Source organism: Bacillus sp. V3B, assembly GCF_024494465.1.
Taxonomy (GTDB): domain Bacteria; phylum Bacillota; class Bacilli; order Bacillales; family Cytobacillaceae; genus Bacillus_BD.
Genome location: NZ_JAETXM010000001.1, coordinates 288,358 through 346,028, shown reverse-complemented (window position 1 = coordinate 346,028; position 57,671 = coordinate 288,358). Strand labels below are relative to the sequence as shown.

At 35.4% G+C, this 57,671-nt stretch carries 56 protein-coding genes, 1 pseudogene and 1 other annotated feature (1 of these 58 running past the window's edge); of the genes and pseudogenes, 9 read left to right on the top strand and 48 right to left on the bottom strand.

From position 1 onward, the window contains the following. The 8 genes from phoU to JMM81_RS01665 all read right to left on the bottom strand — a co-directional run. On the bottom strand, positions 1-438 hold the 5' portion of the coding sequence (phoU, locus tag JMM81_RS01700) for a phosphate signaling complex protein PhoU (RefSeq protein ID WP_256239773.1). Its footprint begins 222 nt before the window's first position; only the first 438 of its 660 coding nucleotides appear in the window; the start codon lies at positions 436-438; the stop codon falls past the left edge of the window. Positions 439-582: 144 nt separating this feature from the next. After that, positions 583-1,407 (bottom strand): phosphate ABC transporter ATP-binding protein PstB, encoded by an 825-nt coding sequence (gene pstB, locus JMM81_RS01695; RefSeq protein ID WP_256239772.1) that lies wholly within the window; start codon positions 1,405-1,407, stop codon positions 583-585. Between the two features lie 93 nt (positions 1,408-1,500). Next, positions 1,501-2,379, bottom strand: a complete 879-nt coding sequence (gene pstA / locus JMM81_RS01690) for a phosphate ABC transporter permease PstA (RefSeq protein ID WP_256239771.1) — start codon at positions 2,377-2,379, stop codon at positions 1,501-1,503. After that, on the bottom strand, positions 2,380-3,282 hold the full coding sequence (pstC, locus tag JMM81_RS01685) for a phosphate ABC transporter permease subunit PstC (RefSeq protein ID WP_375162346.1): 903 nt from the start codon (positions 3,280-3,282) through the stop codon (positions 2,380-2,382). A gap of 196 nt (positions 3,283-3,478) precedes the next feature. Then, positions 3,479-4,441 carry a PstS family phosphate ABC transporter substrate-binding protein gene (locus tag JMM81_RS01680; protein ID WP_256239769.1) on the bottom strand — a complete coding sequence of 321 codons (963 nt, stop codon included), beginning with the start codon at positions 4,439-4,441 and terminating at the stop codon, positions 3,479-3,481. A gap of 255 nt (positions 4,442-4,696) precedes the next feature. Beyond that, complete coding sequence (locus tag JMM81_RS01675; RefSeq protein WP_483862168.1) at positions 4,697-6,808, bottom strand: peptidoglycan D,D-transpeptidase FtsI family protein; 2,112 nt, start codon at positions 6,806-6,808, stop codon at positions 4,697-4,699. Between the two features lie 144 nt (positions 6,809-6,952). Further along, positions 6,953-8,185, bottom strand: coding sequence for an MFS transporter (locus JMM81_RS01670; RefSeq protein ID WP_256239768.1), 1,233 nt, complete (start codon positions 8,183-8,185; stop codon positions 6,953-6,955). A 225-nt stretch (positions 8,186-8,410) separates the two neighbouring features. After that, the gene (locus JMM81_RS01665; RefSeq protein WP_256239767.1) at positions 8,411-9,019 is read right to left on the bottom strand and encodes a superoxide dismutase; all 609 of its coding nucleotides are present in this window, start codon (positions 9,017-9,019) and stop codon (positions 8,411-8,413) included. 418 nt (positions 9,020-9,437) lie between these two features. On the opposite strand from JMM81_RS01665, the gene JMM81_RS01660 reads away from it, so the two are divergent. Continuing rightward, complete coding sequence (locus tag JMM81_RS01660; protein ID WP_256239766.1) at positions 9,438-10,142, top strand: Crp/Fnr family transcriptional regulator; 705 nt, start codon at positions 9,438-9,440, stop codon at positions 10,140-10,142. A 77-nt stretch (positions 10,143-10,219) separates the two neighbouring features. Here the strand turns inward: JMM81_RS01660 and JMM81_RS01655 are convergent, their stop codons facing one another. After that, positions 10,220-10,699: a DUF456 domain-containing protein gene (locus tag JMM81_RS01655; RefSeq protein ID WP_256239765.1), complete on the bottom strand. Its 480-nt coding sequence runs from the start codon at positions 10,697-10,699 to the stop codon at positions 10,220-10,222. A 144-nt stretch (positions 10,700-10,843) separates the two neighbouring features. On the opposite strand from JMM81_RS01655, the gene JMM81_RS01650 reads away from it, so the two are divergent. Then, entirely contained in the window at positions 10,844-11,617 is a 774-nt protein-coding gene (locus JMM81_RS01650; RefSeq protein WP_256239764.1) for a DUF1189 domain-containing protein, read from the top strand. A gap of 88 nt (positions 11,618-11,705) precedes the next feature. Here JMM81_RS01650 and JMM81_RS01645 read toward each other — a convergent pair whose 3' ends face one another. The 9 genes from JMM81_RS01645 to JMM81_RS01605 all read right to left on the bottom strand — a co-directional run bounded on the left by JMM81_RS01645 (position 11,706) and on the right by JMM81_RS01605 (position 18,451). Further along, positions 11,706-12,056 carry a 2Fe-2S iron-sulfur cluster-binding protein gene (locus JMM81_RS01645; protein WP_256239763.1) on the bottom strand — a complete coding sequence of 117 codons (351 nt, stop codon included), beginning with the start codon at positions 12,054-12,056 and terminating at the stop codon, positions 11,706-11,708. Between the two features lie 122 nt (positions 12,057-12,178). After that, positions 12,179-12,868 (bottom strand): GntR family transcriptional regulator, encoded by a 690-nt coding sequence (locus JMM81_RS01640; RefSeq protein WP_256239762.1) that lies wholly within the window; start codon positions 12,866-12,868, stop codon positions 12,179-12,181. A 51-nt stretch (positions 12,869-12,919) separates the two neighbouring features. Then, positions 12,920-13,450: a chromate transporter gene (locus JMM81_RS01635; protein WP_256239761.1), complete on the bottom strand. Its 531-nt coding sequence runs from the start codon at positions 13,448-13,450 to the stop codon at positions 12,920-12,922. Then, complete coding sequence (locus tag JMM81_RS01630; protein ID WP_256239760.1) at positions 13,447-14,040, bottom strand: chromate transporter; 594 nt, start codon at positions 14,038-14,040, stop codon at positions 13,447-13,449. Before JMM81_RS01630 ends, JMM81_RS01635 begins: the two co-directional genes overlap by 4 nt. A 114-nt stretch (positions 14,041-14,154) precedes the next feature. Further along, entirely contained in the window at positions 14,155-14,634 is a 480-nt protein-coding gene (locus tag JMM81_RS01625; RefSeq protein WP_256239759.1) for a GlcG/HbpS family heme-binding protein, read from the bottom strand. A 28-nt stretch (positions 14,635-14,662) separates the two neighbouring features. Further along, positions 14,663-16,144, bottom strand: coding sequence for an aldehyde dehydrogenase family protein (locus JMM81_RS01620; RefSeq protein ID WP_256239758.1), 1,482 nt, complete (start codon positions 16,142-16,144; stop codon positions 14,663-14,665). A 125-nt stretch (positions 16,145-16,269) separates the two neighbouring features. Next, positions 16,270-17,001, bottom strand: coding sequence for an iron-containing redox enzyme family protein (locus JMM81_RS01615; RefSeq protein ID WP_256239757.1), 732 nt, complete (start codon positions 16,999-17,001; stop codon positions 16,270-16,272). Positions 17,002-17,246: 245 nt separating this feature from the next. After that, positions 17,247-18,017, bottom strand: a complete 771-nt coding sequence (locus JMM81_RS01610; RefSeq protein ID WP_256239756.1) for a creatininase family protein — start codon at positions 18,015-18,017, stop codon at positions 17,247-17,249. Positions 18,018-18,118: 101 nt separating this feature from the next. Beyond that, positions 18,119-18,451 carry a 2Fe-2S iron-sulfur cluster-binding protein gene (locus tag JMM81_RS01605; protein ID WP_256239755.1) on the bottom strand — a complete coding sequence of 111 codons (333 nt, stop codon included), beginning with the start codon at positions 18,449-18,451 and terminating at the stop codon, positions 18,119-18,121. Between the two features lie 343 nt (positions 18,452-18,794). Here JMM81_RS01605 and JMM81_RS01600 point away from each other — a divergent pair, with 343 nt between their 5' ends. Then, the gene (locus tag JMM81_RS01600; RefSeq protein WP_256239754.1) at positions 18,795-19,130 is read left to right on the top strand and encodes a hypothetical protein; all 336 of its coding nucleotides are present in this window, start codon (positions 18,795-18,797) and stop codon (positions 19,128-19,130) included. Between the two features lie 502 nt (positions 19,131-19,632). Then, entirely contained in the window at positions 19,633-21,015 is a 1,383-nt protein-coding gene (locus JMM81_RS01595; RefSeq protein ID WP_256239753.1) for a hypothetical protein, read from the top strand. Positions 21,016-21,095: 80 nt separating this feature from the next. Here JMM81_RS01595 and JMM81_RS01590 read toward each other — a convergent pair whose 3' ends face one another. The 4 genes from JMM81_RS01590 to JMM81_RS01575 all read right to left on the bottom strand — a co-directional run bounded on the left by JMM81_RS01590 (position 21,096) and on the right by JMM81_RS01575 (position 26,865). Next, entirely contained in the window at positions 21,096-21,788 is a 693-nt protein-coding gene (locus tag JMM81_RS01590) for an NAD(P)-binding domain-containing protein (protein WP_256239752.1), read from the bottom strand. Positions 21,789-22,055: 267 nt separating this feature from the next. Further along, the gene (locus JMM81_RS01585) at positions 22,056-23,507 is read right to left on the bottom strand and encodes a hypothetical protein (protein ID WP_256239751.1); all 1,452 of its coding nucleotides are present in this window, start codon (positions 23,505-23,507) and stop codon (positions 22,056-22,058) included. An 852-nt stretch (positions 23,508-24,359) separates the two neighbouring features. Then, on the bottom strand, positions 24,360-25,031 hold the full coding sequence (locus JMM81_RS01580) for a GntR family transcriptional regulator (RefSeq protein ID WP_256239750.1): 672 nt from the start codon (positions 25,029-25,031) through the stop codon (positions 24,360-24,362). A 91-nt stretch (positions 25,032-25,122) separates the two neighbouring features. Further along, positions 25,123-26,865 carry a methyl-accepting chemotaxis protein gene (locus JMM81_RS01575; RefSeq protein ID WP_256239749.1) on the bottom strand — a complete coding sequence of 581 codons (1,743 nt, stop codon included), beginning with the start codon at positions 26,863-26,865 and terminating at the stop codon, positions 25,123-25,125. A 175-nt stretch (positions 26,866-27,040) separates the two neighbouring features. Here JMM81_RS01575 and JMM81_RS01570 point away from each other — a divergent pair, with 175 nt between their 5' ends. After that, positions 27,041-27,367 carry a hypothetical protein gene (locus JMM81_RS01570; protein WP_256239748.1) on the top strand — a complete coding sequence of 109 codons (327 nt, stop codon included), beginning with the start codon at positions 27,041-27,043 and terminating at the stop codon, positions 27,365-27,367. Positions 27,368-27,531: 164 nt separating this feature from the next. Beyond that, positions 27,532-28,620: a flavodoxin-dependent (E)-4-hydroxy-3-methylbut-2-enyl-diphosphate synthase gene (gene ispG, locus JMM81_RS01565; RefSeq protein WP_256240291.1), complete on the top strand. Its 1,089-nt coding sequence runs from the start codon at positions 27,532-27,534 to the stop codon at positions 28,618-28,620. A 99-nt stretch (positions 28,621-28,719) separates the two neighbouring features. Here the strand turns inward: ispG and JMM81_RS01560 are convergent, their stop codons facing one another. The 4 genes from JMM81_RS01560 to JMM81_RS01545 all read right to left on the bottom strand — a co-directional run bounded on the left by JMM81_RS01560 (position 28,720) and on the right by JMM81_RS01545 (position 31,465). Continuing rightward, positions 28,720-29,094 carry a hypothetical protein gene (locus tag JMM81_RS01560; RefSeq protein WP_256239747.1) on the bottom strand — a complete coding sequence of 125 codons (375 nt, stop codon included), beginning with the start codon at positions 29,092-29,094 and terminating at the stop codon, positions 28,720-28,722. 309 nt (positions 29,095-29,403) lie between these two features. Next, positions 29,404-29,817, bottom strand: a complete 414-nt coding sequence (gene zur / locus JMM81_RS01555; protein WP_256239746.1) for a zinc uptake transcriptional repressor Zur — start codon at positions 29,815-29,817, stop codon at positions 29,404-29,406. A gap of 14 nt (positions 29,818-29,831) precedes the next feature. Next, positions 29,832-30,674, bottom strand: a complete 843-nt coding sequence (locus JMM81_RS01550; protein ID WP_256239745.1) for a metal ABC transporter permease — start codon at positions 30,672-30,674, stop codon at positions 29,832-29,834. Next, on the bottom strand, positions 30,671-31,465 hold the full coding sequence (locus JMM81_RS01545; protein ID WP_256239744.1) for a metal ABC transporter ATP-binding protein: 795 nt from the start codon (positions 31,463-31,465) through the stop codon (positions 30,671-30,673). Before JMM81_RS01545 ends, JMM81_RS01550 begins: the two co-directional genes overlap by 4 nt. Positions 31,466-31,622: 157 nt before the next feature. On the opposite strand from JMM81_RS01545, the gene JMM81_RS01540 reads away from it, so the two are divergent. Further along, positions 31,623-31,877 (top strand): DUF2624 domain-containing protein, encoded by a 255-nt coding sequence (locus JMM81_RS01540; RefSeq protein WP_256239743.1) that lies wholly within the window; start codon positions 31,623-31,625, stop codon positions 31,875-31,877. A gap of 62 nt (positions 31,878-31,939) precedes the next feature. Here the strand turns inward: JMM81_RS01540 and JMM81_RS01535 are convergent, their stop codons facing one another. Both JMM81_RS01535 and JMM81_RS01530 read right to left on the bottom strand, forming a co-directional pair. Then, the gene (locus tag JMM81_RS01535) at positions 31,940-32,836 is read right to left on the bottom strand and encodes a deoxyribonuclease IV (protein ID WP_256239742.1); all 897 of its coding nucleotides are present in this window, start codon (positions 32,834-32,836) and stop codon (positions 31,940-31,942) included. A 22-nt stretch (positions 32,837-32,858) separates the two neighbouring features. After that, the gene (locus JMM81_RS01530) at positions 32,859-34,172 is read right to left on the bottom strand and encodes a DEAD/DEAH box helicase (RefSeq protein ID WP_256239741.1); all 1,314 of its coding nucleotides are present in this window, start codon (positions 34,170-34,172) and stop codon (positions 32,859-32,861) included. A 281-nt stretch (positions 34,173-34,453) separates the two neighbouring features. Between JMM81_RS01530 and vrrA the strand changes: the two genes are divergently transcribed. Then, complete coding sequence (vrrA, locus tag JMM81_RS01525) at positions 34,454-35,017, top strand: VrrA/YqfQ family protein (protein ID WP_256239740.1); 564 nt, start codon at positions 34,454-34,456, stop codon at positions 35,015-35,017. Between the two features lie 197 nt (positions 35,018-35,214). Then, positions 35,215-36,156 (top strand): 4-hydroxy-3-methylbut-2-enyl diphosphate reductase, encoded by a 942-nt coding sequence (locus JMM81_RS01520; protein ID WP_256239739.1) that lies wholly within the window; start codon positions 35,215-35,217, stop codon positions 36,154-36,156. 123 nt (positions 36,157-36,279) lie between these two features. On the opposite strand, the gene JMM81_RS01515 is transcribed toward JMM81_RS01520, so the two are convergent. The 20 genes and pseudogenes from JMM81_RS01515 to yqfD all read right to left on the bottom strand — a co-directional run bounded on the left by JMM81_RS01515 (position 36,280) and on the right by yqfD (position 57,568). Next, positions 36,280-37,395, bottom strand: coding sequence for a Nif3-like dinuclear metal center hexameric protein (locus tag JMM81_RS01515; RefSeq protein ID WP_256239738.1), 1,116 nt, complete (start codon positions 37,393-37,395; stop codon positions 36,280-36,282). Beyond that, positions 37,392-38,102, bottom strand: coding sequence for a tRNA (adenine(22)-N(1))-methyltransferase (locus JMM81_RS01510; protein ID WP_256239737.1), 711 nt, complete (start codon positions 38,100-38,102; stop codon positions 37,392-37,394). Before JMM81_RS01510 ends, JMM81_RS01515 begins: the two co-directional genes overlap by 4 nt. A 148-nt stretch (positions 38,103-38,250) precedes the next feature. Then, positions 38,251-38,625, bottom strand: coding sequence for a cytochrome c550 (gene cccA, locus JMM81_RS01505; RefSeq protein WP_256239736.1), 375 nt, complete (start codon positions 38,623-38,625; stop codon positions 38,251-38,253). A gap of 213 nt (positions 38,626-38,838) precedes the next feature. Then, positions 38,839-39,978: an acyl-CoA dehydrogenase family protein gene (locus JMM81_RS01500; RefSeq protein ID WP_256239735.1), complete on the bottom strand. Its 1,140-nt coding sequence runs from the start codon at positions 39,976-39,978 to the stop codon at positions 38,839-38,841. 81 nt (positions 39,979-40,059) lie between these two features. Then, the gene (locus tag JMM81_RS01495; protein ID WP_256239734.1) at positions 40,060-40,575 is read right to left on the bottom strand and encodes a hypothetical protein; all 516 of its coding nucleotides are present in this window, start codon (positions 40,573-40,575) and stop codon (positions 40,060-40,062) included. A 96-nt stretch (positions 40,576-40,671) separates the two neighbouring features. After that, positions 40,672-41,796, bottom strand: coding sequence for an RNA polymerase sigma factor RpoD (gene rpoD / locus JMM81_RS01490; protein ID WP_256239733.1), 1,125 nt, complete (start codon positions 41,794-41,796; stop codon positions 40,672-40,674). A gap of 33 nt (positions 41,797-41,829) precedes the next feature. Beyond that, complete coding sequence (dnaG, locus tag JMM81_RS01485) at positions 41,830-43,641, bottom strand: DNA primase (protein WP_256239732.1); 1,812 nt, start codon at positions 43,639-43,641, stop codon at positions 41,830-41,832. 99 nt (positions 43,642-43,740) lie between these two features. Next, a pseudogene (locus JMM81_RS01480) lies at positions 43,741-44,078 on the bottom strand (DUF188 domain-containing protein). A gap of 404 nt (positions 44,079-44,482) precedes the next feature. Further along, complete coding sequence (locus JMM81_RS01475; protein ID WP_256239731.1) at positions 44,483-45,301, bottom strand: pyruvate, water dikinase regulatory protein; 819 nt, start codon at positions 45,299-45,301, stop codon at positions 44,483-44,485. Between the two features lie 51 nt (positions 45,302-45,352). After that, positions 45,353-45,985, bottom strand: a complete 633-nt coding sequence (gene ccpN, locus JMM81_RS01470) for a transcriptional regulator CcpN (protein ID WP_256240290.1) — start codon at positions 45,983-45,985, stop codon at positions 45,353-45,355. Positions 45,986-46,213: 228 nt separating this feature from the next. Continuing rightward, positions 46,214-48,286: a glycine--tRNA ligase subunit beta gene (glyS, locus tag JMM81_RS01465; protein ID WP_256239730.1), complete on the bottom strand. Its 2,073-nt coding sequence runs from the start codon at positions 48,284-48,286 to the stop codon at positions 46,214-46,216. Next, the gene (gene glyQ, locus JMM81_RS01460) at positions 48,279-49,169 is read right to left on the bottom strand and encodes a glycine--tRNA ligase subunit alpha (protein WP_256239729.1); all 891 of its coding nucleotides are present in this window, start codon (positions 49,167-49,169) and stop codon (positions 48,279-48,281) included. Before glyQ ends, glyS begins: the two co-directional genes overlap by 8 nt. A gap of 159 nt (positions 49,170-49,328) precedes the next feature. After that, positions 49,329-49,523 (bottom strand) — a binding site (T-box leader). 114 nt (positions 49,524-49,637) lie between these two features. Next, a complete protein-coding gene (gene recO / locus JMM81_RS01455; protein WP_256239728.1) occupies positions 49,638-50,393 on the bottom strand; it encodes a DNA repair protein RecO in 756 nt (251 codons plus the stop codon). Between the two features lie 30 nt (positions 50,394-50,423). Next, positions 50,424-50,567, bottom strand: a complete 144-nt coding sequence (locus tag JMM81_RS01450) for a YqzL family protein (protein ID WP_256239727.1) — start codon at positions 50,565-50,567, stop codon at positions 50,424-50,426. 159 nt (positions 50,568-50,726) lie between these two features. Beyond that, positions 50,727-51,635: a GTPase Era gene (gene era, locus JMM81_RS01445; protein WP_256240289.1), complete on the bottom strand. Its 909-nt coding sequence runs from the start codon at positions 51,633-51,635 to the stop codon at positions 50,727-50,729. Between the two features lie 347 nt (positions 51,636-51,982). Further along, complete coding sequence (locus tag JMM81_RS01440; RefSeq protein WP_256239726.1) at positions 51,983-52,363, bottom strand: diacylglycerol kinase family protein; 381 nt, start codon at positions 52,361-52,363, stop codon at positions 51,983-51,985. Beyond that, entirely contained in the window at positions 52,341-52,811 is a 471-nt protein-coding gene (gene ybeY / locus JMM81_RS01435) for an rRNA maturation RNase YbeY (protein WP_256239725.1), read from the bottom strand. Before ybeY ends, JMM81_RS01440 begins: the two co-directional genes overlap by 23 nt. Continuing rightward, positions 52,808-54,973, bottom strand: a complete 2,166-nt coding sequence (locus JMM81_RS01430) for an HD family phosphohydrolase (protein ID WP_256239724.1) — start codon at positions 54,971-54,973, stop codon at positions 52,808-52,810. Before JMM81_RS01430 ends, ybeY begins: the two co-directional genes overlap by 4 nt. A 445-nt stretch (positions 54,974-55,418) precedes the next feature. Beyond that, complete coding sequence (locus JMM81_RS01425; RefSeq protein ID WP_256239723.1) at positions 55,419-56,378, bottom strand: PhoH family protein; 960 nt, start codon at positions 56,376-56,378, stop codon at positions 55,419-55,421. Beyond that, positions 56,375-57,568: a sporulation protein YqfD gene (gene yqfD / locus JMM81_RS01420; RefSeq protein WP_256239722.1), complete on the bottom strand. Its 1,194-nt coding sequence runs from the start codon at positions 57,566-57,568 to the stop codon at positions 56,375-56,377. The genes JMM81_RS01425 and yqfD overlap by 4 nt, the downstream gene beginning before the upstream one ends. Positions 57,569-57,671 lie beyond the last annotated feature (103 nt).

Here is a 57,671-nt window from a genome sequence, read left to right as displayed (position 1 = left end):
AAGCTTTGTATCTTCTTGTTGATACGCAATCAACCCTTCTTTCAACATAATAGAGGTGATTTCATGCATTTTTTTCAAATGATCAATTGGCTTTAGATGTGGTTCTTGTCCAATACGAATCGTTGACTTTGCAATATTAACGGCAAAATCAGCAATCCGCTCTACATCTGTTGCTATTTTTATAGCTATAATAATTCTTCGTAAATCAATCGCTACAGGCTGCTGCTTAGCAATTAACAAAACGGCAAATTCATTTATTTCCTCATAAAGAATATTTGCTACCGTATCATCTTCCATTATTTGTAGAGCAAGTTCAATATTATGTGTTTCAAGAGCTTCTATTGAGTTAGCTAAGGCTTGATCAGCAAATTTAACAAGTTCAGTTAATTTATGTTGTAATTCCTTCAAATCACCTTCGAATTTTCCACGTACTGGCATGACTGTTTCTCCCTTCACTTTCGCTTTTTCTCTCCGATAGTGTCAATCTATATTATATGCAATACATACTATAATTAAGCTTTCAATAACTATAATAATACAGACGTTGCTTGATGGAGCAACGTCTGTAGATTCAAATTTTGCTTATCCAAACCGACCTGTAATATAGTCTTCCGTCCGTTTATCAGAAGGTGTAGAAAAGATTTTATTGGTTTCATCAAATTCAATTACTTCACCATTTAAGAAAAAGGCTGTTTTGTCAGATATACGTGCTGCTTGTTGCATATTATGCGTCACGATAATAATACTAAAATCTTTTTTCAATTCCTGTACAAGCTCTTCCACTTTTAACGTTGAGATTGGATCAAGGGCAGATGTAGGTTCATCCATTAAGATAACATCAGGCTCAATTGCAAGACAACGTGCAATACATAGACGCTGTTGTTGACCTCCAGATAAGCCGTATGCATTTTCACCTAATCGATCTTTCACTTCATCCCAAATAGCTGCACCTTTCAAACTTTTCTCAACAATTTGGTTCAGAATTTTTTTGTCACGAATTCCATGAATCTTCGGTCCGTAAGCAACATTTTCATAAATGGACTTTGGAAAAGGATTTGGTTTTTGGAACACCATTCCAACCTTTGTCCGTAATTCCTCTACTCCGTATGATTTGTCAAATATATTTCTATCCCGATAGTTAATTTCACCCGATGTGCGCACACTTGGAATTAATTCAATCATTCGATTTAGCGTTTTAATATAAGTAGATTTCCCACATCCAGAGGGTCCGATAATGGCTGTTACTTCATTTTCCATAATATCAAGATCAATATTTTTCAATGCATGGTTCTCTCCATACCAGAGATTTAATTGGTTTGTCTTATAAACAACCTGTTTTATTTCGTTACCCTCCCTCACCGAACTAGTTGGATCAGTGGTCTCTTTTCTTTCAATTGTTATATTCATATGAAACTCCCCTTCATCCTATTACATCTTCCTACTAGATTAGCGTAGTCTCAAACAACTAGGCCCTTGTAGCTAGAACATTGGCAAAAAAGCCTACATCCTTCTTTGAAATTTATTACGAATGATAACAGCAATGGAATTCATCCCAATTAATAATGTTAATAACACAATAATTCCCGCCGCCGCAAGTACCTGAAACTCCTCTTGTGGACGTCCAGTCCAGTTGTAAATTTGCATCGGTAATACTGTAAACATATCAAATACAGTTTTTGGCAAAAAGGCAAGAAAGAGTGGTAATCCTAACACAACGAGCGGCGCTGTTTCACCAATTGCACGAGATAAAGCGAGAATGGCTCCTGTTAAAATCCCCGGAATGGCCGCAGGCATAACAACTCGGACAATCGTTTGCCATTTCGTCGCTCCCATCCCTAATGAAGCTTCACGTAAATCCTTCGGAACAGTTCGAATAGCCTCTTGTGCGGCAACAATTATGATCGGAAGGACAAGTAAACTCATTGTCATTCCTGCTGCAAGTACACTCGTTCCTAAAGCAAGAGCACGAACAAAAACCGTTAATCCTAATAAACCAAAAACAATGGAAGGTACACCGGCAAGGTTTGATATATTAATTTGAATAAAGTTAGTAAAACGATTTTTCTTGGCATACTCCTCCAAATAAGTGGCTGTTCCTACGCCTATTATAAGCGAAAGGGGGGCCACGACAAGCATCAACCACACAGAACCAATTAAAGCGGTGTACACACCAGCCTGTTCAGGTTTTCTAGAAGGTAAGCTATTCAGAAATTGCCAATCTAAATAGCCAATCCCCTGTGTGATCACCCGGTATAACAAAATACCTAAAACGAGTAAACCAAAAAGCGTTGCAAGGAGAAATACTCCTTTGAATATTAAATTTAGAAATAGTCTTGGTTTCATTTTATTTATGACAGTCTTATGATCGATTAATTTCATTTAATATTCCTCCCTGAAACGGCGAGAGATGAATTGAGCAAGTAAGTTCATCAATAAAGTAAACATAAAAAGCGTAAACCCAACGGCATAAATACTGTAATAGATGGTCGTTCCATAACCCGCATCCCCTTGACTGACTTGAACAATATAAGCAGTCATGGTTTGGATTGAACTTGTCACATCCCAGCTTAAGTTTGGCGTGGATCCCCCAGCAACAGCGACAATCATCGTTTCTCCAATTGCCCGTGAAATAGCAAGTACGATCGAAGAAACAATTCCTGAAATAGCCGCTGGAAGCACAACTTTTAATGAAACTTCCAATTTGGTTGAACCTAACGCTAAGGCTCCTTCTCGCATTGCCCTCGGTACAGACGACATAGCATCCTCTGAAAGAGAGGCAATCATTGGTGTAATCATAATCCCAATCACAATACCTGGGCTTAATGCATTGAAAATTTCAAGTGTTGGAATAAATTCTCTTAGTATAGGTGTAACAAATGTTAAAGCAAAGAAACCGTATACGATGGTGGGAATTCCAGCCAATACTTCAAGAATCGGTTTTATAGTACGGCGCGCTTTATCTGAAGCATACTCACTCAAATAGATAGCTGTCGCTAACCCAATCGGTACGGCAACAATAACAGCAATACCCGTAACCTTCAAAGTACCCGAAACAAGTGGTAAAATACCAAATGATCCTGGATCAGAGAATGGATACCACTTCTGTGCTGTGAGAAATTCTCCAATTGCCACACGGTCAAAGAAAATAAATGTTTCAAATATGAGTGTAAGCAAAATACCAATTGTCGTTAGAACCGATACAATGGCAGTTAGCAATAAAATAACGGGCATTACTTTTTCCATTGAAAAAGATTTCCTTTTTTTCTTCTTTGCCGTTATCATATCTTGAACAGAAAAAGATTCTGTACTATTTTTTGAAACCAAAACGAAAACCCCTTTCATCCACTTTCATCCATATAACAAGATGAGAAGCAAATTTTCAAATGCTTCTCATTACCTCATAAAGTGATTTACTCAGCCATTATTAACCTTGGCGACCGAGTAAATCACTTTTTTATTTAGCACTTTAATAATCCACTTATTTAAGACCTTCAAGTGTTGATAATGCTTCATCATAAGATGGTAGTCTTACATAACCAACATCTTCAGAAAGATCACCTGCATTCTCTAAAGTAAATTTAACAAAGTCATAAACTTCTTCTTTTTTCACTGATTCATTTTTAACATAGATGAACAATGGACGAGAAAGTGGTGCATATTCTCCACTTTCAACCGTTTCGTTCGTTGGTTCAACAGCGCCCTCACCATTATCAATTGGAACTATCTTTAACTTTTCTTTATTTTCTGAGTAGTAAGCATAACCAAAGTAACCGATAGCATTTTCATCGCCAGTCACACCTTGAACAAGAACATTGTCATCTTCAGAAAGAGTAGCACTTTCAACAATTGGTTGCTCTTCTAAAATGATTTCATCGAAGTAATCAAATGTTCCTGAATCAGTACCAGGAGAGTAAAATTTAATTTCTTCTTCAGGCCATCCTTCACGAATATCAGACCATTTTTTCACTGTACCATCTTCAAGCCACATTTTTTTTAACTCATCAACAGTTAAATAATCCACAAAGTCATTTGCTTGATTTACAACAATCGATAAACCATCTATTGCAACTTCAAATTCAGTATAGTCGATACCAGCTTCTTCAAGTTTAGCTTTTTCTTCATCTTTGATTGGACGAGAAGCATTGCTAATATCTGTTTCTCCCGCTATAAATGATTTAAATCCACCACCCGTTCCAGAAGACGCAACAGATACTTTCATTTTTGGCTGGGCTATATTATATTCTTCAGCTACTGCTTCCATGATCGGGAATACAGTTGAAGATCCATCTACCTTTACTGAACCCTCAAATTGTTTGCTTTCACTTGCTTGTTCTGTAGTATTTCCTTCTGACTCAGTGCCTGTATTTGTTGGTCCACAAGCGGTCAACGCTAGCACTCCTGAGATTGCCACTGAAAGTGCTATGTACTTAAAGCTTTTCATTTCTTTTCCCCCTATGTGTTCTGTTTTTCCCTACAACTAATACAATAAAGGTTTACTGTAAATCCGGTTTTAACAAAATGTAAAGCTTTTGTAAATTTAGTTGTTTCTTGTGTAAATTTGTCGAAATTTGAAAAATATATTTTACTTTATTACCCTTTTGTATAGTTTCACTTATTTTGCACAAAAAAAACCTGCCTATTCAAATATCAAATAGAGGCAGGTTTTCTTAACTATATTACTCATTATTAGACTGTTCTATATCTTCGCTTCCGATTTATCTTGGTTAGTGGTATTTCCAGATACACGCTGGTTTTTCAACTCAAAATACGCATCCAGTACCCTCTCGCCAATAATTAAATTAGCTTGATTATTTCTCCCACCTTGGTATGCCCATGGCACTAGTACTGCCATAGCAATTTCAGGATTATCTGATGGAGCATATCCAACAAGACTCAAATTTATAACCGGAGCCATCCGATAACTTTTTATAGGCCCATCATAGGTCGCTTCAGCAGTTCCTGTCTTTCCAGCAGGTGAATAGGATTTATCACTGAAAAAGCTATAGGCTGTACCACCTTGTTCTTGCATGACCTTTTTGAAGCCTAACTGCACACGATCCATCCAGTTTTCCTCAACATCCAAACGATTCAAAACCTTTGGCTTAATTTCCTGGACAATTGGACCAAGCTCATTATCCAATTGTGGCTCACGAATTTCTTTCACCATATGAGGTTCCATTCGGCTACCCCCATTCGCAATCGTCGAAACATATTGAGCTAACTGTAACGCTGAATATGTATCATATTGTCCAATTGAAAGGTCAAGTAAAAATCCTGGTAACGTATCCTGACCTTTAAAACCAATTTGTTCACCAGGTAAGTCAATTCCCGTCCGAACACCAAGACCATATTGAGCAAAATGCTGCCGCATCGTATCAAAAGCCTCTATATTTATGGGTAACGGTTTACGTGGGATATAATTTCCTTCACCCATTTTAATGGCAAGATGAAACATATAGACGTTTGAAGAATATTTTAAAGCACTGACATCGTCCATCCAGCCAAGGTTTTTCCACGAACCTTTCCGAAGTGTATTAATATACAATGGTGTATCAAAAAAACTCTTTCCTGGTTGAATCACACCTGTTTGATAGCCAGTTAAAATCGTCGCTCCTTTTACAGCAGACCCAACACCATACGTAGATGTAAACGTTCCAAGTGCATGATCCTCCATTTCTGTTTTACCCGTGTCTTCATTTTTAACAATCCGTTTACCGGCCAATGACTTTATTTCCCCTGTATTCGGATCCATTAACACCACATATGCACGATCTAATAAATGTGTGCTAGGGAATGTTTTAGCTGCTTTTAATTCTTCTTCAATTATTTTTTCAACTGCAAGCTGTAATTCCATATCAATCGTTAAGACAAGATCTTTCCCTCTTTGCCCTTCAGAAATCACTTCAGTACTCACAATCTCTCCAGTTTGATCGGTGACATTTTTCACTTTTGCTTTCTGTCCATGTAAAACATCTTCATATTGCTTTTCTATATAGCTTGTACCAACCCGATCATTTCGACTATAATCCCTTGATAAATAATAATCAATTGTTTCAGCGGGGAGGCCCTTATCAGAGCTTGTCACACCACCAAGTACAGAGCGCAACGTACTATTATAAGCATAATAGCGTTCCCAGTCTGTTGTCGTATCAACCCCTGGTAAGAGCTGCAAATTTTCACTCACAACAGCAAACTCTTCTTGTTTTACATCTTTATTTTTCACAATTTGCGGCGTGAATTTATAACCACTAATAAATTCTCGATAAATGGCTAATACTTCTAAATCATCCTCAGTCAATCCATTTAAGTTCTCTTCTGTAATACGATCTAAAGTCAATCTATATACTTTATCATCGTATTCACCATCTTCATACTTTTCCTTTAATACTTTACGTTCTTCTTCTGGTACTTTTTCTTCTGCTTCTTCTGGATTTTTTATAATCCAATAATCTTTTTTATCTCTCTCTGTGACTTTGTCTGGCTTTTTTTCAATCAATTTGGCTAGTCTTTCAGCAACTTCAAGCATTTCCTTTTGACTAGCACCGTTATTTGTGTACGTAATCGCATTTTCAGGTATATTATCCACAATAATATTACCGTATGTGTCATACATCTTTCCTCTAGGTACAGGATTATTAACGGTGACATCCTCTGTTCGTTCAATTTCTCGTTTATAATCTTCTCCATAAACAATTTGGACAACTCCAAGACGAAGAATTAAGACAGAAAATAATAAAAATACAATAAAAAAGAGCATGTTTAATCGAATAGGGACATGAGTCTTTTTCTTTTTCTTTTTTTTATTCAACGAATACTCACTTCCTCCATGAAACCATTCTCTTTATATAGTAAAAGAAAAACAGAAATAATACCACATAAAACCTGTTTTACATAAAGGTAATTAATTGCAAATGATAAAAGCTCTGGAGTTGAGTATAAAAAAAGAGAGGCATTACGCCTCTCTTGTTAGGGTTTCAAGACGAACACGTCTGATGAACAAATAGATAACGGTGTGGCCCGCACCTAATACAAGAAATAAAATAGGAAGACTTTCCTTAACATCCATCACACTAACCATCACTAAAAAAAAGAGGATCGAAACAATTCTTCCTGCATTCAGATAAATTTCTCTTACAACGATATACTCCACTCTCATTTCCGCAGCCTTCCAACCACTTCCGATTACATCATAGGTAATCGATAAATAAGGAACAAGCAAAAGTGGATACGCAATGGCAATTGTGACAGCATAAATCAGCAACTTCGTATACGTAACATCAAAAGCAATTAAAAAAAGAGCGGCATATAGTAGTAATCCACCAAGCAAGATTGATTTCAAACGTTGGTTCTTTTTGATTAGCCTAGAGACGGCAAAATAAGCTAAAAAAGACACTCCTGAGTTAATCAATCCATATGTACCTAAAGCCATTTCTGTTCCTGTCGAAATAAAGACAAGCACTGAAATCATAAAGGCAAAAATCCCTTCACGAAGTCCTTGGAAAAAATGGGCATTTGTTACCATTCTCCAATTCAGACTATTTTTACGTTCTGAAAGAATTCGAATAAACCAATATTTCCCATTTGCTGGTCTCCGTTTTAAAGAGAAACTTAATAAAACAGCTAAAGCAAATAAGCCTAATGAAATTCCAAACACAATTGAATATCCTGTGAACTTCTCCAATCTTGAAATAATAAATCCGGCAGCGATAGGTCCAATCATTCCTCCTACAGATGTGAGAATCCCAAGAAAGCCATTGAAAAAGTCTCTTGTTTCTGGTTCGGTAATTTCAAAAGTCAGAACATTAAAAGCAAGCCAGTAAAAACCATATCCAATACCTAAAAGTGTACCTAGAAGTAATAAATACTTCGCTGCTGATGCTCCAACGGCTAATACACTTAAATAAAAAAGAGCGAGAAAGATGACTCCGATCCGTAAAACAATCACCCTGTCAATCTTCTTTGCCCATCTACCGGCAAGAATAAAAGTTAATGGTTGAGCTACCGTAACTGCCAAATTGTATAGCCCTATGTCTAGCAATTCACCTGTTTGCTTCCACAGAAAAATATTCACAAATGTATTAGACAGAGCAACACTCAAAGAATAGAGCCCACCAATTAAGAGTAAAAGCGTCAAATCCTTTGTTAATTCAATATCACCGAACAAATGTTTCTTAAACGTATTCATAAAAAACTCCCCTTTGTCTATAAGGGGTAGTTTTCACAAAATAGCAAACGTTATTCAAAAAAAGGACCAACAGAAAATCATTTTCTGTTGGTCCTTTTTTTATTCTAGCTAAAGTGACTATCTCCTCCGAGGTCATAGTCCAATTCCTATCAGAAGGCAAAGACTACTTTCTAATAGAGCGCGTCTTATGTTTGTCAGGAATGATCCAGTCACTTGCTCTTTTTATTACTTCGCTGCTTCGTATCTTTTTGATACTTCAGCCCAATTAATAACATTAAAGAATGCATTAATATATTCAGGACGACGATTTTGGTATTTTAAATAATAAGCATGCTCCCAAACGTCTAAGCCAAGGATTGGTGTTTTACCTTCCATTAATGGAGAATCTTGGTTTGGCGTACTAGATAATTCAAGTTCGCCATTGCTAACAGCTAACCATGCCCAACCTGAGCCAAAACGAGTAGTTGCAGCTTTTGCAAATTCATCTTTAAAACTTTCATAACTTCCAAATTTGCTGTTAATTGCATCTGCTAATGTACCAGTAGGTTCTCCACCGCCATTAGGTGATAGGATTTGCCAGAATAATGAATGGTTAGCATGCCCACCACCATTGTTACGTACAGCACCACGAGCAGCCTCAGGAACAGCGTCAAGATTTGAAATAACTTCTTCTACAGACTTAGAAAGAAGCTCTTCATTTCCTGCTAATGCATTGTTTAGATTTGTCACATATGTGTTATGGTGTTTTGTGTGATGAATCGTCATTGTTTCTTTGTCAATATGAGGCTCTAAAGCTTCATATGCATAAGGTAATTGTGGTAATTCGAATCCCATTTAAAATTCCTCCTATGTATCAATTTGTCTTTAGATCCATTTTACTCTTGATGATCATGAAAAAGGGATCTTCTAAAGAACTATCTTTAGATTATCAAATTTCCCTCATCATTTACAAATAATACGCCTTCAGTATTTACGTAAATTCTATTTCCTAATCAAAGAATTCGATTTCCATGATTACTTTTGATTCTATTTTATTAAATTCTGCCAAAGGAAATAGGAAAAATCCCTCTATTCATACTAACCTTCATTCATAAAAATTCAAAAATTTGTCACGAATGGCTCAATCAGCAAACTGTCAACGATATTAGTCATCTCTAGACGTTTTGTTTTCCAGAAAAATCCAAATCTTCATTGACATAAAACGATTATTTGATTTAATCAAATTAGAAGTAAAAATAGGGGCGTGATATCTATGTTTAATGTTAAAGAAATAAATATTTCCCTTTACAGTCTATTAATACAATATTTTATCGATAAAGAACCGATACAGAAGTTCCCAGTTGACTCTTATTTGTTTCAAGAAAAAGAGGAAGTAGAGAATATTTATCTATTACTAAGTGGAACTGTTTCTGTTGGACGAGTACATGTAAAAGGGAAAGAGTTTATCCTTAAAATGCTAAGTGGCGAAGAGCTGATTGTTGAATATGAATTATTCAGTAAGCAACCACATTACCATTTTTATGCAAAAACCTTAACGAACTGTGAACTGCTTGTCATTAAAAAATCACAATTCGAAGAATATGCATTGAGTGAACCACAAGTACTTGGAGCTTTATCAACTTGGCTTAGTACACGATATATAAAATCGCAAATTAAATGTCAAGATTTGATTATGAACGGAAAAAAAGGTGGACTTTATTCCATTCTTATCAGACTTTGCAATAGCTATGGTATTGTAACCGAAAACGGAATCTTAATTGATCTACCCATTACCCATCAGGAACTAGCCAATTTAACCTTTGGCACAAGAGAAGTGATTCAAAGAATGTTGAAAGAACTTCGTGAAAAAGATGTTCTGGCTTATGAACATCAACGATTTACAGTGAAGAATTTAGCCTTCTTAAGGCATGAAGTGGACTGTCAAAATTGTAGCAAACAAATCTGTGGCCTTAACTAAACGCACAACTTTAGTTCAGACAACCTTTCCTTTGAGTGACTATTATTCTTTAAGGGAAAGGTTGTCATTAGCGACTATCAGATGACCAGGATAAAGTAGATGACCATTACAAGTTGAATAATTCCTTTTGTAATCACGCTACTTATAAAACCTATGACTGAACCAAAACCAATTTTTATTGCATCTTTTATATTTGTTTTATGAACAATAAGTTCTGCAATAATCGCACCAATAAAAGGCCCAAGCACAATTCCCAAAAATGGAATGACAAAAGGACCCACTAATAAGCCAAATGTGCTTCCCCAAATACCCGCTTTTGTTCCCCCATACTTTTTGACCCCAATCATGTTAGCAATATAATCTGCGCCGAACAATAAGAGGACAAATAATCCTTGAATAACCCAGAAAAACCAATTAAAAGGGGCGAAAGAGAAAAGAACCCCATACAAAATAAATCCAGCATACAAGAACAGCACACTTGGTATAACGGGATAAACTAAGCCTACAAAAGCGACAATAAACAATAAAATAATCAATCCCCAGTAAACATATTCCATCTTATTCCTCCTCAAATAAATGAATAAAGTTCATTAATGAAAAAGCCTTATGACCAAACTTCTTGCTCTTTTCAACCTCTTAATTGTACAATTTTACCTTCTGGGGTTACAATAAGAAGTGAATTTCTATAAGGGTGTGTCAGCATGAATATATTTAAACAATTAATTGTTAGTCTTTACTCACCAAAGGACATTTCAACCTTTCGTCAACAAGGAATTGGTAAAACCATTTTGTATGTATTTTTCCTTACTCTTCTATCCGTATTACCTAGCTTTTACTACTTTAGTACTTCCATTACAGCTGGGTTTCATGCACTTGAGGAAACCGTACAAAATGAACTTCCATCATTTACAATTGAAAATGGTGAATTAATTTCAGATGAACAATCGCCTATAACGATCAATAAAAATGATTTCACTATTATTTTTGATAGTACAGGTACTGTTGATCAAACGAATGCATCACGATCAGATAACACGTTCTTTCTCTTAAAAAATGAAGTTATTTATTCTGATTCTGGTCAAACACAATCCATGCCATATTCCACATTCGGTAATGTGAATATCGCAAAAGAAGACCTTTTATCCTTTTTCACCTCAATAGATTCCATATTGCCAATTATGATACCAGTGATAGATACCGTCATTTATCTTTTCTCTGCTAGTATAAAGTTTATTGAAATATCTGTTTTGGCCTTATTTGGACTTGTTTTGAAAAACATGATGCTTAAAAACATGAGTTACCGTCACTTATGGAGAATGGCTACCTATAGTGTGACATTACCGACGATTTTCTTTACGATTATGGAAGGCTTAAAAACCACTGTTCCAAATGCCTTCTTTATTCATTGGTTTGTTGCCATCATGATGTTGATGTTAACGCTAAAAGAAATTCCATCTGAAAAAATTGCCCCATAAGGCAAATTTTCAACAGTAATCATGAACATAGCCTAAAAATAAAAAGAAACTCAATCCTGCTCGAGAGAGCCGGGTTGAGTTTCTTTTTTTACTTAACTGAAGATACTTTTGATTTCGTTTTATCTGGTTTTCTTTTTACAACTTGTTGTCTTATTTCTTCTTCCCAAGAAATCTTAATATCTCCATTTGTTACAAATGTCTGGCAGCCTAGACGATATCCTTTTTCCAATAACTCTTCATCCATTTTTCTTCTTTCTTGTGGTTTCACTTGATCTAAGTATTCTGCACCCTCTTCAATCTTAAATACACAATTTCCACAAATTCCTCCTCCGCAACGATTTGGAAGCTCTCCATCATAACGAAGTGACATTCTTAAAACACTAGAATTTTCTGGTACCTCTATCGTTTTATTACTGTTTACAAAATGAATGTTAGGCATATCGATAATCCTCCTTTAATTTATCTTCTAGGTATACAATATACCATCGTTATAACTTTCAGGTAATAATGAATAATTAAAATATTTTGTTTATTATTTTAATCTATTTATTACTTCATTTTTTATGAGTGCCTTTTATTACGTTTTTCTTTTAAATTTTTCATATAAATAACATAGGCCTTTTTTGAGTTTTCAATGTGAATTCTCATTAAATATTCTGTCATCTCCGTCTCTCCATCACGCAATGCCTTCATAATATCTATATGTTCTTTTAATGATTCTCTTCTTCTACCTGGTGTTTCATACCCCATATTGGCAGCCATATGAATATAATCAATCAGTCCAGACAATACTTCAAATAATTTTGGGCTTTTTGAAGCTTTATTAATAAGATGGTTCATTTGGATATGTTCAAAATTAAAATTCTTTTCATCATTCTCTTTGATTTCCATTAGTTCTTTAATTTTTTGGTCTAATTCTATTCTAGTATGTTTATCCATTTTTTGAGAAGCTAGTTTTACCGCCAGCACTTCTAAAGAAGCTAAAATCGTAAATACCTCAATGACTTCCTCTTCGGAAATATTAGAGACAACGACACCTTTTCTTGGTACAGTTTTCACATAACCTTGAGACTCTAAGCGAAACAAAGCTTCTCGAATAGGCGTACGACTAATGTTCAATTTAGCAGCAAGTTCTCTTTCAATTAAACGATCTCCTGATCGATATGTTCCTTCAAGAATAAGTTCTTTCAGATGCATATAAGCATGCTCTCTGATGGATAATAGTTGATCTTCCTTCCACTTTGTTTCCAATCGTCTCCACCCCCTTATTTTTCAGTATATCTTTTATGCAATTGGCTGCCTTTAGGATAGGAAAATACCACCGTAAAAGAGTGCACCTACAATGACAAAAGAAGGATGAACCTTCCATTTATTAAGTGTTAAATAACTAAGCACCGTTAACAGTAAAAGATGAAGGACCCCACTATTTTCAAAAGCTGTTAAAAAGAATTGATAGGCCATAACAGCTAGTAGCACGGCAATAATTGGCTGTACTGATTTTGTCATCAACTTTACTTCTGGTGAATCTTTAAATAAGTTCACAAATTTAAATAGGATAATGACAGCGATAGCCGAAGGAAGAATGGTAGCAGACAGTGCGATAACTGCTCCTAATACTCCTCCTAACTCAAAACCAATAAATCCTGCAAGCTTTGTTGCAATGGGTCCTGGTAATGCATTTGCAATGGCTAATAGATCTCCAAATTCTGATAAAGTCATCCATTCATAATTATTGACTACTTCATTTTGAATCAACGGGATGGTTGCAGGGCCGCCACCGTATCCTAATATATTTGCTATAAAAAATGACCAAAAAAGATCCCAATACATCATAAACTTCTTTCCTTTCCATGAACGACAACTTCAGTAGTTTTAGAAGCCTTTTTCTTACGATGGGCAATGAAAAATGAAGATAGTAAAAAAGTAGCAATTAATATTCCAGGATGAAGGCCAATGAGTTGCATCAATACAAAAGAAATGACCGTAAATATAAGCATTTTTGAAATTCCTAATCCTTTATGACCTTTTTCAAAAAATCGATAGGCCATCTCCGCCAGCATAAATCCGATGACCGGGGTAACACCCAGAACCATACCACCTACAATAGGTGAGTCGCGAAACATATATAATGCTCCTAATAAACTAATCAATGCAATAACAGATGGCAAAATATGAGTAAGGATCGCAACAATCGCTCCTATACTTCCTTTTACTTTGTATCCGATATATGCGGCCATTTTCGTGGCAATAGGGCCTGGCAATGTGTTTGCTAATGCTAATACTTCACCAAACTCTTCTTCTGTCATCCATTTGAACTTTTTAACGGCCTCGTGTTCGATCAAAGGAATCGTTGAAGGTCCCCCTCCATATCCCGTAACACCTGTACGAGCAAATCCAATGGCTAATTCAAGGTAAGGATTCAATCCAATCTCCTTCTTTCTTGAAAAAATAATAATTTTTCTATCGTACTTTATTATTCTATTAATAAGGACCTCATTTCACTAGAAAAGATACAATGAATGAGGTCCCGACTATTCTTATTTTTTTATATCTGCAGCTGTTATGACTTCATACCCGTTACTTTCTACTTGCTTTTGCAAAGCTTTTAGGGCCTCTGTTCCAACTGCCGTATCTTGCTCACCATTCCCACCACTGACACCTATTCCACCGATTACTTCTCCATTTACAACAATTGGGAAACCACCGACGAAGACAGCAAACTTCCCAGGAATCATATGTTGGATACCAAATGCTTCATTCCCAGGCAAAGCTGGACCATTTGGTTCTTTATTAAATAAATGTGTGGAACGTTTATGACCAGCAGCTGTGTAAGCTTTCGCTATAGAGATTTCCGGTCCAGTAATACGTGCTCCATTCATACGTTCCAGGGCGATTAGATTTCCACCATCATCAACAATGGCAATCGTTTCAAGCACATTGATTTCTTCTGATTTTTTCTTAGCTGCTTCAATCATTAATTTTGCTTCTTCTAATTCTAATTTTAAAGTTGTCTTCATCGATATTCTCCTCTATCTCTTTATATAATTAATAGCCAACATAGACCGTTTTTACTTGAGTAAAAAACTCTAATCCTACTCTACCTGATTCACGGAAAGTAGATGTACTTGAACTTTTAATTCCACCAAAAGGAGCATTCATTAAATTACCCGTTGTTGTACGATTGACCTTTACTGTGCCAGCTTGAATATCTTTTGTAAATTGATGGGCACGTTTTAAATTATTCGTTACAATTGAAGCAGCTAAACCGTACTCTACCTCATTAGCAACCTCTATTGCTTCTTCATATGAATCTACTTCTATAACAGCAATAACAGGACCAAAGATCTCTTCTTTTGCAATTCTCATCTGATGATTTACATTCGTAAAGATCGTTGGCTGAACATAATAACCTTGATTGTATTCACCATTTGTTAATCGTTCCCCACCATACACTAAATTAGCTCCATCCTCTTTACCGATTTCAATATAATTCATTACATTTTTCAATTGCTTGGCATTTGCCAAGGGACCTATTTTTACTCCGTCTTCAAATCCGTTTCCTATTTTTAGAGCTCTTGCTTTTTCAATTAATTTTTGAACAAATGCATCCTTCACTTCTTTTAAAACAATGACACGACTTGTTCCTGTACAAGCTTGACCTGATAAAGAGAATCCACCATTTACAGTCAGAGTAGCAGCTAAATCAACATCCGCATCATCCATAACAATAATCGGATTCTTTCCTCCAAGCTCCATTTGCGTTCGAGTTGTAAAGGATGATTTTCGATGGATATCTTCACCCGCTGCAGTAGACCCAGTAAACGTAACCGCTCTTACAGCTGAATGTGTCACTAATAGATCACCAACATCAGAAGCTTTTCCCGTTACTAAATTAATCACGCCTTCCGGAATACCTGCATTATGCAATGCCTCAACAAGACGTACAGCAATGAGTGGAGTATCTGATGAAGGTTTAAAAACAACGGTATTTCCCATTATTAAAGCTGGAGCGATTTTGCGAGAAGGAATCGAAATAGGAAAGTTCCAAGGAGTAATCACACTTACCACTCCAAGCGGTTCTCTTTCTGTAGAAACGTTCATATTAGGATCATCATTTGGAAAAGTTTCACCTGTGAAAGTTTGACCTTCTACTGCATAGAACCGTAGAGTTTGTGCTGAGCGAATAACCTCATTCTTGGCATCCTTAACATGCTTCCCCTCTTCCCTTGTTAACTCCTCTGCAAGTTGATCTGCATTTTGTTCAAGAATAGTAGCTGCCTTATTTAAAATGGCTGCACGTTTTGAGGGAGCTGTGTTTGCCCAATTCGGAAAAGCTTTTTTAGCTGCTTCAATCGCTGATTTCACATCTTGTTCGTTAGATGCTTGGAAAGTTCCAACAATTTCTTCATTATTAGCAGGATTTATACTATTAAACGTTTTTTTGCTTACTGATTCTGTCCATTCTCCATTTATATAATTGCTAAAGGTTTCTACTTTTGTTGTTAACACTCTATCACCTTTTCTCATTTATTTAATGAAATTATTTTGTTGAAAATAGGCCGTCATTTAAAACGTCGATGTTATAAGGTTAAGCTTGACGACCAAGGAGGAGAACACCCTATTGGATGCTCTCATTCAAAGTCATACACTCATTATTTAGTTTCAACTAAACTACCAAGATCTTGTACTAAGTATTCTCTCCATAAAGCGTCTGTATATGAACGTCTCATATTGGCACCTATACGAACGATTTCAATACAACGTTGTTGTAATTCTGGTGTATTCGCATGATCAAGAACAATCTTATAACCACGTTCACCATGAATTTCATCTGATACGATGTGTAGATCGAAGAATTCAATCTCTTCATCTGTAAAGCCATATTTTTCACGTAGTACTGGAGTTTGCTTGCGATAAATATCAGGTACTTGTGATTCTAAACCAACGACTAAAGCAGCAGTCGCAACAACAAAGTTCTCTCTAGCTGCAACAGCATAACACCAGCTTTGAAGTCCTAATGTAACAGGAGTCATATTTTTAGGATCTTGAACTCTCTCACGAGTTGTTCCACACGCTTCAGCGAAACGAATAAGTAAATCTGTATGACGATCAGCCGCAATTTCTTCTTCATACATGTTTTGTAAAATAAAATCTTTTGCTGATTCATATTCTGGGATATCTGGAGTATTGTGATAAATATAAGCTAAGTAATTAGCGAAAGGTCCTACGTAATGGTAGTGATTTTCAGCCCATCTAGCAAAGTGCTTTCTTTCAAGTTTTCCTTCTGCCCATGCGATTGTAAAAGGAGCCTTTTGGCTATGATTTCCTTTAATTGCATCCTCTAATGCTTTACGAAATTCATCTTTTGATAATAGTGTAGTCATGCCTAATCTCCTCCAATTTTCATCTAAAATTTTATCTTATAAATAGGTATTTGATATTTTGTATACCATTTAAAGTGAAAAATAAAAGATCTCATCCTGTAATCCTATTTGAATTAACATCTTTCATTGTATTTGGTATACCGTTAACTAGATATTAAACCATTTTGTTGCGTTTGTAAATATTATTTTTATAATTTTTTAAATATTTTGTTTTTTGTAAGATTGTCTTACAAAGGATCGTTCTATTAATTATACGTATCTACTTTCAAGTTTAATAGTTGATATAGTTCTTTTGAAAGATTATCTAATGCTTCTTCAACAATCTGTTCGCCTATCTCTCGACTAGCTTGTGTTGCATCTCCAATACACCCATTTTCTGTCATTTCTTCATAGGCATAAAATCCTTGAATCGCCTTTCCTGGTCTGAGCTGCTTCCATCTACCACTTTCCTGGATCGATCCTTTTTCTATTTTGTCAGGACGGACAAGTTCAGGTGCTAAATACAAAGCTTCTGATACTTCCCGTTCACAACTATGACCAAATAAAGGAGATGTGACAAAATTTTCTATCGATACTTTAGCAGAAGCAGTTGTCTTCGCATAGTAAACTTCTATATCTAGTTCTTTTTTTAGCATCAATGAAGCCACATTTAAAGTTGACTGATTTCCACCATGTGAATTTAATAATAAATACTTTTGAATTCCATGATGTTTTAAAGAAGAAACCATATCTTTTAAAATAGCAATCAACGTAGTTGGTTGTAAGGCAATCGTTCCTGGGAAGTTTAAATGATGCTCTGAAACACCCATATTAATAGTAGGAGTCACAATGGCATGCGGAAACATTTTCTTACTAAGTTTTTTTGCCATTCTTTCAGCAAGTACCGCATCACAACTTTCTACCATATGTGGACCATGCTGCTCATGAGCTCCAATAGGAATAATGGCAAACTGTACCGTAGTTAAAGATTCTTCTACTTCCTTCCATGTCATAGCTGTTAAATCGTAACAGTCCATTTTCATTCACCTACTCCATTCATTTTTTATCATACTTTTACAAAACTGTGATATGAGACCCTTATCCACATTCAATAAGGTATTTTGTATACCATTAAATATTATTTTATTACAATGGATGATTGTTTCTTTGGAGGGGTAACAACAATATTTTCTTGTGTCAGTTCAATATCTCGTTGGACCGTAAATTGGCATGTTAATCGATAGCCTTCATTCACTTTATCACCTAGCATCTTCTCTTCTTTCCAATTCGGTGGTGCTAAACCTTCAGCTCCATCAATAACTTGACAAGTACATTTCGTACATCTTCCCATTCCACAACCATACTTTAATTGAGGAAACTGACGAATTCCTGCTAACACCACTAAATTTGCATTTTCTTTTACATCTTGCTCGACTATTGTTCCATCAACATGAAGTTTAACTTTTGGCATGATACCACTCCTTTTTTAAAATATTTAGATAATTGAAATAATTATATAAGATTTTTATAATAAAAGCAAAAAAAGAAGTTTAGATAAGGAAATTTTTATTCATAATGAATCCTAAATATCTTTTTAGCCCTGAATAAACTAGATTTTGGAGAGATATACATATTAATTATTCAAAAATTTAGAAATATTATTGAATAATCTGTTACTATCGTTTAAAATATCTATTAATATTCTTGGTATACAATATCCCAAAAAAGAAGGTGAAAAAGGAATGATTTAAACTATCCTTTCATTGCATTTATTATTCAAACTTGATTCCAGAAAATATGAAGGAGTGTTATTGATGGAAAAATATACTGTGTTAACAAATAAAAATACTTTTCAAACGGTTCTTCAAAACGATGGTTTAGAACCGATTGAAACCTACCACTTTTATTTTTTTGATAAGCTAAAGGCTAAATATACGATTGCAAAAGTCATTGATGAAGATGTTAAAATTCAATTATATGAGAAATATGAAGGAAAAGAATATGTGAATCATATTCACATGAAATTTTTTGAGAAATTTTCTACAATTGACGAGGCACGAGAAGAATTAAATGAGATTGTAAAAGCTTCAGGTAATAGCGAGGATTCCCAGCATTCTAAACTAATTAAGTCTGAAGATGTTGCTGTATAACAACTCTTATGTACTAGGCTCGGAGAGAAGTCCTTTCTCTCCTTTTTTATTTGACTCAGAAAAGCGTAAGGCTCCTTCCTATTGGTGCAGACTAAAGATCCAATAGGACCTGGAGCTAGTCTGCTATTTCCATCTAGAAAAAAATAAGCCGTCACCATAAGATGACGGGTATAATAGGTTAAAATGATAAAATTTTTCTTAAGCGGGCTAATTTTCTTTCAGCTTTTTCAGACGCCTTTTTGGAACCGAATAGAAAGTTGAACATGCTTACTACCTCCTACTATATATCATGTGTCTTACATCTTTATTATACACTAAATCTTTGATAAATGGTATACCAAACACCTTAATTTATGGCAAAATTGTGAATAATTTATAGATTATTACCTTAAAGTCATTGAATGGTATACCAAAAAATATAAATAAAGGGGAAATAATGATTAATAATGAATTTATAACAACGAATAAATAATAATGGACAACAAAAGGTTAGGGTGATGTTATGTTAAGATTACTATTTTTATCCGTTATTCTATTGTTTTTACTATCCATCCTCTTCCCCGGATTTGGTATTGGAGTGTTTATCTCCATTCTTTGCCTAGTTATCATCATCTGTACAATTGGAACAGTCAAACGGTTTGTTCGAATATTAGGAAGTGTTTTCTTGATTCTCGGTTTATTATTACTTGCGACAAATGAAGCACAATGGTATCAGTATATCTTCTCATTTGGTCCCATGCTTGATCTACTTACATTATTTTCATTAGTACCTATTTTAGGAATCCCCATTAAATTAGGGGAATATAGTGAAAGTATTAAGACAGTTATTCAAAAAAAAGTAAAAACCACTGGGAATCTATATATATTAACCTCAGGGATATCCTATTTTTTTAGTATATTTATGAATCTTGCTACATTACCGATGACATACTATTCCATTAGGCCTGTTTTAAGCAGTTTTCCCATTAAACAAGAAAATCGCTTTTTGAGTAGAGCGATTACCCGCGGTTTTGCCATGCCCTTATTATGGGCTCCAGTGACTCCTATTGTTGGAATTGTTGTAGCGATGACAGGGGTTAGCTGGTTATCCATTCTACCTTATGTTTTACCACTAAGTATTTTTGGATTATTATTAGACTGGTTTATGGGTAGCCAGAAATCAACAAAAAAAATGGAAGAATTGCATACTACATCCACAAATGAAATGGCTGTTTCAAAGGAAATCAGTGGAAAAAACAACCCTAGTAGAGTGCTACAAATTTTATTAGCCATTATCATTTTCATTGTTGTCATATCCATGTTGGAAGCCTATTTTAGTTATTCTTTTTTAATCCTTGTATCATTGTTAGTTATTCCGTTTTCCTTTACTTGGTCTATCCTATTAAAAAGCGGAAAAGAGTTTCTTGCTCAATTGATTGATCATTTTCAATCCTTCACAGTCAGTATGAAAGATCAATTTTTTATTTTTCTATCTGCAGGTTTTTTAATTTCCACTATTCAAGTCTCTCATACAGATAAATTATTAAATAATTGGATTTTAACAATTATACATGTAACGGGAGCAGAATTCTTTATCATTTTATTGCCACTTATTCCATTGGGTCTTGCTTTTGTCGGGCTCCATCCTGCTGTTAGCCTTTCTTTAATGGCCGGTGCGCTAAATCCAGGTGCCCTTGGTATTTCTCCACATATTTTAACTGTAGCTATGTTGGCTGGAGCAGTATCTGCATTCTTAGTCGGGCCCTATAATGCAACAATCGGACTCATGTCCAATATCATCAAAGAAAGCTCCTTTAAAGTATCCAATTGGAACCTTATATTTACATGTCTTTATATTGGATCTACAATGGTTTACTTAATTATTTTAGGAATATTCATCGTGTAATGCCTAACAGAAAGTAAACCCGAAGAAAAATTCTCCGAGTTTACTTTCATTTCACTATATTATAGTAGATCTATGTTCATTTAATCTTTCATTTTAGATAGCTGTATTTCCTTCACAATGTCTAGGGCAAAGTGTCCAAGAGTTCCTTGTGAATAAGATCGCATCACTTCAGGAGCGATAGATGTTAGTGCTCTTTGAACATATTCATCGGACAACCCTTGTTCAGTAAATACAGTTTCAATCTCTATCGCTGCTTTCACAGCATAACCGGTAGCTAATTTATTTACTTGAATCAATCTCTCTTCACGATCCATTTTTATTCGTCCTAATAATTGAAATAGATCTTCTATTTCCTGTGGCAAATTGGATTCTGTAATAAATAGACCATTACCATTTTTTAATAGATCCCTAGCATGTCCCATATATTTCACTCCAGAAAGTTTCAACGAGGGAAATTTGTTTCTAATATCATTTGTGTTGAGGGCTGTCGCCATATTAATGATATGTGTTTTCGATAAAGGTCTATTTTCAGATACTAATTCATCAATAAAGGGAATGATATCTTTTGCTGATAAGGCTAAAATGAAAATATCTAAATCTCCAAGTTCTCTTTCTGTTAAAACATATCCATTTTGAAACGGTTGAATAAACGCCTCTGTTTTTGATGCAACCGGATGGTAAACACCAATTGATGCTTTATTCTGATCCCAATGTTTCATCATAGCGCTACCTAATTTACCAATTCCGACTAATCCTACTTTCAGTTTCTTCATTATTACACCTCATATCATTTAATATCATGCACGTTATTTTCCATATCACTTAAAAGATTATTTCATAAAGAAGAGGCTCTATCTCCAAAATAAATATACAATTATCTTTTGGGATAGAACCTCTATTTACAACCAATAAGTTGATTTTATGTGACAAATATGAAAATCAAATTAAGACTTTCTTCATAACCAATTGAAAAGGTATTTTTTCTGAATAATTATTAAATTTAGATTAATATTAATTTTCAGTTATTTTTTTCGGTACTTTTACCATATAATAATGGCGACTAAAGTTGCTAGAAAAAGACCTGTTATAACGGGTATGAAATTTTTTCTTGCTAATTCTATTGGAGATAGTTTCAAGAAACCTGCTACCGCTACAAGTGAAGACCAAGCAACAAGCGTTCCACCTGCCCAAATTGCTCCCATTTGTCCAATAGCAGCTAACGTAGCAGCATCAATACCGTTTCCAGTCGATAAAGCTCCAGATAAGGCACCTGTTAAAGGAAGTCCTGAAAAGCCGGAACCATCTAAGCCTGTTACGATCCCTACAATCAGTATGCCAAATCCAGCAAAAAATGAATTTTGAGGAATATATGCTTGTGCTGCTTGTATGACATCAAACAGAAAAGCAGGTTTTGCAGCATCTTCACCTAATGAAAGGATCGAACCTGTAAAGTCTGAACTTCCCATAAAGAAGAAACCAGCAATCGGAATAACGGGAGCCATTGCCCGGAATGCAAAAACAAAACCTTCTGTGAGATGATCACTGACCTTATCAAGGGCATGTAGACGATTAAAGGCAATGGTAGCCAAAATTAATAGAATAACAGCTACTCCTCCAATAAATGCCGCACCATCTCCACCTTCTAATCCAGTACCACCAGTAAATTTGTCTTGGAACATGTAGACCATAACAGCTAGCAGAGATAATGGAACAAGGACAGCAAATATTTTCCCATATTTTTGTTTCTTTTGAATCGTAATCTGATCTTCTTCAACTGACGCTGCCATTTCATTTGATGCATCAAAATACGCTTTTTCTTCTACATTAAACTCCCTTTTTGATTTTAAGATAGAGTTTTTTCGGATAGTCTTAAAATTAACTACATAAACTATTACAAGGGCACTTAATCCTGTGATAAGAGAAAGAACTAGTGCTCTATCCACAACTAAAGAAGCTTCAATTCCTGCAGCCGTTGCACTCAGCATCGGTGCCACTTGAATAATATAATCGGAAGAAAGTGCCATACCTTGTCCTGCTATACAAACAATTACAGCTGCCGTCATTACTGGCAATCCTGCCCTTATAGCTGCCGGAACTAATAAAGCACAAATTAATGGAACAGCCGGAGTTGGCCAGAAGAATAGTGAAATAATATAGGTTACGACCATTAAAATGAGATAGGAGACATGGCCATTCACCATTATTTTTTGAATAGGGGCAACCATCTTTTGATCTGCTCCGAGATCTTTTAGAGAATTAAGCATGGCGATCATTAGTGATATGATCAAGAATATATTGAAGAGTTCTTTTGCTGCTACTAGATTTGCATTAAAAACACCTTGAAAACCAGATACAATACTTCCACTATATACTGCTACAACTGCAAATGTTCCAATAAGAATTGGCAAAACAACACCTTTTCTAAATAACATGGTAACAATTACAGAAATCGTAACTAGTACATAAATCCAATGAGCCAATGTTAGTTCCATAAATTCTCCTCCATTGTTCCAATTTTTTTAGTAGCTATCTGATTTTAAAGTATTTTGTATATTGTATACCTAATAAAAAGAAAAATTTATAACAACCACAAAGTGTTTTTCTTTAATACCATCTCCTTCCATATATTAAATTTAAATAATAATTATTTTTTAACCTTTTTAACTAAGTTATTCCCTTCTTTTGGCTATTAATCTAGTTGTTTTAAAAATATAAATTTTCAGCTCTCATTAACTTTCTATTATCTAGTTTTCTGTAATAAGTAGAAAACTATCACCACCTTTTCCTGTATATATATATAATGAGTATATCATTAGAAGATGCTAATTTACAAACAATTTAGAAAATTATATAAATTATGTATTTTTAAAATTTTCTGTACTTGTATACAAAATTATTTTAGAGGTTTAAAATTAGTTAAATAGGTTAAATATTCCATTTTAATTGTTGTTTTTTGTTACAATTTAGACTAACAGTTAAAATAATGTAACGCTATGATCATGTTAGATAACCTTTCATTATTTCTATTAACCAAAAATAATGGTTTTATTTTATAATTTAAAAATTTGTTTATTAAATTATAAATATTGAGTTAGCATCTCTTAGAATTGGAATATACGTCTTTTTTCTTCGTTATCAAACTGTTCGTCATTTTATGCTCAATAGAAGATTTATTTTCTAATTACCCCTCTAATAGAACCAAATCATTCTACTTATTTACATGTTCAACAATTCATTTTGTTGCTATGAGTGTCGCAAAAGTATTAAAAAACATGACAACTACACTCATGATAGGAGTGTAAAAATATAAAAAGAAGAGCCTTATCTGGCTCTTCTTTTTATATTTACTTTTTGTCTTGATGAATTGCTTCAATATAAGCCTTCTTAGCATTTTCAATATGGATTTTCGTTAAATATTCAGCCATTTCAATTTCTTGGTTAATAATAGACTTCATCATTTCTACATGTTCTTTCATCGACTGTACGGGCCTTCCTTCATTTTTAAATCCCGTTTGTGCAAATGCCCGAATATAATCTGATAATCCACTTAGCATTTCATACAGCTTAGCGTTCTTTGCGGAACTATATAAAAGATAATTCATTTCACCATGTAAAGAAGAATAATCAGTATAATTAGGATCTTGCAAACAATCTTCTACCTTTTTAATACTCGCTTCAAATTTACTTTTTGTTTCATCATCTAATTTTTGTACAGCTAACTTTGCTGCCAATACCTCTAGTGATGAAAGAATAGTAAATACTTCGATAATTTCCTTTTCCGTAATATCAGCGACAATTACCCCTTTTCTAGGAACTGTTTTCACAAATCCTAGAGACTCTAACCTAAACAACGCTTCACGAATCGGCGTTCGACTAATATTCAGTTTTTCTGCAAGCTCTCTCTCTACTAAACGATCTCCTGCTTTTAATTCACCTTCTAATATTAGATCCTTAAGGTGTAAATAAGCTCTTTCACGTATAGAGATTAGGTTCTCTTCCGACCAATTGTTTCCCAATTGTTCTCCCCTCTTCCCAAATGGTATACACTACGCAAATTATAGCTTATTTAATCTGTAAAGATCAAATTTTATTAAAAATCTAGTAAATTTAATTACTTGTATACTGAAATTCTTTTGTCAACTTTTTTAGTAATTCCGATAATTCAATAAGTCGAACCCCTTCTTCTTGATTCATTTTTATTTTCGTCACTTGTTGCTTGGAAGCATGCATCATATGCTCTGAGCTTGCATATGTTTGCTGTGAAATAGACCCAAAACTTTCAGTCGCTGCCTCCATTTGTGGGAGTGCTACATTTAATAAGGAGAGCTCATCCTGAGCATTTTCAATCATCCCGCTAACCTCTTTAATTTCTCTCAATAATAAGTCAAACGATTTTCTACTACTTGTCACCGTTGTTAGTTTCGACTGAAAATTCTTCAACATTTCCCCAAATTCATCTGATGCTCTAACTGAAATAGATTCCATTTCCACAATGCTATTTGTAATTTCTTTCGTAGCTAACGTTGACTGGTCCGCCAATTTTCTTACTTCTTGGGCCACAACGGCAAATCCTTTCCCAGCCTCTCCAGCTCTTGCCGCCTCAATAGTTGCATTTAATGCTAATAGCTTCGTTTGTTCAGCAATTCTCTCAATTAAAGTAACGACACTAGCAATAGTATTAGAATGTTCCTTCACATTTCTAACCGTTTCCGTTACTCCGCTAAATTCTGATTCAAATTCTTCAATTGTACGAACCATTTCACTAATACTCTTCTCACCATCGTGTGCACTATCATTCATCTGTATGGCTTTCGTATTCATCTCGTTCATATGATTGAAAATCTGCTCGGTTGACACCTTCATTTCCTGAAATTTATGAATACTATTTTCTGAACTAATAGCCGTTTGTTCTGCTCCGACTTTCACGACTCGAATGGCTGATAAGAGCTGCTCATTTTCTTCCATCACTTCACTAGACGTGATCTTAAGTTTTTCACCCGTAGTAGACAAATCATTTGTAGTAGATGTGATATTTATTAGCAGCTCCCTCATTTGTTTAATCATTGCATTAAAACTTTTCACTAAAGAGGTAATCTCTGGTGTTGTGGCACTCGTCTCAACATGAAGCTCTAAGTTCCCCTCTCTTACTTTTCTCATCACTTCACGGAGATTTGAAAGTGGGCGAGTTAAACCTCTAACAAGAAAAATAATGATCAATGAAGTAACCGTCAAACCAATCATTGCAACAACTGCTATGTATTGAGCCATTTCGTATACTGGTTGTAAGTATTGTTCTTGCGGAATGGCAATCGTATAAATCCCCTTTAACTCTTGTATGTCACGAAAGGAAATAGTGTACATTTCTCCATTCAGCTTTGTATGAATAATGCCATTTAACTTATTATTAATTACATTTAAAGTCTGTTGATTAAATTCAATAGAAGAATTTTCACTTATTTGAAAAGGTTCTGCACCTTTTTCAGTGATAAAAAAATACTCACCATTCAATCCATCTTTAGCAAGTCCTGCTTCTTGTCTTTTAATCACACTATCTATTTTATTAAGAAACTTTTCATTATTTCCTACATATAAAAGCATAAGATTTTGAGCTAAGTCATAAATAGTCATAACCTCTCTATCTAAACGTTGTTCCATTAAATGAACAGCCGTTTCCTTTGATTTCACATAAGATATGTATGATACGGTTGAAACCGTTATAAGCAATAAACTTAAGATTACGAACAACAATCTTGTCTGTAATGTTAACTTTGTTAATAAATTATTAAATAATGGTCGTTTTACTATAATCCCTTTCCTAAAATTAGATAGAATTCTCTTGACATTAAGCACCCAAAACACTCCTTCAATTCCTTATGTCCCAATTATGTCAAAGGAGTATTAAGTCCTTGTAAAGATTAAGTAATTTTTTCATTAATATAGGAATATTCTCCTAATCACTATAAGGTTCTATCATCCCGTGGACAGGCATATAAATAGGAATAACCAAATTCAGGAGGAAAGAAACATGAAGCGCTTAGTCGGAGTACTCGTTACCATTATTGTCTTATATTCGATTTATTATGACTTAAATCAAGGCACTCTTCCTGTTGTTACGACAGAGCAAACAACTGTGGCAAAATCAAATTCAGAAAATGGACAACCATATTTCGAGAAAAAAGTCGGTGTAGGTGACACAGTCCTATCTATATTAGAAGATCATCTAAATCAGTCTGTGCTGGTACCTATTTCAGATGTCGTATCAGATTTTCAAGAATTAAATAAAGGTACCCCACCTCAAGAGATTCAACCAGGAAACACTTATAAGTTTCCAGATTATCAAAATGAACAGTAACCACAGTCAAACACCTCTGAAAAAATTCTTCACATCAACCTCCTTGTCAATTTCCTATGTTCATTGCTACAATGAGAATAGACGTGTTAAATAACGATCACAATGTCTGTCATTTTTCAAAAATTGATTTTTAAATTTAAAGGAGCGAATCACCATTGAGTGAAATCATACATCGTACGAAAACCCGTCCAATTAAAGTTGGTAACTTAACAATCGGGGGAAGTAATGAGTTATTTATTCAAAGCATGACAACAACGAAAACACACGATGTTGAAACAACCGTGGACCAAATTAACCGACTCGAAGAAGCAGGTTGTCAAATTGTCCGCGTGGCATGTCCTGACGAAAGAGCAGCGAATGCGATTTCAGAAATCAAAAAAAGAATCAATATTCCGCTTGTCGTTGATATTCACTTTGACTATAAGCTTGCCTTAATAGCGATTGAAGGCGGAGCAGATAAAATCCGAATTAATCCTGGTAATATCGGCAAACGCGAAAAAGTAGAAGCAGTCGTAAATGCCGCTAAAAAGCGTGGCATCCCAATCCGCATTGGTGTGAATGCAGGCTCATTAGAAAAACGTATATTAGAAAAGTATGGTTATCCAACAGCTGATGGAATGGTTGAAAGTGCTCTCCATCATATAAAAATCCTTGAAGACCTAGACTTCCACGATATTATCGTATCGATGAAAGCATCTGACGTGAATCTTGCCATTGAAGCCTATGATAAAGCATCACGAGCATTTGACTACCCACTTCATCTTGGTATTACCGAATCCGGTACATTATTTGCTGGTACCGTTAAAAGTGCAGCTGGTTTAGGAGCTATTTTAAGTAAAGGAATCGGGAATACACTACGTATTTCTTTAAGTGCTGATCCGGTAGAGGAAGTAAAAGTTGCACGTGAATTGTTAAAGTCATTTGGTCTTTCTTCAAATGCAGCTACACTTATTTCCTGTCCAACATGTGGCAGAATTGAAATCGACTTAATTAATATCGCCAATGAAGTCGAAGAATACATTCAGAAGATAAAAGCACCTATTAAAGTAGCTGTGCTAGGTTGTGCGGTTAATGGTCCGGGTGAAGCTCGTGAAGCAGATATTGGCATTGCAGGTGCACGTGGTGAAGGTTTATTATTCCGCCATGGAGAGATTGTCCGTAAAGTCCCTGAAGCCATCATGGTTGAAGAATTGAAAAAAGAAATTGATCAAATTGCTGAAGAATATTTTGCCAAACAAGAAATAAAAAAATAACAAATTTAAAGCAACAATAAAACAAAAAGAAGTCCGAGCATAAATACTCGAACTTCTTTTTGTTGTTTATTTATTCGAATCAAACAGCTCCTGCTACAATCAAAAGAAAGGAAGGATGAATATTCCAAGGATAAGAGAAATAGCACCTATAGTGATTGCCCATGTTCCTGATGTTGCCCCCCTATTACGTGCAATAAAACCAAGAACAATCCCTGCTCCTCCAAAAAGAACTGGGAATACAAACAATGATAGGACAGAAAGTGCTATTGCAGCAAACCCAATTCCTGCGCCGCCTTCTTTTACTTCACTGTTATCATCACTAACTTCCCGACCATTTAACGTCATTGGTTCAGCAATTTCCGCTGCGGTTTCCTCGTGATAGCCTGCTGTACCAATATAACCTTGTTCAGACAATTGGCTTTCATTTTGTAGATCTTCTTGCTGATCAACATCTTTACGATCCAGATCTGCCATTGTGATCCCCCGCTCTCTTCATGCTGTATCGCCCAATTCACCTTCTTGATGGACGGCCTATTCAGATCACATCCCGTTAGGAAATACTCCATATAAGAGGTCAATCTGTTAAGGCATTAATTATTGTGCACTGAAAGTAGTTATTTCACGATAACAATGTTTAACTTGATAGGATTAGGCTTCATATACAGGAACTTTCTTACAAATTATTCACCATTAAAAATCTAGCATCTCAGCATCTCTATGATCACGACAAGAGTACTCGCTTTTTTATTTTTACTATTTTGGATTTGAGTTAAGAAAAATACTTTATGCTAGACAATCTGGACAACGGCCATATATTTCAAATTTATGTCCTGAGATATCATATCCTTGTAAATTAGCTTCAAGCTCGTTCATTGGACATGTCTCAATTTCCTTCGTTTTTCCACAATCAAGACAAATAAAGTGGTGATGATGTTGTTGATGGGCACATGTTAAACGAAAATGCTTTTCACCCGATAATTCTGTCATTTCAACAATTCCTAAATCAACAAACAAGGACAAATTACGGTAAATCGTATCAAAACTTAACCCGGGATATAGATCTTTCAATTTATCTAATACATCCTTTGCTGTCAAATATTTATTATGATCAGCAAATAACTGGAGCATTTCCTCTCTTTTTCCTGTATGTTTAAAGCCTTTTTCTTTTAATAGTGTCATGGCCTGATCGACATTCATCTTTCCTCACCCCATTAAACAGCTCTTTTTATGCTTAATTTTTTTAACAATATAGATATGATTAAGATCAAGACAGAAATAATGACAATCGTTCCACCCGGTGCTAAATCAAGATAATAAGAAATGATTAATCCACCTAGGACAGATGTTTCACCAAAAATAATCGAATAAACGATGGTCTGCTTAAATCCGTTAGAAAGTCGAATAGCAGCAGCAACAGGTAATGTCATGAGTGCTGATACAAGTAAAATCCCAACGATTCTCATCGAAGCGGCAATCACTAATGCAACCATAATAATGAAAATTAAATGAAGAACTTTAGTAGGAATCCCAGAAGCTTTTGCATGTTCTTCATCAAAGGAAATTAAAAACAACTCTTTATATAAAAGAACGATAATAGCTATAACAAATAAGCTTATAATAAAAACAAGCCAGAAATCTACTCTACTGACTGCTGAGACACTTCCAAATAAGTAACTAAAAAGATCTGTATTGAATCCATCCGCAAGTGAAATAAAAATAACACTCAGCCCAGTTCCACTCGAAAGAATAATCGGAATGGCTAGTTCCTGATAATGCTTGTAAACGGTTCTTAGTTTTTCAATAAACAATGATCCAACGACTGAAAATACCATACCCATATAGACCGGATTTAAAGTGCCAGCAAGCAAAAACTTTTTTTCAATAAGTAAGCTCGCCGCAATCCCAGCAAGCGTTACATGACTGAGTGCATCTGCAATCAATGATAATCTCCTAACAACAACAAAGACACCAATAAGTGGAGCAATAATTCCAATAATCATTCCCGTTAAAAAGGCATTTTGTAAAAATTCATACTGTAAGATGCCAGCTATCATGATAAGTGCCCTCCGTGATCATGCCCATGTGCATGATCATGCGACAACAGATGGAGGTCATACCCATAAAAATCAGTCATACCACTATGTTGCTGTTCTTCAAATTCTTTTGTTTGTCCATGAAAATGAAGTTGTTTATTTAAACAAGCGACATGAGTTACTTTATCTGTAATCGTTCCGATATCATGTGTCACTAACAATAGTGTAATACCTAGATCCTTATTCAAACTACCAAGCATTTGATAAAAAGACTGAACATTTTGTGCATCAACACCAACAGTTGGTTCATCAAGGATTAGCAATTCAGGGTCACTGACAAGGGATCTGGCAATAAATACTCTTTGCTGCTGCCCCCCTGATAGTTCACCAATATTGCGTTTCTTAAAAGGAAGAAGTCCGACTGAATTGATTGCATCTAGTACTTTTGCATGATGTTCTTTTTTCATATAATGGAATAAGCCAATTTTTTTCGTTAAGCCACTTTTCACTACTTCATAAACCGTTGCCGGAAAACCTGTATTAAATGAGTTTGCTTTTTGCGAAACAAAGCCAATCTTTTCCCATTCCTTAAAATGATTGATGTCCTGTCCAAAAAGTTGGATCTCCCCTTGTTGACTTTTTAAGAGCCCTAGAATAAGTTTTAATAAAGTTGATTTACCAGAGCCGTTTGGACCAACTATACCTAGAAAAGAACCTTTTTCAATAGCAAGATTAATATCTTCTAACACATATTCCTTTTCATAACGGTATGAAAGCCCACTTATTTTAATAATTGAATCGTTATTTTCCATTTTATCACCCAAGTTTCGAAATCATTCCGATTTAGAGTATACATGAAGATGATCATAAAGTAAAGAATGGAAAACATCCACTATCTTGTTTCTTCTTATCCTTTGATTGTCACACTTCTTCTTCATATTACATACTTTATCATGGAGGAGTGATGACATGAGTCTATTTGAGAACATCATTAATCATAAAATTAGTACGATTACGTCAGATGAACTATTGAAGTACGCGAACCAATTTCAAATTTCAATTACACAATCGGAAGCATCTCAAATTGCAGCTTATTTAAGAAGTACAAGAGTGAATATTTTCAGTGATGATGAACGAGCGAAGTTAGTTAAGGAAATAGCAAAAATTGCAGGAGTTAATAAAGCAAAAGAAATAAATCGCTTATTCGTACAATTCACCAAATAAAAAATCTTGGTGTCAAGCACCGCAAAAAGACAAATGTCTTTTTGCGGTGCTTGACACCTTTATTATGCTTCGTTCATGATATCATCGAGAAGTTGTTCATTAAAGCTTTGGTTACGTAACATAGCAATTTCTTGCTTGTAGGGTGGTTTTTTACTATTTTTATCTTCACCTACATAAGGAGTTTCAAGAATTTTTGGCACTTCTGTTAATTGTGGATGATGAACAATATCATTTAAGGCTTTAAAACCAATATGTCCAAAACCAATATTTTCATGGCGGTCTTTTCTCGCCCCTTGAACATTTTTACTATCATTTATATGAAGAACCTTTAAACGATCAATCCCAATGATACGATCAAAACTTTCCAACACTCCATCGAAATCCTCCACAAGATTATAACCAGCATCATGTGTATGACAGGTATCAAAACAAATCGATAGCTTGTCATTATGCTTAACGCCATCAATAATCATTGCTAATTCCTCAAATGATCTCCCGCATTCAGACCCTTTACCAGCCATTGTTTCTAGAGCAATTTGAAGCTTTTCATCACCTGTTAACACTTCATTTAAACCTTCGATGATTTTTCCAATCCCTACTTCGGCCCCCTCTTTCACATGGGCACCGGGATGAAGGACGATTTGTCCCGCTCCAATTGCTTCCGTACGATCAATTTCAGTCCGTAAGAAATTAACGCCTAACTCAAATGTAGCAGGATTTACCGCATTTCCAATATTAATGATATAAGGAGCATGGACAATGATCTCTTCTATTCCATTTTCCTTCATATGCTCTCTTCCCACTTCAATATTCAAATCTTCAAGTTTTTTTCTTCTTGTATTTTGCGGTGCTCCTGTATAAATCATAAAGGTATTCGCACCATAGGAAACCGCTTCTTCACTTGCTGCCAAAAGCATTTTCTTTCCACTCATCGAAACATGTGAACCAATTTTCAGCATCTAATTCCCCTCTCCTTACGCTTTACTTTTTCTTTTGTATTCTTTTTTGCCGTAGTTTAAAGCTTTCTGTTTCCCGTTGTATTTTCTTTTTATAGCCTGGCTTTACTTTTTTCGGCTTTTGAATAAGTGATTTTGCTTTTAAGTCGATCTCATCTACTTGTTTCTTTCTCTTTTTCCTTTTATTACGATCTTTTAGTTCAACCCATTCTTTATTTTGGAAATCAGCATTTTTAAACTCGATCCCCACTTTTTCTAAACGATTAAGAGCATCTTCATCTGAATCTTCATAGATCGTTAACGCAATACCAGAGTAACCAGCACGGGCTGTTCTTCCAACTCTATGGATATAAAAATCAAGATCAGTCGGCAGTTCATAGTTAATCACATGACTAATGCCTTGAATGTCAATTCCACGAGCTGCAAGATCGGTCGCAACAATATATTGAAATTCCAAATTGAGAATTTGCTTCATCATTTGTTTTCGCTCACGCGGAGATAAATCCCCATGGATTCTTCCAACTTTTAAACCTTTTGCCATCAAACCATCGGCAACCTCATCCGCCTTTTTCTTCGTATTCGTAAAAATAATCGCCAAATATGGATTAAAATGGAGCAATGCTTGATGAACAAGCACAAGCTTATTTCGATGTTTAGTAGGAAGCAAATAATGCTCGATCTTAGCTGCTGTTACCTGCTTTGGTTCTACATGAATATATTTCGGATTTTCCATATATTTTTTCAAAAAGGGCTTTAGCTTTTCAGGAATGGTCGCAGAGAATATGAGCATTTGAAGAGTCTTTGGCATTCTCGCTGCAATATGATCCACATCCTCAAGAAATCCCATATCAAGCATGATATCAGCTTCATCAATAACAAGCGTAGAAGCTGAATGAACAAATAATGCTTGCTCTTTCACTAAATCACTAATCCGACCAGGTGTACCAATAACAATTTGTGGTTGAGTTTTTAACCGGTCAATCGACCTTTGTTTATCAGTCCCACCAATGTATAAACGAACAGATATGTCTTGACCTTCAGGAGAATGCTTAGCTATTTTTAATGTTTCTTGATAAATTTGCGTAGCCAATTCCCTCGTCGGAGCCGTAAAAATAGCTTGGACTTCCTGACGTGTTGGGTCAATATTTTGGATAACCGGTAAAACATAAGCATGCGTTTTTCCCGTTCCTGTCTGTGACTGCCCTATAGCACTTTCACCTTTTAATACGGTCGGTATTAAACGCTCTTGTATTTCAGTAGGCTCATAAAAACCTAGTTCTTTCACTGCTTTTATAATAAATGGTTTTAAGTTGAAACGCTCAAATTTTGTTTCCGTCATCTATTTAGCTCCTTTAAATTTCAAACATGCAGTAACATTATAGCCAAAGTACGATCAAATCAGCCTTTTTATGCCCATCATTTTATTATAATCAATTTGATACAGAATGAACACCCTTTATTTCCGAATCAAAATGATCCAGTTTCTCCGCATTAGTCACAAACAAAATAAATAAAAGTGCATACCCTATAAGAGAATGTTCCAAGAATCCAAGTGGGATAGGATCAATCTTAGATAATTCCTTTCATATAATAAAGGTTGAGAAGAAAGGAGGAAAAAACATGATGCCCCGATATCATGGTCCTATGCAACAACCAAGAATGACATCTCATCATTTTGGTCCCTATCGTGGAAGACCACCTGTAAACCCAAGAATGGGAAGAGTACCACAAATGCGTCAAGGAGGCAGCGGACTCCTTTCTAAACTGCTTGGCAAAGGAAATCAAGTGGGTGCAGGACAGAGTATGAACGCCACACGAGCATTCGGACCTCAAAATGCCGCTAGCGGTGGATCACTATTAAAAACATTAACTAATCCCTCCTCCATTAATGGATTTTTAACCAATACACAAAAAGTATTAACTACCGCACAACAAATGGGTCCGATGATCCAACAGTATGGTCCGATCGTAAAAAACCTTCCTGCTATGTGGAAGCTCTATCGTGGATTTAAGGATGCACCGGATTCCACAGAAACGGATAAAAATAATACAACCTCTAATGAAGAATCCGTAACTGAAAGTAATCATCAAAGCTCAAACAAGCATACGATTACCTCTGATCAAGAATTACCCATTCCAAGAAAAAAGTCCCCTTCACCGTCTACACCTAAATTATATATATAAGACAAGAGTGCTGATATCGGCATTCTTTTTTTGATTCGCCTTGTTATTTTGTTACTTATTTATTACCTTCACTTATCAACAAAGTATTTATTCATTTTTTTACAGTCTAAAACTGTTTGATTTTGGTTTTTGTATAATTGTCTATTGTTTACTATAATAAAATGAGAGATACAGTAGATAAATGGGGGTCAGGAGAGATGAATGTACTTAAAATTGCGCCACGAGGGTATTGCTATGGAGTTGTAGATGCTATGGTGATTGCCCGCAATGCGGCATTAGATAAATCGTTACCACGTCCAATATATATATTAGGTATGATTGTCCATAATAAACACATTACAGATGCATTTGAAGAGGAAGGCATTATTACATTAGATGGACATAACCGTAAGGACATCATTGAAAAGGTAAATAGCGGCACAGTTATTTTCACTGCTCATGGTGTTTCACCAGAGGTACGGGAAATTGCCAAACAAAAGGGACTTGTCACCATTGACGCTACCTGCCCTGATGTAACCAGAACCCATGACTTAATCCGACAAAAAGAAAAAGAAGGCTATACAATCATTTATATCGGGAAAAGAAACCATCCAGAGCCAGAAGGAGCCGTTGGCGTCGCACCCCATATCGTTCATCTTGTTGCAAACGAAGAAGATGTTGAAAACCTAACCATTGATGCAAAAAAAATAATCGTTACTAATCAAACAACAATGAGTCAGTGGGACGTTTTGCATATTATGGAAAAAATAGAAGAAAAGTACCCTCATGCTGAATTCGAAAAAGAAATTTGTCTTGCTACTCAAATCAGACAAGAAGCGGTTGCTGAGCAAGCAGGTGAAGCGGATGTATTAATTGTCGTTGGAGATCCAAGAAGTAATAATTCAAATCGTCTCGCCCAAGTATCAGAAGAAATTGCCCATACAAAAGCTTATCGTATTGCAGATATTTCTGAACTTGAACTCGATTGGATTATGAACGCGGAAACCGTTGCCGTCACATCAGGTGCCTCCACTCCGACACCTATAACAAAAGAAGTGATCACATTCTTAGAAGGCTTTGATCCATCTAATGAATCAACATGGATGAAGGAAAATAATGTACCGTTAAATAAAATTCTTCCGAGAGTTAAAAAAGGCTAATCCTATCTTTATTAACAAAAGAGGCTCTCCCATAAGGTTTCAAATACCTTATGGAGGAGCCTCTTTCCTTGCATTAAAACATTTTTCAACACTGTGTCTTAATTAAAAACTGTCCTACATAGTTTATACAAATTGAAATGGTTCTGTATTTTTCTCAGAAGGAAAAATATGAACATCATAGTCTTTTTCAGTACACAGCTTTGTTAAATAATGAGTAACACCTTTTTTCATCACTTTCTCCACATTGTGACCAGGATCTATTACATTTAAGCCCATCATCATGGCATCATGTGCCACATGATAGTATAAATCACCTGTAATATAGACATCCGCTCCTTTAAATTTGGCAGATGAAATATATTTATTTCCATCACCGCCAAGAACGGCTACTTTTTTCACCTTTGCTTGTAAATCCCCGACAATACGAACAGTTGGTACGTCGAGTGCTTTTTTAACCTTATGAACAAACTCGCCTAAGGTCATCTCTTTGATTTTTCCCATTCTACCAAGCCCAAGTGTTTCTCCTTTATTATCTAAAGAGTAAATATCATAAGCAACTTCTTCATATGGATGGGCTTTAATCATAGCTTGTAATACTTTTTTCTCTAAATAATCTGGAAAAATCGTTTCAATCTTTTCTTCCTCCACTTGTTCGATCTTTCCATTCTGACCGATATGTGGATTCGCTTCTTCTCCCGGTAGGAACTGCCCTATTCCAGACGTAGAAAATTGACAATGACTATAGTTTCCAATCGCCCCTGCTCCTACGTTACCAAGTGCATCCTTCACTTGGTGACTCTCCGTAGCAGGGACATAAACAACAAGCTTTTTTAACTTGACTTCATGTGTTGGGACGAGAACTTCTGTATGAGATAATTGTAAGGCCTCTGCTAATAAATCGTTTACTCCACCTTTAGCAACATCCAGATTTGTATGTGCAGCATACACAGCAATTTCATTCTTTAATAACTTTTCGATCATTCTTCCTGGAAGTTTATCTGTCGTAATATTTTGTAAAGGGCGATAGATGAGTGGATGATGAGCAATAATGAGATCAACTTCCTTTTCAATTGCTTCGTCTACCACTTCTTCGAGCACATCAAGAGCAATCATGACACGGCGTAAAGGTTTGTTTAAACGGCCAATTTGTAACCCGACTTTGTCACCTTCCATTGCATATTTCTTGGGTGCAAATTGCTCAAATAATTGAATCATCTCATGTCCATTTATTTTCTTCAATTTTCCAATTCCTCCTCCACTAACCTAATTTTATTAGTTAATTCCTGTTTTTTTACTCTATTTTCTTCTGTACTTGATGCCTTTTCAAGTTGATTCAAAATGTTTATCCAATTTCTTTTTTCTGCTAACCATTTCTTTTGGAAAGTAAGGCTTTTTTGTTCCAGTAAAAAAGGACCAAATAATAAACTTTTTTCTAAGGTGTTTTTATCGGAAGCCTTCTCATTCCCTTTTTCAGCTACAAGGATTTCATATATTTTTTCATCTTCTTCTAAAATCTCTTCAGCTACTAGTATCCAACCGTTCTCTCGCAACCAAATCCGAATCGAAATAGCACTAATATTTGGCTGAAGAATCAATCGTTTCACATGGGCTAGTTTATCCTTCCCCTTTTCCAAAATACTCGTAATGAGGGCTCCCCCCATTCCCGCAATCGTGATACAATCTACTTCTCCTTTTTTGATTACAGCTAAACCATTGCCCTTACGAACTGATATCTTGTCTGTTAACCCTAAATCCTCTACTTGCTGTTTAGCAGACTGAAATGGACCTTCAACGACTTCACCAGCAATGGCAAATGGGATAACCCCTTTTTGAATGGCGTAACAAGGTAAATACGCATGGTCTGATCCAATATCTGCCAATCGCAAGCCTCTTGGTATGTATTTTACAACAGTTTCTAAACGGTTTGATAATTTCTCACTATTCATTCCTTCACCACTTAATCTTCATATTTGTTTAATTACTTGCTTATTCTCCTCCCTTTTAAGTATAGAAAAAGTCCCTTGCATATGCAAAGGACAAAATATAATTCATATCATGAATACGGTTACTCGTTCAACCTAATTCTTCTCTTATTTATAGACCCGATAGCCAGTCTGCCATGTCACTGGCTTTTTCTGCTGGAACTAAGCCCCCTGGCATAACACCTTTTTCACCAGTTCTACCATTTACAACAACATCCTCAATTTCTTCTTTTGATAGTCTGTCACCGACACCTGTTAAGGCAGGAGCAGATGCGCCCTCATATTGTTCACCATGACAGCCAATACAGCTTTTCTGATAAATTTCCTCAGGAGTTGCCGTCGCTTGTTCTGTCTGCTCCTTGCCACCTCCTTCTAATTCAGCAGCCAAATCTTTTGAGTCACCAATTCCTTTAAATGATATAAGGAACATAGCTAGTACACCAATAACCATAATGACTACAAACGGCATAATTGGATTCCGTTTCATAACATTTCCCCTCTCCTTATGTAGGAACATTTAGAATTAAGTAATATATTTAAACAATTCCTATTTTACTCGAAAAATAAGAATTGTTAAAGTCTTTACGGTAACTTTCATCACAATTCGTCCACAAAATAAACCTTCATCCTTTTTGAATGAAGGTTTATGATCTCACCTAACTATATTCTCTTTTTCTCTATTTGACATTTATTTAGCGACTTAACAGCCAATCTGACGTGCAATCACTAAACGTTGAATTTCGGATGTTCCTTCTCCGATTTCTGTTAATTTTGCATCTCGCATATATCTTTCAACATGATAATCTTTCATATAACCATACCCACCATGGATTTGTACGGCTTGATTCGTTACTTCCATACATATTTCAGAAGCATAAAGTTTACACATAGCAGCTTCCTTTCCAAAAGGTCGCTCATGATCTTTCAACCAGGCTGCTTTATACACCATATTTCTCGCTAATTCTATTTTCAGCGCCATGTCAGCTAACTTAAACTGTATCGCTTGAAAATAGGTTAAAGAATGACCAAATTGCTTCCTCTCCTTAGCATACTGAAGTGTTTTTTCGTATGCTGCCTGTGCGATCCCAACAGCCATTGCACCAATCCCAATTCGTCCACCATCTAGGGTTGCTAAAAACTGCTTAAATCCTTCTCCTTTTTTTCCTAACAAATGATCAGTAGAAACATGTACATCTTGTAGTACAAGTTCAGTTGTATTAGAAGCCTGCAAGCCCATCTTTTCATAATAATCCAATACCGTAAAACCAGGTGAATCTGTCGGGACAATAATAGCGCTGATTTCTTTTCTATCGTTTGACTGGCCTGTCACAGCCGTGATCGCTAAAAATTTGGCATAGCCTGCATTGGTTATGAAGCATTTATTTCCATTAATAATATATTCTCCGTCTTTTTGGATTGCCATCGTTTTCGTTCCGCTTGCATCTGATCCCGCACTTGGTTCTGTTAAACCAAATGCACCAAGGCTCTCTCCCGTACAGATTGGAATAAGATAATTTTGCTTCTGTTCCTCTGTTCCAAATAAATGAATCGGAGCACCACCTAAAGAAATGTGAGCTGAATACGTGATCCCTGTTGATCCACAGGCTCGGCTTAGTTCTTCCGTTACGATTGCAAAGCTAATCGTATCAGCTCCAGCACCACCATATTTTTCAGGAAAAGGGAGCCCCAGCATTCCTAGCTGAGATAATTTCTTAAAAATAGGTAATGGAAATTCCTTTTTCCGATCTCTCTCAAGTGCTCCTGGAGCAACTTCTTCATCAGCAAATTCTTTTATCGTTTTCTTTATCATTTTCTGTTCTGTAGTAAGATCAAAATTCATAACCATCCCCCTAATGAATGACTGTATACGCATTCAATTTTATGACAGAAAAGGGAGTGTCATGCTCGTTAAACATATTTTCTACACAAAAACGAAGCCGACTACTAATAATAGTCCAAGAATCCCAGAAATGGTAAAATAAAGTTGCTTTAATTTCCAACCACTAGCAAGCCATAAAAAACAGTTTAATCCTAAAACAACATAAAGACTAATATAATTTTCGGGAAATAGATTTAACGTTATTTTAACAGAGACAAATAATAAGATAAAAGCCGAAACAATTAGAGGAATTTGAAATAACAAGCCCTTTTTTAAAAAAAGAAAAACCAAATAAATTCCAATAAATATCAAAGTGGAAGAAAAGACCATTTGCAAAATGAGAGATAATTCAGTAAAATATAGTAAAAACATAATGACTGGAATAAAGAGAAACAAAAGAAAAAGATATTTTCGCTTAAATACATTATTTTTTTCTTGTAAGCCGTTTCCTTCAGTGTATAAAGCAAGTAAGAAATCACAATAATGTTCTGGAAGCAGATGATTCTCCTTCCAATTAACAATTTCTTTTATAATAATTTGTTTCCTGCTTTCATTCATACGCTCACATCCTATAGATTCTTCATCGCAAAAAAGTGTTTTTGAACAAAAAATAGTTCACTTCTATTGTAAGAAGTAAACTATTTTCTGACTAGCTTATTCTAAAAAGTCTTTCAATCTTTTGCTTCTACTTGGATGTCTAAGCTTTCTTAATGCTTTTGCTTCAATTTGGCGAATACGTTCACGTGTAACACCGAATACTTTTCCAACTTCTTCGAGTGTGCGTGTTCTTCCATCGTCAAGCCCGAAACGAAGTCGCAAAACATTTTCTTCACGATCTGTAAGAGTATCCAGAACATCTTCTAATTGTTCTTTTAAGAGTTCATATGCTGCATGCTCTGATGGTGAAGTTGCTTCGTGATCTTCAATGAAATCACCGAGATGTGAATCATCTTCTTCACCAATCGGTGTTTCAAGTGAAACAGGTTCTTGGGCTATTTTTAAAATCTCCCTTACCTTTTCTGGTGATAAATCCATGTCTTCCCCAATTTCTTCCGGTGAAGGTTCACGTCCTAAATCTTGCAATAATTGCCGTTGCACACGAACTAGCTTATTAATCGTTTCGACCATGTGAACGGGAATCCGAATTGTTCTCGCCTGATCTGCGATTGCTCTCGTAATCGCCTGTCGAATCCACCAAGTGGCATACGTACTAAATTTGAATCCTTTTCGATAATCAAATTTTTCAACAGCCTTAATTAAGCCCATATTACCTTCTTGAATAAGATCTAGAAACAACATACCACGACCGACATATCTTTTAGCAATACTAACAACTAAACGAAGATTCGCTTCAGCTAACCGTCTTTTTGCCTCTTCATCGCCTTGTTCAATTCTTAATGCTAGCTTCACTTCCTCCTCTGCTGAGAGAAGATCCACACGTCCAATTTCTTTCAAATACATGCGCACAGGATCATTAATTTTGACTCCAGGAGGAACACTTAAATCATTTAAATCAAATTCTTCCTCATTTTTAGCTAACTCTTTAATATTAGGGTCTTCATCCTCTTGTTCACCTACTAGTTCAACACCATTGTCTCCAAGGAATTCATAAAACTCATCCATTTGATGGGAATCCAACTCAAATGTAGCTAATTTTTCAGCAATATCATCATAGGCAAGGACACCTGTTTTTTTCCCTAATAATGTTAATTGTTCTTTCACTTGCTCTAGGGTCAGTTCTGTTTCAACCTCTTTTGAACGAGCCGATTTTTCAGCCATTTGTCCCCCTCCTTCCAAAAATCAAAGAAACCATTACAAAGTTTTACGAATTTGCTGAATGTCTGCTAAAAGAACTTTAGCTCTTTCTAAATCCTTATAACGTTCTGCTTCCTTTAGTTCAGCCTCTTTTTCCTTTATCATTAACATTTTTTGATATTTCAACACCTGATTAATATAATCCATTAATTCTTGATCAGAAATTTCCCCATTTAAGGGCATCATTTCTATATCAACAATCATTCTTCGGAGCTTTTCATCATCGATATAACTGAGAAAAGAATTTAAATCAGGTGAATGATCACTTTCATAAAACCCATATAAATAAGTGATAATAGCTTGGTGTTCATCTATGTTAAAAGTATGACCTTCCATTAACTCCTGTACCCTATACGCTACTTCCCTACTTCTAAGCATATGAGCAATCAGTGATCTTTCCGCATTATGAAATGCCGGTTTGATTCGATCTGCCTGCCTGGTCATCATCATCGGTTTTTGCAATACTTTATTCTGTTGATTCTGCTCTTTCCTCTGGTGTTTCTTGTCATACTGTCTTTCCTGCTCTTTTAATGCTTCAAGAGAAAGATTAAATTCATCTGCCAGTTGACGTATATAGAAATCTTTCTGGACAGCTTTTTCAAGACGACCAATCTCTTGTAATACTTCTTCTATATAAAGAAGTCGATTGCCTTCATCTTGTAAGTTTTTCCCTCTACGATAATAGAGCATTTTAAAACCCATTAAAGTCATGCTTCCATCAATAATCTCATTGCGGAATTTTTCTGCTCCAAATTTCTTCACGTAATCATCAGGGTCCATCTCATCTGGCATAATCGCTACTTTTACTTGGCAATTTGCCTGATTAAGCATATCACCTGCTCTAAACGCCGCTTCTATACCAGCTGAATCTGAGTCATAACAAATCGTTACAGACTGAACATTTCTTTTTAAAATGGAGACATGTTCATCTGTTAAAGATGTTCCCATTGTAGCAACACCATTTTCAACTCCAGAACGATCAGCCGCAATAACATCAGCAAAGCCTTCAAACAATACAGCTTGTTGGCGTTTCCTAATGGTTGGTCTTGCCAAATGATAATTATAAAGAATTTTACTTTTATTAAAAATGATTGTTTCGGGACTATTTAAATATTTAGGCGTATTTTCTCCTAACGATCTTCCAGAAAAAGCAATTGTCTGTCCATTTCGATCATAGATGGGGAACATGATTCGATCTCGAAATCGATCAAAGAAACTCCCGTCCTGATCTCGTTTAATAATAAGACCAGCCTTCTCCATTAATTCTGGAGGAAAATTTTTATTCGTTAAAAATTTATAATCAAAGTCCCATGAGTCAAGGGCATAACCAATTTGAAACTTATCAATGGACTGTAGAGTAAATCCCCTTTTAAGTAAATATTCCAGTGCATTCTGACCCTCTTTTGTATTTACAAGTAAATGATGATAGAATTTACGCAACAAATTATGAGCGTCAATCATCTGTTTTACATCATTGGAAACTGATTTAGAATTGTCTAGAGTAGAAATGCTCGTTCCAAGGTCAATATTCGCTTTATCTGCAAGTTTTAATGATACTTCCTGAAACGAAAGACCCTCTATTTCCATTAAGAAAGAAAATACATTCCCCCCTGCACCACAGCCAAAGCAATGATAAACTTGTTTATCAGATGAGACTGAAAAAGATGGAGTATTTTCACCATGAAAAGGACAAAGACCTACATAATTACGGCCTTGTTTTTTTAGCTGTACGTATTCGCTAATGACATCCACAATATCCGATGCCTGCCTAATTTCATTTAGCTTCTCTTCGGCAATTCGATCTGACATGTGAACACCTCCATATTTACTTTATGAGGTATTCGTCAAAAAATATTAAATTCCTGCAAATTCAGACAAAATATTTGATAATTCCTTTATAAACCTTACTCAGTCCTTATTCGTATAGGGTTTTGATCCTTTTCCATAAATACCTTTTCTTCGTGCCTTTGCTAATAAATACCTCATGTCTAAAGCAGTATGAATTGACTTTTCCTCATAAGAAACTCCCTTTGGAGATAGAACGTAACTCCTTGTAGTAATAGTGTCGAAGCCAGACCTATATCCTTAGTAACAACTAAATCACCAGCCTTCACATGATTCATAATATACAAGTCGACAGCTTCCTTCGTTGAGTCAACGAACTTCCACTTCATGTTATTCAGATCATTTTTCATGTGAGCATATGAGGCGACGAATAGTGTTTCAATGTCTTTTTCATTAGCGATTTCGACAATTTCTTCTTTAACCGGACAAGAATCAGCGTCAACATAAATAACCGGTTTGCCTAATGTACTAATAATTCTACATCACTCCGCATAATCCTTCTTTCAGGGAACAAATTTTCTAATGAAATCGTGTCGAATTTTTTTTAGTAGTTGACTTGACTTCTCTCAATAAATAGTTTATTCCTTGAAGGGAAAGTCTAAACCTAATTATGATACATTTTTATCACAATTTTTTATTATAGTACATAAATTCAATTTTCGCATTAATTTTTTTATATAAATGCTAATTAATCCAAATTTTTATGCTAAATAGACTACTATGAAACAGAAATGAATCAACCTTCCTATTCTATGTAAAATACTGCTATTATAACCAATAGAAAATAGCACATTGAAATCATGTGCTATTTTTGTCTTTTATTTTTTTCCACCATATTGTAGATAATATTAGCTGTTTCTTCAACTGCTTTGTTTGTAACATCTACCACCGGACAACCGATTCGTTCTATAATTTTTTCAAAATACATCAGTTCTTCGTTAATTCTTTCCAGTTTTGCATAATTAGCATCGTCACTTAACCCTAAAGATTTCAAACGTTCTCTACGAATGCCATTTAGCTTTTCGGAACTAATTTTCAAACCAAAGCATTTATCCGGAGAGATTGTAAACAGTTCATCAGGTGGCTTAACTTCCGGCACAAGTGGTATGTTTGCCACCTTTAATCGTTTATGTGCTAAATATTGTGAAAGAGGCGTTTTGGATGTCCTAGATACACCGACAAGTACAATATCAGCCTTCATGATTCCTCGAGGATCACGACCATCATCATACTTAACTGCAAACTCAATTGCTTCAACTTTCTTAAAGTAATCCTCATCCAATTTATGAATGAGACCTGGCTTATTTATCGGTGTCTGGCCATAAAGTAATTGAATTTGATCTATGAGTGGTCCAATAATGTCATATGCCAAAATATCTGCTTTCATAGTAGCCTCTTTCATATACTCACGTATTTCCGGCTTGACAAGAGTATACGCAATCATACCTTTATCACTCTTTGTTAAGGAGATGACTTCGTCTACATTTGACTCGTCCTCTACAAATGGAAAACGTTTTATAATAATATCATTCCCACTAAATTGGCTGAGTGCCGCTTTAGTAACGAGTTCAGCCGTTTCCCCAACTGAGTCGGATACGACATAGATGATTGGCATGTTACTCATCCATTTATCATCCCCTTCTATTTCAGTCACAGTCACGTACAAATTTTTTGCTTATTCATTATCCGCTAAAGCGACTAATGCTTTCGTTATATTTGTTTTTGTAATTCTTCCAATGACTTCAAAACCATTATTTACTTCTTTCACAACAGGCATAGAGTCAATTTGCTTTTCGATCAACTTTTGGGCTACATCAATGACAAGGTCCTCACGTAAGCACATCGCTATGTTTGGCATCCTTGTCATAATAATATTAACCGGCAAGCTCGTCAATTCCTGATTGCCGATACTAGCTCTCAATAAATCTTTCCGTGAAAGTACACCAACGAGCAATGATGTTTGATCCACAACAAATAAAGTACCAACATCCTCTAAAAACATCGTTACAATCGCATCATATACAGAAATATTCTCATTGACAACAACTGGAATGGATTGATAATCCTTTACATATAACTTCTTTAAATTTTCAGTAAGAAGCTGCACACTTGATTTTCCAGTATAGAAATAACCTACACGAGGTCTTGCATCTAAAAAACCTGCCATCGTTAAAATCGCAAGATCAGGTCTAAGAGTAGCTCTTGTTAAATGCAGACGGTCTGCAATATGTTCCCCCGTTATTGGACCATTTTCCTTTACAATTTCTAATATTTGATCTTGACGTTTATTAAGTTCTATTGTCCACACCACCTATCATGCCCAGTTGAACAGGAATAATGTTATACTATTACATAATTATTATATACTATTTCTTAGAAATGAAAAGCTAATCTATCATATCAGTCATAATGTTTTGTTCAGGGCAGTAGGTACAAAGGTAGTATTAGAGTAGATAATGATCAAGATAAAAGAACCTAATATCAAACGAACTTTTTATTTTAATCAGTCAACAAAGTAGCTTGTCAAAAAAGCCAATTACTTTACATTGATCTCACTAACATTGGCAAATCTTTTAATCAATTGAGAGAGTTTTACCATAAGGCTTAAACGATTTTGTTTGATCGCTTCATCTTCAGTCATGATCATCGTATGTTCAAAATATGGATTAATCTCTGGTTTCATTGACACAAGTAAATCAAAATACTCTTCTTCTGTGACACTCTTATTTAAAAGAACGTTTACAGCCAAATATTTTTCATACAATTGCTGTTCAAAATCATTTTCGAATAATGTCTCTTGAATAGCCCCTTCATTTGTAGCCTTGCTTGAGATATTTAAAATTCTGCTTAATGCTTCAATATTTTCTTTAAAGTCAACATCATTTCTCTTTTCCTCAAGAACTTGTGCCCTATTTACTAAAGAAGTAACAACGCCTACTTCATTGCCTAACACAGCATCAATTAAATCATAACGAATGCCTTTTTCTTGTAGTAAATGTTTTAGACGCAGTTTAAAGAAAGAGATCACTTCACTTGTAATGTCTTCAAGACTTTTCTTCAAGATACCATCAGCTTCAAGAAGCGACAATGATTGATTTACGATTTCCTCTAGATTAATTTGCCAATTTTTTTGAAGAAGAATTTGAACAACACCTGTTGCTTGACGTCTTAAAGCATACGGATCTTGTGAACCACTTGGAATGAGCCCAATCGCAAAAAAGGATGCAATCGTATCGATTTTTTCAGCAACTGACAGAACAGCACCTACACCACTTGCTGGAATTTGATCTTCAGCGTTACGCGGCATATAATGTTCATTAATCGCTTTTGCAACCACTTCATTTTCCCCTTTTTGGCGAGCGTATTTCTCACCCATAAAACCTTGTAGTTCAGGAAACTCATAAACCATATTTGTTACTAAATCAAATTTACATATCTCAGCTGCTCGGTCCCCGTCCCGCTGTTGTTCATTGGTAAACTCCATTTGATCTGTAAGAATATTCGTCAAACGTCGAACTCTTCCAACTTTATCTGATACGGTGCCAATATCTTCATGATAAACAATTGAATTTAATTTATTTAAAGATTGTTGAATATCTCTTTTTTGATCTTCACGATAAAAGAAGTCTGCATCAGAAAGTCTTGCTCGTAATACTTTTTCATTCCCTTTTGCAACCTTTTCTACATGATCCGTTCCACCATTTCGAACAGTCACAAAATAAGGAAGCAATTTTCCATCTTTTGATTTTACCGGAAAATAACGTTGATGTTCTTTCATCGAAGTAATCAATACTTCTTCAGGTAGCTCTAAGTATTCATTTTCAAATTTCCCATATAAGGCAGTCGGATATTCTACCAGGTTATTGACCTCTTCAAGCAGACCTTCATCTACTAGGATATCCCAATCATTTTCTTCTTCAAGTTTTTTCAATTGTTCAAGAATCGTATTTTTTCGTTTTACTGGATCAACCATAACAAACTGTTCTAGCATCGCTTGTTCATAATCGGCTGGAACTGTAAGGTGAAGCTTACTACCTAGAAAACGATGCCCTAGGCTCCAATGATTTGTTTCCACATTCGTAATTGAAAATGGTATCACTTCTTGACCAAACAAAGCAACAATCCATTTTATTGGTCTAATATAACGAAGATCTTGATCAGCCCAACGCATATTTTTCGGGAAGTTCAGACTTGTACTAATATCTTTTAACTCAGGAAGCAGATTTTTCGTTTCCTTCCCTTCAATAAACTTTTTAACATGGGCATATTCTACACCCTTTATTTCTTTAAAATAAATATCCTCAACAGTCATTCCTTGTCCACGGCAAAATCCAATCGCCGCTTTTGACCATTCACCCTCTTCATTTTGGGCAATTTTTTTGGCTGGACCTTTTGCTTCTTCATGAATGTCAGCTTGTGCCTCATCTACATCCAAAACAAGAACCGTTAAGCGACGCGGTGTTGAAAATGCTTTTAGTTCACCATAATTAATTTTCTTTCCTTCAAGCCATAAGCGAACTTTATCAGCCAATTGGTTCATCGAATTCGTTACAAATCGAGCTGGCAATTCTTCTAAACCAATCTCTAATAGGATATCCTTTTTAGTCACGATTATTTTCCTCCTTTGCCTTTAAAATTGGAAAGCCCAGTTTTTCCCTTTCATCATAAAAGGTTTTGGCAATTTTACGAGCAAGATTACGACAACGTGCCAGATATCCCGTTCTTTCTGTCACAGAAATAGCACCTCTTGCATCAAGTAAATTAAAAGTATGTGAGCATTTTAAGACATAATCATACGCTGGATGAACAAGACCTGCTTCCATCTGTCTATGTGCTTCTTTTTCATAAATATTAAACAAGTTAAACAACATCTCTTGATCAGATGTTTCAAACGTATACTTTGAATGCTCATACTCCGGTTGTCCGAAAATATCGCGAATCGTAAAGCCTTCTGTCCATTCAAGATCAAATACATTTTCTTTATCTTGAATATAGGAAGCAAGCCGTTCAATTCCATAAGTAATTTCAACAGAAACCGGTTTACATTCAAGACCTCCTACTTGTTGAAAATAAGTAAATTGTGTAATTTCCATCCCATCAAGCCATACTTCCCAACCAAGTCCGGCACATCCTAATGAAGGATTTTCCCAGTTATCCTCAACAAAGCGAATATCATGCTCAAGTGGATTAATACCAAGTGTCTTAAGAGATTCTAGATAAAGTTCCTGAATATTGTCAGGAGAAGGCTTCATAATTACTTGAAATTGATGATGCTGATACAACCGGTTTGGATTTTCACCATAACGGCCATCTGCAGGACGACGTGATGGTTCAACATATGCGACATTCCATGGTTCAGGACCAATCGCACGCAGGAATGTATAAGGACTCATCGTTCCTGCTCCTTTTTCTACATCATAAGCCTGCATTAAAATACAACCTTGGTCAGACCAATGTTTTTGCAGTGTTAATATCATATTTTGAATATTCATACCACACCTCCATAAATTAAAGCAAAGTACCTGCTAGGCACTTACGCTAGACTACTTTCACCATGACTTCGTTAAACAATAGTATTATTCTAATAACCATCATTAACCTAGCCCTTTATTTTAAAAACACAAAAAACTCCCGTCTCTATGCTCTAATAGCATAGGGACGAGAGTTATACCCGCGGTTCCACCCTACTTGCAAGCCTAAATGACAAGCCACTTTCATTTATGTCTTTAACAGACACAGTATGTCGCTCAAGAATGCCATTCCTTAAGGCTCTATACTCGGCTTTCACTATCCCGAATTCGCTTAAATAGAGAAAATTAAGTACTCTTTTCCATCACAGCAACGATTATATGATTATGATTTAATAGTTGAATAATAGCGAAAACAAAAGAGCTTGTCAACTGCTTATAATCATTTCCCTATTTTCGTTACGATCAGTGGAGGTAAAAGCTTCTCCATTGTTAGAAAGCCCCTTTATCGAATCGATCAAGCTGCTCTAAAAACTTTTTAGATTTTAGGTACAATCCTGAATACTCATCATAGTAACCATTAATTACTTTTTTAAGCTCAGTTTTTGTTTCTTGTTTTACCGTAATATTTCCAAGACGGCTCATATCTAAATAATAAAAAATACGCAATAACTTTACTGTTGCAGAAGATACTTTTAGATGATAAGGGTCTTTTTCTAAACAACGGTGGCAGATAATTCCACCTTCTCTAATCGAAAAGGAAAACTTACCTTCTGTACTCCTACATACCGCACACTGGTTCAAAATAGGATAATGACCAAGCGTATTCAACATCTTCATTTCATAAATATTCTTCATGATTTCAGGGTCATATCCTTCATTTAAATAGGTTAATACTTGGAGCAGCAGTTCAAATAAATAGGGATTATGATTCTTTTCTTCTGTACTTTTATCAGTTAATTCAACCACATAACTTGCATAGGCAGTAAGAAAGATATCTTCTTTAATTGAACGTAAAGAAGCGATCATCTCCCCCTGTTGAAGGCTCCCAAGACCGCTTCCTTTTTGCACTAAGTAATAGCCATATGTTAGAGGCTGGGTGATGGCAGCTAATCGGCTTTTCGTTTTTTTAGCTCCGTTTGCCATCACACCAATTTTTCCCCATTCACGTGTAAATAAAATGACTATCTTATTCGTTTCGCCGTAATCTGTCGTTCGAAGGACAATCCCTTCACATTTTTGAAACATTCTAGCACCATCCCTCTACGGGAGACAAACCTATGTCATTGGAAAATCGATTTCTTCTAGCTCTTCGTCCTTATTTCCGGGTATTTCTTTATTCTCCTTCTCTAATTCCTTAAAAAGAAGATATGTGTCAACATTACCTGTTTGTGAAAACACTTTCCAAGTAAAATCTAACATTGAAACCCCACCTTTCGTTTGTTGGACTAGCTATTTATTCATTCCAATCCATACACTTATATTTGCCTGTCTTTCGTATAATCATGACACGAAAATTTTGTTAATCCTAAACATGCATAAAATTGGTTGCATGTTAATAATTTAGTTAGGGCGTAATTTTTAATACTCATCCTCACGAAAACCATAGTCACGTAACTGTGAAGCTTTATTTCGCCAATCCTTTTGAACCTTTACCCATAATTCCAAAAATACCTTTGATCCAAGTAAGTTCTCAATATCCGCTCTTGCACGTTTCCCAATTTCTTTTAACATTTTTCCTTGTTTTCCGATGATAATTCCTTTTTGCGAATCTCTCTCAACAATAATCGTCGCCATGACATGAATCATATCTTTATTCTGCTCTGGCGCCATCTTTTCTAACACAACAGCGAGAGAATGTGGAACTTCTTCCCTTGTCAAATGTAAAGCTTTCTCTCTTATAAGCTCAGACACGATAAATCTTTCAGGATGGTCCGTTACTTGATCAGCCGGATAGAATAGCGGGCCTTCAGGAAGATACCGTTTCACTTGTTCTAACAATGTTTCAACATTATTTCCTTCAAGTGCTGAGATAGGGATGATTTCAGCAAATTGATATTTTTCTTTATAAGAGTCAATCACGGCTAGGAGTTGATCTGGATGAATGCGATCAATTTTATTAATAATCAAGAAAATAGGTGTTTTGACTGATTGGAACTTTTCAATAATAAATTCCTCACCACGCCCATAGCCTTCTTCTGCATTCACCATAAACAGAATAACATCTACTTCTTTTAGCGTATTTTGAGCTACTTTCATCATAAAATCGCCCAATTTATGCTTTGGCTTATGGATCCCTGGTGTATCAATAAAGATGTACTGTGTATCGTTTGTCGTTAAAACTCCCTGCACCTTGTTCCGAGTAGTTTGTGGCTTATCACTCATAATGGCAATTTTTTGCCCAATTACTCGATTAATAAATGTGGATTTTCCTACATTTGGTCTTCCAATGATGGAAATAAATCCTGATTTAAATTCTGTCTCATTCATTTCTTTATTCATTTAAGTCCTCCGCTGAAAATGCTCCCGGTAGTAATTCTTCAACTGTTAATAGCCTGATATATCTGTTCAAGTTTTCAACCTTTTTATCGAAGACCACCGCTTCTTTTTATTTTACCCTATTTCTTTTAAAATTTCATCGTTTACAAGGAATTTGTAAACAAAAAGTTAGAATTTTCTAAAAACAATACTAAATTCAAGCTATTACAATGGCTTTATGTCAAAAATAATGACGAATAACCTCCTTTTTACAAAGCTTTCTTTAACCCTATTCATAAACACTTCCTTTTACAAATAAAAAAGTAGAATTGTACAAATAAAATATATTGTGTACAACTCTACTTTTCAAATATCTTTGGTAAAAAAATTATACATCCGATCAATACAGACACAATTGCATAAATGAACACTGCCCCTGCCGCCACGTCCTTTGCTTGCTTGGCTAATGGATGAAAGTTTTTCGTTACAAGATCTACTACCCGTTCAAGCGCTGTATTTATAAGTTCAAGCGCAAGTACCCCTCCAATAGCGAAGATAATAAACATCCATTCCACCGTTGAAAGACGGTAGAGCAGACCAAGGATCATGACAATCACTACTACTACCGTATGAATTTTCATATTTCGTTCATTGCGTAATGCATGTAATATCCCTACAATGGCGAAAGTAAAAGGGCGTAGTAATCCTCTTTTCCGTCTACCTTTGAAGTCCGAATTCATCTAATAGATCCTTTTGTCTTGAAAACATTATTTTCTCCTCTTCTTCGTTTTCATGATCATACCCCAGTAAATGAAGAAACCCATGAACCGCTAAAAAACCAAGTTCTCGAATAAAAGAATGGCCATAATCATCAGCCTGCTCTCTTGCTTTTGCAAGTGATATAATCACATCACCTAAAACCCGTGGCAAATCAACACCAGTGAGAGGAATTTCTCCTTCACCAAGCTCCTCCATGGCAAATGAAATGACATCTGTTGGCTTATCCTTCTCTCTATATTCACGATTAATTTCTTGAATTCGATCATTCGTTACAAATGTTACAGATAGCTCACTATTTGCTTCTACCTTTTCCTTTTCAGCTGCAAAAAAGAGTAGCTTTTCAATCGTATTTAGTTCTTGCTCTGATAACTCCTTTGTTTCATCAATAAAATCAATCATTATACTCATGCATGCTTCACCTTCTGTTTCGATATTTCTGGATATTCAATCCTAGAGTGAAAAATCCCTTTTAGTGATTCACATAAAGTATCGGCAACTTTATCCAGTTCCTTTAATGTTAAATCACATTCATTAAATTGGTTATCTTGAAGACGATCCGAAATAATTTTTCGTACAAGTCCTTCAATCTGCTCAGGAGTAGGCTGTGACATTGAACGTACAGCAGCTTCAACGCTATCAGCAATTCCTACAATGGCCGATTCCTTAGTTTGTGCTTTAGGTCCTGGATAGCGGTAATCCTCCTCACTTACATCAACACCACTTTGCTTGGCCTTATGATAAAAGAATTTCAATAACGTTGTTCCATGATGCTGCTCAGCAATATCAATAATTTCTTTTGGCATTCGATGTTTTCTCAACGTTTCTGCCCCGTCTGTTACATGAGCAATAATAATACTCTTACTCGTATTTGGTGCCAAGTTGTCATGAGGATTTTCTGTATTCATTTGATTTTCAATAAAAAAATACGGTCTTTTTATTTTCCCAATATCATGATAATAACAACCTACCCTTGCAAGCAATCCATTCGCCCCAATCGCTTCACAGGCACTTTCTGCAAGATTTGCAACCATTACACTATGATGGTAAGTACCTGGTGCTTCCGTTAATATCTTTTTCAGTAAAGGATGATTTGGATTCGATAGCTCAATTAATCTCATCGTTGACAAAATCCCAAAACCCGCTTCAAAAAATGGAAGTAGACCGATCGTCAGTACTGCAGATAGTATGCCAGACATTAAAGCAATCATGATAGTAATCCCATATTCTGTAAGATCATATTGAGCATTTCGTAAAAACACTAGAGAAAAAATAACAAGTACATTTACGACTGCCACAAATAAACCTGCCTTAAAGATGTTTGAGCGATGGTTATCATTATTCAAAAACATAATGCCTGCGACGCCACTACACAAAATATAGATACCAACCGACATATGAAAGGAACCCGTTACTCCCTCATTAAACATAATCGAGCCACTGATGGCCATAATGATCATATGAAGTACTGCTACTTTTTCATTGATCAATATTTTTATTAATAACGCCCCCATCGCAGCGGGGAAAATAAAGGGAATATTCGAGTATTCAAATATACGGAATAGATTCACTGTTTTCATCAGTAAAATGGACAGCACGAAAATCAAACTGAATAAAATCAAATAAGTGTGCTTCGTTTCTTTTTTCTCATCAAGGCTGTAAAAATAAAAATACAAGGCAGCCAAGAAAATAAGAATAAGTATAGCTAATCCAATAAAGGGCTGGATCGATCGCTCGTTATCTAGCAAGCCGACAAGGTCCAATTGACGATAGATATCCCGACTTATAAGTTGGTTTTCTTGTACAATAATTTGTCCTTGCAAAATTTTAACTGGCTCAACACTTTCTACTGCTTGATTACGCATTTCCTCCGTTGCTTCTGGATCATAAAATTCATTTTGGATGATCGCATACCTTCCAAGATGAATCGTCGCATTTTTTAATGATGTGTTTAAGCTAGTGTATTTTAATTCTTCTTCTAGTTTTTTCTTAGCATTTTCAACATCATGAGCTGGAATACGACTACTCATAATGGTATTAATGGCCGTAACAGAAAGATCTCTTGCAATAATTAGATCATCTTCTGATGCTGCCAGTAAACTTGTAAAAACAGTATTTGGTATGTCTTTCGTCACATCACCTGTTAATTTCTCCTTCAATCTTTTTAGATTTTCAGATTCAGAAGGGACAGCGACATTCTCATCTTCTAGTTGTTGTTTTAGGCTATTTTCCTTTTGTTCATCTTCTATTTCATCCCTAAGCTCTATGGCCGAGTCAAATATAGATGTCGTTAAATCGATCCGGTTTTGAGATATCGTTTTATTTAATATATATACATCCTGTACTTGTTCTTCCGCTGCTTTTTTCTTCGCCTCAGTGCTTTTTTTATCTTCAATTGTAATAGGCGAACGTATCGTTTGCTCTGCAATAGAAAATAAACTTACATTTAACTTCTCTGGCCTTATATTATTGAACATCGATGCGTAAAGGATTATTCCTAGAAGTAAAAACAAGAGGATACGAAAAAAAGTCATTTTTAATAAATTTCTTATTTTTAAAAAATGATGCTGCATCGTTTTCTTGATTCCTCCTTAATTATAAGAAAAGCAAAAGAAACTGAGTCAAAGTAAAATGCATGTCCTGAGAAAGATTCCATTTTTTTCTTATAGGTTTATGTAAAAATAATAACAGCTTAGTAAGCTTATTTCACCTTTTTCTAAAAAATGATGAATAAAAACAACTTCTATTATTATCTAGTTTATCCATTATAATCCTTCTATAAGCCTTACTGAACTCTCTTTTACTCAATAACGAAAAAATAAAACCGTCCGGTAAATCCGAACGGCATACTTTATTCTTTCCAGTTTCAGCACCCTATTCCCTTAAGGTAACAAGCCCTGTCTAGTATCAGCTCCTAGGGACTCGAGCCATAAGCTATTCTGTCAAGAAGGTTAAAGAACAAACTTCTTGACGACTCGTCTTCTGCTATGCTCAAGGCTAAGCAAGGCGCTTATACTTTTACTCTTTATTTTCATAAGCTTGAATAATTTTTGCAACGAGGGGATGACGAACGACATCACTTTGTTCAAGATAAATAAATTTGATTCCAGATACATCATGTAAAATTTCCTCGGCAATCATTAACCCTGAGGTCACACCCTTTGGAAGATCAATCTGTGTTTTATCGCCTGTAATGACCATCTTCGAGCCAAAACCTAGACGTGTTAAAAACATCTTCATCTGAGCCATCGTTGTGTTTTGTGCTTCGTCTAGAATAACGTATGCATCATCAAGTGTTCTTCCCCTCATATAGGCCAACGGAGCAATTTCAATAATCCCTCGCTCCATTAACCTTTGAGTATGTTCCGTACCAAGAATATCATGCAATGAATCATAAAGCGGTCTCAAATAAGGATCCACTTTCTCTTTTAAATCTCCCGGCAAAAATCCAAGACTCTCACCAGCTTCCACAGCCGGACGTGTCAAAATAATTCTTTTAACTTCACCACTTCTTAAAGCATTGACAGCCATAACAACAGCTAAATACGTTTTCCCCGTACCTGCAGGACCAATCCCAAACACAAGATCTCTTTTCTTCATTGCCGAAACATAGTGGCGTTGACCAAGTGTTTTAACACGTATGGATTTCCCTTTTGCGTTTTTGGCTATTTCCTCTTCAAATAAATCTTTAAATTGGTCAAGTGTTCCTTTTTTAGCCATTTGGATGGCGTATGTTACATCTCTTTGACCGATCGTAATGCCTCTTCGAATTACATGCAGCAGGGCTTCTAAAATGTTGCCAACCAACTCTACATGTTCAATATCTCCTGAAACATAAACAGTCTCACCTCTAGTGATGATTGACACACCAAGTTCTTGTTCGATCACTTTAAGATTCGCATCGGCATTACCAATTAAGGTAATTGCCTCATTAGAATTCATCAACTGAACATTCATTGTTTTCAAATCTTCTGTCATTCCGACTCTCCTTGAATAATTGGTTTTCCTTCAGCAATATTTTCGATAATTTGGAAATGTATTGATATAGTTACTTTACCATTGTCTATTGATTGGTGCAAAACTTTTTCTCCTTTGATTATAGCATCTTCAGATAAACGGTTTTTTATATCTAATTTCGCCATTTCTTTTGCTACTTTGAAAGCTTCTTCTTTCGAATAAATCCTTGTCTCCTCCTCATTTTCACGATGTGTATCACTTATAAATGAAAACGGAAGAATCCATTTCATAAAGTTAATGTTCTTTTCGTTCGATTCTGTTTCATATTCTTTAAAGTCTATTTTCCCAAAACCCCATATAGGTATTTTAAAGTCAGCTATTTTTATATAATACTTCTGTTTCTCGTTCCCGTTATATACTTGAAAGGTACTCTTTATCGGCAATTCAACATCTGATTTATACCATGTTTCTCCCCATATTTCACCTTTCGCTGGAACTTGTAGATTTTGACCTTCCTTCCCTATTAATCCCGATACAAGTAATTGTCCTTCTTCTACCTTGTCATGAATATCAACAACTGCTTGCCCTTCTTCAACAAACATGTCCACAATTACTGCCTTTTTTTTCGCAACAAGATTCTGTGGGCTTAAGTATTCAGGTTGCTTTGGTTCATTTTTTTCCACCACTTGAAGATGATAAGCTGTCCCCTGTAATTCAACACCAACCCATGTAATTTCTTCAATATTGTTTGTTAACTGACGTTGAATCGATTCTACATTATCAACAAAGAATTGAAGTTTTCCAACTTTGACTCCCAACTTGTCTAATTCTTTGTGAATTTTGTATTCTGTTGCAGGATCTGCTCCTTTTACATGGATACCCCAAATCATATTCGATAAAAGTAAAATGACAAACATAAAAAGGATTGCCCCTACCAAGAACCCACTATTATGAAATAACCTTTTCAGTAGGAAAGGAAAACCTTCACCTTTTATAAATTCAATTCGACAACCACTACCTCTGGCATAATGTCTAAATTTCTTTACATCATTTAACTTCATTTTAAATGTAATCGATTGAACACCTAGTCGTCTAACTTCCCAAATTAAAAAACCACTTCTTGTTAATATGTTGATGAATCGTTCGAGACCTTTGCCAGTTATCTTAACGGTTATCATACCAGGAAAAAAAATGAGCCAGCGGTTCTTCATCCCTATCCTCCCCACTAATTACTTGTTCATAAAGAAGACGATGCCTTCCTTGCACAAGACTTGTAAGAGACGGTTTTTGCAAAAGGACATTGCGTTTTTTAAC

Excerpts from the sequence above, each read along its gene's own strand:
- pstB (WP_256239772.1), bottom strand. The coding sequence starts at position 1,407 with ATGAATATAACAATTGAAAGAAAAGAGACCACTGATCCAACTAGTTCG.
- pstA (WP_256239771.1), bottom strand. The coding sequence starts at position 2,379 with ATGAAATTAATCGATCATAAGACTGTCATAAATAAAATGAAACCAAGA.
- pstC (WP_375162346.1), bottom strand. The coding sequence starts at position 3,282 with ATGATAACGGCAAAGAAGAAAAAAAGGAAATCTTTTTCAATGGAAAAA.
- JMM81_RS01680 (WP_256239769.1), bottom strand. The coding sequence starts at position 4,441 with ATGAAAAGCTTTAAGTACATAGCACTTTCAGTGGCAATCTCAGGAGTG.
- JMM81_RS01670 (WP_256239768.1), bottom strand. The coding sequence starts at position 8,185 with ATGAATACGTTTAAGAAACATTTGTTCGGTGATATTGAATTAACAAAG.
- JMM81_RS01665 (WP_256239767.1), bottom strand. The coding sequence starts at position 9,019 with ATGGGATTCGAATTACCACAATTACCTTATGCATATGAAGCTTTAGAG.
- JMM81_RS01660 (WP_256239766.1), top strand. The coding sequence starts at position 9,438 with ATGTTTAATGTTAAAGAAATAAATATTTCCCTTTACAGTCTATTAATA.
- JMM81_RS01655 (WP_256239765.1), bottom strand. The coding sequence starts at position 10,699 with ATGGAATATGTTTACTGGGGATTGATTATTTTATTGTTTATTGTCGCT.
- JMM81_RS01650 (WP_256239764.1), top strand. The coding sequence starts at position 10,844 with ATGAATATATTTAAACAATTAATTGTTAGTCTTTACTCACCAAAGGAC.
- JMM81_RS01645 (WP_256239763.1), bottom strand. The coding sequence starts at position 12,056 with ATGCCTAACATTCATTTTGTAAACAGTAATAAAACGATAGAGGTACCA.
- JMM81_RS01635 (WP_256239761.1), bottom strand. The coding sequence starts at position 13,450 with ATGATGTATTGGGATCTTTTTTGGTCATTTTTTATAGCAAATATATTA.
- JMM81_RS01625 (WP_256239759.1), bottom strand. The coding sequence starts at position 14,634 with ATGAAGACAACTTTAAAATTAGAATTAGAAGAAGCAAAATTAATGATT.
- JMM81_RS01620 (WP_256239758.1), bottom strand. The coding sequence starts at position 16,144 with ATGAGAAAAGGTGATAGAGTGTTAACAACAAAAGTAGAAACCTTTAGC.
- JMM81_RS01615 (WP_256239757.1), bottom strand. The coding sequence starts at position 17,001 with ATGACTACACTATTATCAAAAGATGAATTTCGTAAAGCATTAGAGGAT.
- JMM81_RS01610 (WP_256239756.1), bottom strand. The coding sequence starts at position 18,017 with ATGGACTGTTACGATTTAACAGCTATGACATGGAAGGAAGTAGAAGAA.
- JMM81_RS01605 (WP_256239755.1), bottom strand. The coding sequence starts at position 18,451 with ATGCCAAAAGTTAAACTTCATGTTGATGGAACAATAGTCGAGCAAGAT.
- JMM81_RS01600 (WP_256239754.1), top strand. The coding sequence starts at position 18,795 with ATGGAAAAATATACTGTGTTAACAAATAAAAATACTTTTCAAACGGTT.
- JMM81_RS01595 (WP_256239753.1), top strand. The coding sequence starts at position 19,633 with ATGTTAAGATTACTATTTTTATCCGTTATTCTATTGTTTTTACTATCC.
- JMM81_RS01590 (WP_256239752.1), bottom strand. The coding sequence starts at position 21,788 with ATGAAGAAACTGAAAGTAGGATTAGTCGGAATTGGTAAATTAGGTAGC.
- JMM81_RS01585 (WP_256239751.1), bottom strand. The coding sequence starts at position 23,507 with ATGGAACTAACATTGGCTCATTGGATTTATGTACTAGTTACGATTTCT.
- JMM81_RS01570 (WP_256239748.1), top strand. The coding sequence starts at position 27,041 with ATGAAGCGCTTAGTCGGAGTACTCGTTACCATTATTGTCTTATATTCG.
- JMM81_RS01560 (WP_256239747.1), bottom strand. The coding sequence starts at position 29,094 with ATGGCAGATCTGGATCGTAAAGATGTTGATCAGCAAGAAGATCTACAA.
- zur (WP_256239746.1), bottom strand. The coding sequence starts at position 29,817 with ATGAATGTCGATCAGGCCATGACACTATTAAAAGAAAAAGGCTTTAAA.
- JMM81_RS01550 (WP_256239745.1), bottom strand. The coding sequence starts at position 30,674 with ATGATAGCTGGCATCTTACAGTATGAATTTTTACAAAATGCCTTTTTA.
- JMM81_RS01545 (WP_256239744.1), bottom strand. The coding sequence starts at position 31,465 with ATGGAAAATAACGATTCAATTATTAAAATAAGTGGGCTTTCATACCGT.
- JMM81_RS01540 (WP_256239743.1), top strand. The coding sequence starts at position 31,623 with ATGAGTCTATTTGAGAACATCATTAATCATAAAATTAGTACGATTACG.
- JMM81_RS01535 (WP_256239742.1), bottom strand. The coding sequence starts at position 32,836 with ATGCTGAAAATTGGTTCACATGTTTCGATGAGTGGAAAGAAAATGCTT.
- JMM81_RS01530 (WP_256239741.1), bottom strand. The coding sequence starts at position 34,172 with ATGACGGAAACAAAATTTGAGCGTTTCAACTTAAAACCATTTATTATA.
- vrrA (WP_256239740.1), top strand. The coding sequence starts at position 34,454 with ATGATGCCCCGATATCATGGTCCTATGCAACAACCAAGAATGACATCT.
- JMM81_RS01520 (WP_256239739.1), top strand. The coding sequence starts at position 35,215 with ATGAATGTACTTAAAATTGCGCCACGAGGGTATTGCTATGGAGTTGTA.
- JMM81_RS01510 (WP_256239737.1), bottom strand. The coding sequence starts at position 38,102 with ATGAATAGTGAGAAATTATCAAACCGTTTAGAAACTGTTGTAAAATAC.
- cccA (WP_256239736.1), bottom strand. The coding sequence starts at position 38,625 with ATGAAACGGAATCCAATTATGCCGTTTGTAGTCATTATGGTTATTGGT.
- JMM81_RS01500 (WP_256239735.1), bottom strand. The coding sequence starts at position 39,978 with ATGAATTTTGATCTTACTACAGAACAGAAAATGATAAAGAAAACGATA.
- JMM81_RS01495 (WP_256239734.1), bottom strand. The coding sequence starts at position 40,575 with ATGAATGAAAGCAGGAAACAAATTATTATAAAAGAAATTGTTAATTGG.
- rpoD (WP_256239733.1), bottom strand. The coding sequence starts at position 41,796 with ATGGCTGAAAAATCGGCTCGTTCAAAAGAGGTTGAAACAGAACTGACC.
- dnaG (WP_256239732.1), bottom strand. The coding sequence starts at position 43,641 with ATGTCAGATCGAATTGCCGAAGAGAAGCTAAATGAAATTAGGCAGGCA.
- JMM81_RS01475 (WP_256239731.1), bottom strand. The coding sequence starts at position 45,301 with ATGAGTAACATGCCAATCATCTATGTCGTATCCGACTCAGTTGGGGAA.
- glyQ (WP_256239729.1), bottom strand. The coding sequence starts at position 49,169 with ATGAATATTCAAAATATGATATTAACACTGCAAAAACATTGGTCTGAC.
- recO (WP_256239728.1), bottom strand. The coding sequence starts at position 50,393 with ATGTTTCAAAAATGTGAAGGGATTGTCCTTCGAACGACAGATTACGGC.
- JMM81_RS01450 (WP_256239727.1), bottom strand. The coding sequence starts at position 50,567 with ATGTTAGATTTTACTTGGAAAGTGTTTTCACAAACAGGTAATGTTGAC.
- era (WP_256240289.1), bottom strand. The coding sequence starts at position 51,635 with ATGAATGAGACAGAATTTAAATCAGGATTTATTTCCATCATTGGAAGA.
- JMM81_RS01440 (WP_256239726.1), bottom strand. The coding sequence starts at position 52,363 with ATGAATTCGGACTTCAAAGGTAGACGGAAAAGAGGATTACTACGCCCT.
- ybeY (WP_256239725.1), bottom strand. The coding sequence starts at position 52,811 with ATGAGTATAATGATTGATTTTATTGATGAAACAAAGGAGTTATCAGAG.
- JMM81_RS01430 (WP_256239724.1), bottom strand. The coding sequence starts at position 54,973 with ATGCAGCATCATTTTTTAAAAATAAGAAATTTATTAAAAATGACTTTT.
- JMM81_RS01425 (WP_256239723.1), bottom strand. The coding sequence starts at position 56,378 with ATGACAGAAGATTTGAAAACAATGAATGTTCAGTTGATGAATTCTAAT.
- yqfD (WP_256239722.1), bottom strand. The coding sequence starts at position 57,568 with ATGAAGAACCGCTGGCTCATTTTTTTTCCTGGTATGATAACCGTTAAG.